Here is a 57,671-nt window from a genome sequence, read left to right as displayed (position 1 = left end):
AGCGAGACGTACGTACTCCCCCGGAGCGCGATGTAATAGGCCCTGCCGGGGGCGAGCTGCACGGCACGGTCGTAATCCTGCAGGGCCTTCTCGTTCTCGCCGTGGCAGAGGAAGAAGTAGCCCCGGCCGGCGTAGGCGTAAGCGCGGTCGGGGGCGAGCTCCACCGCCCGCTCGAAATCCTCCCGTGCCTTATCGTCTTCGCCCAGCGATATGTACAAATAGCCCCGGTTGACGTGGTAAAGGGCGTTATCCGGTTCGATCTCCAGGGCTTTGTCGTGATCATCCAGGGACTTTTCGTACTCATTCAAATGATAATAGGTCACACCCCTGCCGTTGTAGGCTTTGGCGTTGCGTGGATCGAGCTCCAGGGCCCGGCCGTAATCCTGCAACGCCGGCTCGTAATCCCCCATGCTGTCGTGTATGTTCGCCCGGTTGCGGAAGCCCTCGGAAAAACGGGGATCCAGCTCGAGGGCGCGTTCGCAGTCCGCGAGGGCGGGCTCGAAGTCCTCCAGGCAGCAACGGGCCTCCGCGCGGACGGCGTAGGCCGGCGGGTACGCGGGGTCCGCCTGCACGGCTAGCTCGGCTTTCTCCAGGGCTTCCTCGTACTTCTCCGCGTCCAGCAGGGCCATCGCTTCCCTGACGTAGGGCTCCGCCTTGGATACCCCCATGCCGGTGAAGACGGTGAAGACGAGCACCAGGACGATCGCCACCGCCGCCGCCGCTACGCCGCCCAGGAGGAAGGGGTTTTTCCATAGCGGCCTGGTGGTTGAGAAAGTGGGGGAAGGAGCCGATGGCATATATGACGTTTCGGGCTGCGGGGACGTTGCCTGGTTTTGCGGAAATACCGCCCCGGTTTGCGTGGAAGTCGCGTCGCCTTGCGGGGGTCCCGTTCCGGCTCGCGCTTCCCTGCGGGCGGCATCCGCTTCCTTGTGCGCGGACGGCCCCTGCTCACCGCCGCAGTACTTGCAGTAGCGGGTACCCTCCGAGAGCTCCCTACCGCACTTGGTGCAGAACATACCCCTTCCCCCTCTCCCTCGCTGCAAGGTTGCCACAAGAGCTCCCTTATTTATACTAACTAATTATTCGGCCACCGGGAATATTTTCTGGAGAATTCCGCTCAATGGCGGGAGCGATGGTAGACATTTCCAGCGTACGCGATGGCCGTCGCGGCCGCGATGTTCTGCGGCGCCGTGGTACGTAGCGCCCGGGAAGCCGTTGGCGGGAAGGATGGCCGCCGTGAACCCGCGGATGGTTTGCCGCCCCTCCCCGCTCCCTGCTAAAATCAGCTATGGAGATAGTGATCCTTCTTTTGGAAAACACCGCAAAAGGCCAAGGGCGGTTTCTCATCAGGGGGATTCCACGTTCACCGGCTCCTGCGGCCGTCGCCGCATGAGATCACGCGTTGGATAGGCGGATTTTTTCGGGAGAGGAGGAACGGCGATGGCACGCGTAAGACCCGCGGCGGTACTTTCACTGGGCCTCTTGCTGGCGGCGCTCCTGCTGCTGCCGGCTTCCCTCGGGGCGTCCTCCGAGCCCTGGCGGGCGGCGGGGTTCGCCTACGGCCCGGCCCAGGCCTGGGGAGCAAACGACTCCGGCCAGCTGGGAAACGGGAACAACACGGACAGCAACGTCCCCGTTTCCGTCTCCGGACTTTCGGGAGCGGTGGCGGTGGCGGGAGGCTGGACCCACAGCCTGGCGCTCATGGGGGACGGCACCGTCCGGGCCTGGGGAGCAAACGACTCCGGCCAGCTGGGAGACGGGACCAACACCACGAGCAACCTCCCCGTTTCCGTCTCCGGGCTCACGGGAGCGGTGGCGGTGGCGGCAGGCGAACGCCACAGCCTGGCGCTCATGGGGGACGGCACCGTCCGGGCCTGGGGATGGAACGGCGACGGCGAGCTGGGAAACGGGAACTACATCTCGAGCAACGTCCCCGTGCAGGTATCAGGCCTTACGGGGGCGGTGGCGGTGGCGGCAGGCGAACGCCACAGCCTGGCGCTCATGGGGGACGGCACCGTGCGGGCCTGGGGAGCAAACACCCAAGGCCAGCTGGGGAACGGGACCAACACCACGATCAACGTCCCCGTTTCCGTCTCCGGCCTCTCGGGAGCGGTGGCGGTGGCGGCAGGCGGCTACCACAGCCTGGCGCTCATGGGGGACGGCACCGTCCGGGCCTGGGGAGCAAACTTCAACGGCGAGTTGGGGAACGGGACCACGGGCGGATTGAGCAACGTCCCCGTTTCCGTCTCCGGCCTCTCGGGAGCGGTGGCGGTGGAGGCAGGCATGAACCACAGCCTAGCGCTCATGGGGGACGGCACCGTCCGGGCCTGGGGAGCAAACTTCAACGGCCAGCTGGGGAACGGGAACAACACCTCGAGCAACGTCCCCGTGCAGGTCGCCGGCCTCTCGGGCGCGGTGGCGGTGGCGGCAGGCGGCTACCACAGCCTAGCGCTCATGGGGGACGGCACCGTCCGGGCCTGGGGAGCAAACTCCAACGGCCAACTGGGGAATGGGAACAACACGGACAGCAACGTCCCCGTGCAGGTATCAGGCCTCTCGGGAGCGGTGGCGCTGGCGGGAGGCTACTTCCACAGCCTGGCCGCCCCCTCCTGTTCCTGGTACCTGGCGGAGGGCTCCACCTACGGGGGCATGGAGAGCTGGGTCTGCGTGCAGAACCCCAACGGCTTCCCGGTGACCGTGGACCTCTCCTTCATGACCGAGACGGGACCGGTCCCCGGCCCCCAGGACTTCACCATCGACGGGAATTCCCGCTACTCCTTCCTCCTGAACTCCCTGGTCCCGGGAAAGAAGGACGTCTCCACCAAGGTGGTCTCCTCGGGGGGAGGGGTGGTCTGCGAGAGATCCGTCTACGGACCCGGGAAGGCCTGGGCCCACGACTCCGTCGGGGCGACCTCCCCCGCCCCCGGCTGGTACCTGGCGGAGGGCTCCACCTACGGGGGCATGGAGAGCTGGGTCTGCGTGCAGAACCCCAATCAGGGGGCCGTGACCGTGGACCTCTCCTTCATGACCGAGACGGGACCGGTCCCCGGCCCCCAGGACTTCACCATCGCCGGGAATTCCCGCTACTCCTTCTTCCTGAACTCCCTGGTCCCGGGAAAGAAGGACGTCTCCACCAAGGTGGTCTCCTCGGGGGGAGGGGTGGTCTGCGAGCGCCCCGTCTACGGAGCGGGCAAGGTCTGGGCCCACGACTCCGTCGGGGCGACCTCCCCCGCCCCCGACTGGTACCTGGCGGAGGGCTCCACCTACGGGGGGATGGAGAGCTGGGTCTGCGTGCAGAACCCCAATTCCTCGTCCGTCTACGTGAACCTCTCCTTCATGACCGAGACGGGACCGGTGCCGGGACCACAGAACTTCACCATCGCCGGGAATTCCCGCGCCTCCTTCTTCCTGAACTCGTTGGTCCCGGGAAAGAAGGACGTCTCCACCCGGGTTACGGGCATCTGCGCCGTGGTGGTCTGCGAGAGATCCGTCTACGGACCCGGAAAGGCCTGGGCCCACGACTCCGTGGGGGCGACCTCCCCGAGCGACACCTGGTACCTGGCGGAGGGCTCCACCTACGGGGGCATGGAGAGCTGGGTCTGCGTGCAGAACCCCAATCCGGGAGCCGTGACCGTGAGCCTCTCCTTCATGACCGAGACGGGACCGGTGCCCGGCCCCCAGGACTTCACCATCGCCGGGAATTCCCGCGCCTCCTTCTTCCTCAACTCGTTGGTGCCGGGAAAGAAGGACGTCTCCACCAAGGTGGTCTCCTCGGGGGGAGGGGTGGTCTGCGAGCGCCCCGTCTACGGACCCGGCAAGGCCTGGGCCCACGACTCCATAGGCTTCCCCGAATAGCGGCCGGACATCATCGGGGTCAGGCCCCGCCCGTGTCCGGGGGCGAGGGGGGCCGGCCGGCGCTGCGGCCACGGCGTGGGCCCGGAGGCGCAATGGATGGCGTCACGGTTCAAGGGCGCAAGGCACGGAGGAGGCGGGTCCTTCCGGGAAGCGGGAGAGGCAGGCACCGGGCGAATCCCGGAGACGGGCAGCGATCACGCACGACCCCTCTGCCGCCGCCACTTACCCACTGCATTCTTTTGCCTTGCAGTTCCACCACCCAACCCGATGGTAGACCTCCCCGCCTCGCTTGTCTTATGTAAACTTACAGGTTTATAATTTAGTTCCAATGCAAATCATGGGGGACGAAGACAAAGGGGGATTGATGAGATCGCGCCGCGGGCGGACGAGGCGCGCACCGATGGGCATATCGGGTGCGGTCTTCCTGCTCTTGCTCTCCGTAATCGCTCTCCTGGCGGTCAGCCCCGTTACGGCCGACACGCCCTGGCCCCGTTGTCCCGAGGGCCAGGACCCCGGCCGGTACGAGAGCTACTGCCGCTTCGAGAGCGCCCCGAACGACCTTCTTCCAACGGACCCCGCGTACTGGAAGTACTCCGGCGCGAGCAGCGGTTCCGCCTACCACGCCTCCCTGGAAGCGGCGGACCCGGAGCTTTTCCGCCGTGAACTCGCCGGGGTGACGGGGGATGCGGTAGAGGAAGCGTGGGGGATCACCACCGGCAGACCCGACGCGGTCATCGCCGTGCTCGACGCGGGCATCAGGTGGCATGACGCCGGGATTATGCGGGACCTGGTCCGCAAGATATATCTCAATACCGGTGAGATCCCCCCGCCTCCGGGGGCGGACGGCTGGGACCGTAACGGGGACGGCATCTTCAACGTGGACGACTTCGCCGGGGACGCCCGGGTGTCCGACCGCAACGGCAACGGCGTGCTGGACCCCCAGGACCTCATAAGGGTCTTCTCCGACGGGGAGGACGACGACGCGAACGGCTACGTGGACGACATCGCCGGATGGGATTTCCTGGAAGATGACAACGACCCCTGGGACGAGAGCGACGTGGGCTCGGGAGACCGCGCCTGCGCGTGGTCGGGGGCGGAGGCCAACAACGGGTCCGGCGTGCCCGGCACCTGCCCCAACGCCATGCTCCTGGTGGTGCGCGTGGGTTACGCGTCCCCGGTGGACGCCGGCCGCTTCGCCCAAGGGGTGATCTTCGCCGTGGACTCCGGGGCCTGGGTCATACAGTCGGGCATGGAGAGCGCGGGCGCCGCCTCCTTCGCGCAGGCGGCCGTGGATTACGCCTGCGCACGAGGCGTGCCGGTGATCCTGCCGGCCGACGGCGCCCCGTTGGCAGGGGATGAGGGCCCCGTGGCCTGCGAGCGCACCGTGCAGGCGAACGCGGTTACCCGCTACCTGGTGAGCGGGAACGGCCTCCTCGTGCAGTACCCGCCATCATACCTGTATCTCCAGGACGTGGAGGAAGGGGGAGCGCAGACCGCGGTCGCGGTACCGGCGGACACGGATTCCGCGGAGGCGGCAGCCAGGCTGGCGGGGATCGCCGCCCTGGTCATCTCCGCGGCTAAGGACCGGGTGAGGTGCGGGCTGATGTGGGACTACCCCGGGCTGGAGCGCCCCCTCTCCTCCAACGAGGTGAGGCAGATCCTGGCCATGACCGCCGACGACATCGATTTCTCCGGGGTTTCCCGGGAAGTGAACTTGGGCGCCCTCGACGTCATCGCCGGACCCTCGCAGCGCTTTCCCACCACCCCGGGATGGGATCCCTGTTCCGGGTACGGGAGGGTCAACGCCCTGCGCGCGGTGCAGGCGGTGGTCGCGGGGATGATCCCCCCCGAGGCGGAGATCACCTCGCCGCGCTGGTGCGAGCTGCGCAGTCCCGGGGAAGTATCCTTGGAGGTCAGCGGAAGGGTAGCCGCGGTGCGCGCCGACAGTTACCAGTTCACCGTGGAGTGGGGACCGGGATGGACCCCTTCCTGCGAAGAGTGGGTGTCGGTGGCCACGGTGGGCCCGTGCAGCGAACCCACGCAGGGCGTCCTGGCCACACTTGACCTGGGCGATGTCTACAGGGCCGTGGAGGAGAAGGCGGCGCGGGAAGAGGACCGCAAGGGCCGTGACCGCCGCGCCTTCACGGTGAGGGTGAGAGTGCGGGATAACCTCGGCAACTGGGGCGAGGACCGCAAGACACTATATATCTTCCACGACGAGGATTCCCTGGCCGGGACGCCGCTCATGATGGCGGGAGGCGTCACCGCCGCGCCGCGCCTGGCGGACCTGGACGGGGACGGCGCCGACGAGATCGTCGTGGCCACGGGGGACGGCGCGGTGCATGCCCTGCGGCGGGATCTTTCGGAGCTCGCGGGGTGGCCGGTGCGCACCACCCCCCTGCCGCTGCACCTCGCATCCGCAGCCTTCTCTTCCGGCTCGCTCCCCGGAGAGGCCTTCGCGGCGGTATCCGGAGCGCCCGCCGTGGGCGATCTGGACCACGATGGAAAACTGGAGGTGGTGGCCGGGGACGCTTCGGGCAGGGTTTACGCATGGGACAACGAGGGGAACCTCCTGCCGGGCTTCCCGGTACGCTCCAACCCGCTTTACTCCATCCCCGAGCGGGCGGACTGGGAGACGGAGGGAGCGCTTCCTCCCGAGTGGCGGGCCTCCCGGCTGGTTCCCGACGCCGTGCACCGCCTGGACCGCCGTAACCGCCTGGACAGGGGCTTCGCGGGAGGCCCGGCGCTGGCCAACCTGGACGCTTCGGGGGACGGTTTTCTGGAAATTATTGCCACCTGCCGAGACGGGCATGTCTATGCCTGGCGCGTGGACGGCACGCCCCTGCGGGGATGGCCGGTGAAGCTGGCGGATCCCGGGGAGACGGCGGGCCTCGATCCCCTCACCCACAACGTGCGCCTGCGTGATCAGGAAATTTATTCCAGGGAGGACGGGACGGGCATCCTCACCGCGCCGGCGGTCGCTGACCTGGACGGCGACGGGGACCTCGAGGTGATCTGCGGGTCGGGAGAGTTCTACGCCGGGGGGAACGGTGCCGGCGCCGCCGTGTCGCCGCAAACCTTCGCCATATTCTCACAGCTGCCCCTCATCGCGCCCCTGCTGCAGGGCAAGGCGGGGGACCTCTTCCGCCCCGGCACGGGAAGGGTTTACGCCCTGCATGGCGAAGGAACCGCGCACGGGCTGGAGCCGGGCGCCCAGGCGGCGGCGGGGGAGGTTCCCGGCAACGCGTATGTCGCGGGATGGCCCTCGCGACCGGCCATGACGATGCCCGCGGCGGCTGGAGGGGCTGCGGGGGAAACGGGATCGCTGGCCATCGCCGACGTGGACGGCGACGGCAGGATGGAGATAGGCGTCTCCGCGACGGCGGGTCCCGCGGTCCTCCTCTCCCGGGATGGAACGTCCTTCCATGGAAATGATGCGCAGGGGCTTCCCTTGAGCCTGCATTGCGACTCTGCAGGCGCGGCGGCGCAGTCGCGGGACCTCCCGGCCATGGGCGCGACCGGTGGAGGTTGCTTCGCCCGGCTGGACGGGGACAAGGTGTGTTACGTCTCGCCCACCAGGGGGCTGCGGGAGTGCCTCGACTCACTCCTCCCCGCCGACCAGGCGGAGCCCGGCGGACAGCTCACCGCCTGGAGGGCTGTGGACGGCGAGATGCTCCCCTCCTCTCCCCTGCGGGTGCCGGGCGGGCTGTGCGGCATCTCTCCAGCCGTCGCCGACATCGACGGGGACGGCGCGCAGGAGATACTGGCCGGCGGGCAATTCCTTTGCCTGCATGCCCTGGAGGTGGCGGGGGGCGAGGCGTCCGGGTGGCCGAAGTTCACGGGTGGCCACGTCGTCTCCTCGCCTGCGGTGGGAGACCTGGACGGCGACGGGAAGCGCGAGGTGGTCGCGGGTACCCGAGAGGGATGGCTGCTCGCCTGGAGAACGCCGGCGGAGGCAGGCGCTCCCGCGGATTGGCCGGCATGCGGGCACGATGCCTGGAACACGGGTTGCCTGGAGACGGACGCCCGGGGACCCGCCGGGGTGGCGGACCTGGCGGCGGTGCCGGTGCCCGGGGTCGCGGGAGGCATAGGGGTGAGGCTTACCTGGACGGCGGCTGGGGATGACGGTTATACGGGGACGGCCATGTGCTACGAGATACGTTACCTGGACCGCCCCCTCGATGGGAATAACTGGAACGAAGGCATCCCGCTCCTCGTGGGAAAGCCCATGCCCGCGCAGGCGGGTACCCGCGAGGAGATGGTGGTCGAGGGGCCGCTCTTTTCGTTCGGAGACGGGGAAAGGACCTATTATTTCACCCTGCAGGCGCGTGACGAGGCCGGGAACCTCTCCCCCCTCTCCAACCTGGCGTCCCTTCGCGTCATCCCCCGGCGGTCCCGCCCCTCCGGGGCGGAAGCGACTGTCCCTTAGCCCTTCCCGCGGGCGCCCCGAGCTCAAGGGCTGCACGCGAGGCGCACAAGCGGGGCCCGCACTTGAGGCCCGCAGCGGTTCGGTGGCGAACCTCCTGTGGATCTCCTCCGTTTCTCCCCCTGGTCTTCCATGTCCCCCCGGTCTTGATAAAAGCCCGACCGGGGAGGGAGGATATCCTGTGGCAAGGAAGGGTGAAAACCGGGAACATCCCGATGTCGGGTTTCCAGGCTCACATTGCCGTGTTCAAATCCGGCTCTTCTTCGCAAGGTGCTGGCGACCCGTTGGGGGTTTGATGTCCGAGTATACTGCACCCCGACTAATAGGTCTTTTCCTGGTCAGAGACGAACAAACCATGCATCTTCAGCCGAGTCTCCGGGAGTAGATCCTTAAATCCTTGCCGCAGGGGGCACGTGGGGCTTGACTGCGGCGTGATAACCATTTAGTATAACATGTATAACATTACGATATTTAAAGGAGGAGGTATGGCGGTCAAGATAATCAGCACCACGGAATTGAGGTCCAAGGCCGCGGACATGGTCATCGGGTTGCGGAGGGGAGACCGCTTCCTCATCCAGCACTACAACGATATCGTCGGCTACATAACCCCGGAGATCCCGCCCGAGATCCTGAAGAAGCTGGGCATCAAGGGGGAGAAGCGGGAGGAGAGTTTCAAGACGGTCGACTGACCCGTCTGCTGTCCGCGCGCCCACGTGGGTCCCGCCTTCCCTTCATGCAACGGCAGAGCATGGCATCCAGGGACGCCCCTTTGACCGCGCGCGGGGAAACCGGGAAATGAAGGCGGAAGAAGCGAAAAAAGTCAGCTCATCGCCGTTCCCGGGTCACGGGGCGCGGCTCTCCATGGCGCAGGTCTCCAGCGCAGGGCGGGTCTGCGCGCACGTACGGTCGTGTCGGCGGGAAGATCGATGGAAGGCGGCGGGAGATGCCGAAGGAAGGCGGATCTTCTTCATCCATTGCGTGGAGGCGCGGGAGCAAGGCCCGGGGCGCTACAGGGTCGATCCCCGTGGTGGAGTGCCTGGGCGCCGGCCCCTGCCCCCTGGGAGTGGTAGGGGAGGAGAGGGCTCAGGCCACGGCGGAGTTCGCCATGGTCCTCCCCTTCCTGCTGCTCATATTCCTCTTGCTGGCGCAGGCGGTCATGGTCATGCGCGCGCAGATCGCGGTTACCGCGGCCGCGCGGGAAGGCGCCCGCAAGGGGGTGGAGACCGCGAATGTCGCGTTGATAGAAGGCGCCGCGGCGAGGGCCGCCGCGGGCATGGACCAGGACAGGCTGCGGGTGGCGGTGGAGAGCGGTCCGCGACGCCGGGGCGAGTGGATAAGGGTGGAGGTGGAGTACGACGTGCCCCTGGCCATCCCCGCCCTCGCCAGGTTCTTCCCCGAGGTTACCGTGCGGGGCAGGGCGGAGATGCGCATCGAGAACGACCGCGAGGGCAACTGAGGAAAAGGGGGGTCCTCGTCACGGCACCGGGCGGGTGACGGATACGACAATGCCCCGGGGGCATGCCCCTGGGACCCCATGGCGGCGAACGATCTAGGGCTGACCGGGCCATCCTGTTCATGAGGCACCGTGCCGAGGACTGGCCAGTGAGCGACGCGTACGTGGAGCCACATCCGCAACGGTCTGGGAGCGGAAGGAAGGACGCCGGCAGGGCTAACTCCTCCGTCAAGACCATTATCCTGAAGGCATGATTTTCCCTGAAGACATGACATGTGTGTTCGCAGAGGGAGGTGCGGGCAGGACGTTGAAACCGGGCGGCACGCGGCTCACACGCCCGCTAAGGCCGTTGCGGGCCGGCTTTCTCGGGGATGAGAGGGCGGCTTCCACCCTGGTGGCCGCGGCGCTCATCCCGGTGATGCTCTTCTTCGGGGTGGTGCTGCACGACGCCACCGTGCTCTACGCCGCGCGCTCGCAGGCCCAGACGGCAGCCGACGCCGCCGCCAAGGCCGCGGGACTCGAGCTCACGCCGCTCTTCGGGGTGGGCACGGACCCGCGGCGCGCGGCGCAGGATTACGCCTCACGCAACGGCTGCCGCGTGGCGGCATGCGACTTCGGCGGCGATGGCAGGTACCTCTGGGTGACCGTGCGGGCCGTCCGCAGGGTCGACCACCTCATCCTGAAGCCGGGCGGATGCGAGGTCACCGCCACCGCCCGCTGCTACCTGGACCCGGATCCCCCCTGAAACACGCGCCGCCTCTTCGAGAAGTAGCGCCCGCTTTTCTCGCAGCGGCGCGCGGAACGGCCCTTCGCGTCCTGGGCAGGTCGCGTTGCCGCCTTTCCGCGAGGATTCTTGGGTATGCGGTCCCGCACGGGCGCTTCCCGGGCAAGGGGGTGCAAGGTTGCCGGATAGACCGGCGATATGCGTCGGGGCGTGCATGGTAGAGGTCGAAGGGTCAGGAATGTCCTCTCGGCAAGTGCCTTCGGCCGGTGCGAGGCAGGATGGGTGTTCAAGCCCGCAAGGCCCTGTCCCGATGATGAAAGGGAAGTACTCGTAGGGGGCGCACATGCGCCGCCCGCATGGGCGCACGTGGGAAGGAGATGGCATCGGACGGGAGGTGTGCGGGGTGAAAAGGACAAGGGGGTTCTTTTTTGTCGTCGCGTTGGTGCTTTCCCTGGCGCTCGCGCTTGCGGGATGCGGGTTGAGCGGCGAGGACAGGGCCCTCCAGTATATCAACAGGGGAGACAGCTATGCCTACAGGATGTCGGCCGAGGCGGATGATCTGAGCAAGGCGCTGCAGGACTTCTTCGCCATCCTGCAGGGACCCAGCCCCGAGGCGGTGGCCAGCCCCGGGGGACCCATAGAGCGGTATAACACCGCGCTGCAGAACGTGCGGTCGCTGGCCTACGACATGGAGCTCGCGTACCGGGAAGTGAACTCGCTGGGCGGCGTCGAGGAAGAGAAGGAATACGCGGCGATGATGATCGACGTCGCTCGCAAGACGGACGAGCTGATGGATTTCATCGAGGGGTGGTTCGGCAAGGTCCTCGACGTGCTCTCCACCCTGGACGAGAAGAAGATACGGTCGTACTTGACGGGGGATGAGTTCGAGGAGGGACGTGCGCGCATAGAGGCCCTGAAGGCGGAGATAGGCGAGGTAACGGGAAAGGCGAAAGAATACAGGATGGAAAGGGATTTTTAGCCTCCCGCTCAAAGGGCGAACTTGCGCGCCGGGACGGCGGGAAGGGTCCTTTGCAGTAAGCGACGCGGCAGCGACATTCTTTGGCCATCGCATAACTCGAGGAAAGGGAAAGTCGTAATGGAAAAATATGACAAACTTCACCAGATCGGCGGATGGGCGATGTTGCCCGCGCTCCTGGCGCTGTTGCTCATCTCCCCCGTGGTTCTCGTCTCCTGTGGGGGCGGCGGCGTGGATGCCCGGGAGGAAAAGGAGGAAGGCGTGATACTGCCCCCGGGGATGACGGAGGAGGACCTGAGGGGATTGAACCTGGGCGACCTGGGTTCCGGCCAAGGCGAAACCGCCGCGGGCGAAGGGGAGGACGTGAGCGGGGGATCCGCAAAACCGGATACCTCCCGGCCCGGTCCCTCGGAGGTCCTCGCGGGCGCGCGCATCACGGTGGTGGACGTCACCAGGAACGACTCCAACAGGAAGGTCATCGCCTCCAACCAGCGGGAGGTGGCGGGGGACTACCTCGAGGTGGAGCTGGCCCTGGAGAACGTCGGCGACGGGCTGGTCGACCTCTCCCAGTACTCCTTCCGCCTGGAGAGCCCCGCCATAGACGCGGAGGACTACCGCTCCTACTACGGCGACACGGGTGCTTTCGGCAGGTACGTGGACGACCATGTCATCTCCGCCGCCCTCCTCGACTACGCGGACCTGAGCCCGGTGCTCTACAAGCTGAAGGTGGGGGAAAAGCTGGAGGGCGTCTTTCTCTTCTTCGACCTCAACCCGCTGAGCACGGCGAAGAACGAGGGCTTCAACCCGGGCGGGGACGACACCCGCCTCGTCATCCATAAGACGAGGGGAAGCGACAGCGGCGAAGAGGTGAAGATAAGCCTGGCCGGCTTCAAGGCCTGATCCGCGGGAAAGGGAACAACGTCCATGCGCGCGATAAAGAGGGGCTTCAAGAGTTTCCGGCGCCACCCCCTGGGCAACCTCATCGTGGTCCTGCTGCTCTTCGTCTGCCTGACGTTTTCCCTTTCCATGCTGGTGGTGAAGCTGGCGGCGGACGACCAGGTCGCGAGCATCAAGAGGAGCGTCGGCAACTACGGCGAACTGCGGGTCGGTTCGGACTACATACTCGAGGTCTTCGAGAAGGAGCTGAACAAGGGGGAGGCGCAGAGGAACCGCGAGGCGCGCAGCAGGGACGAGCAGGAGGAGATAGAGTACAGGGCCAGGTTTCACCTGCCCGAGGAGCTGGCGGACTCCTTTGCCCGGCAGGAACACATACTCACCTACGACAAGATCATCAACGCCGGCATCATCATCCGGGGCGTGGTGAACTCGGAGCTGGCCCCGCTGGCGAAATACGCGACGGACCAGGAGCTGGCGAGGCGGGGGATAGAGGGACTGAACAGGCAGACCCTGGGCAACCTCTTCGTGTTCGAGGGAAACACCAACGGCGCCTCCGCCTCCGATTTCCTCAACGGGAACAAGGAGCTGATCGAGGGCTCCTTCTATACCTACCGGGATTACCTGCAGAAGAACCCCGTGGTGCTGGTGGAGAAGAACATGGCCGAGGAAAACGGGCTCTCCGTGGGCGACAGGATAGAGGCCGTGGTCGTCGGCGGCGGCAGGGGCGAGAACACCATGGAGCTCGAGATCATCGGCATATACGAGACGCAGCAAGCGGAGCGCCGCAGGGAGAGCATCCTGGACTACAACCCCGCCGGCAACAAGCTCTTCGCCCCCCTCCCCATCGTGCAGGAGCTGAGCGGCATGCCGGGCTACGTTGAGCTGGGTTCCTATTACTTCGACAGCGTGGAGAGCACCGCCGCCCTGCAGGAGGCCTTCGCGCGGGAGATCGCGCAGGGGAACAGGTACGAGTTCGTGACGGACGACGCGGATTACCGCAAGATATCCGAGCCCCTGCAGAAGGTGGGGAATACCTCGACCATAGGCCTGGCGGGCGCCCTGGGGGCCTGCGCCCTCATCATCCTTCTGGCCATGGCCATCATCATCGGGGGCAGGACCAGGGAGCTGGGGGTGCTCAAGGCCATAGGGGCCACGGACCTCCAGGTGGTGGGCCAGTACGCGGTGGAGGTCATCTGCATCTGCCTGGTGTCGGTCATCCTCGCCACCGGCGCCGCCATCCTCATAAGCGAGGGCCTCGGGAACTGGCTGCTCTCCGAAAGCACGGAGAAGAGCGTCGAGGTGGTGGAGAAAAAGGCGTACACCGGCGATTACCTCTCGGACCGCAAGCTGTACAAGGAAGGCGGCCTCTACACGCCCGTCACGAAGAAGGAGGAGACCGTCGACCTGAACGTGATATACCAGGCGGATTTGCTCGTCTACGGCATCCTCATCCTGACCGGCATCAGCCTGCTGGGGATGGCGGTGCCGGTGATATGGATAACGAGGCTGAGACCGGCGCGGGTCCTCAGCATGGAATAGGAAAGAAGCGGGAGGTGACCTGCCCGTGCAGGACACGCTGCGGGTTAAGGAGTTGAGCAAGACCTTCCGGGCCAAGGCGGGGGATGTCGTCGCCGTGGACGGCGTGAGCTTCGAGGCGCGGAAGGGCGAGGTGACGGTGATCGTGGGGCCCTCCGGGTCCGGCAAGACCACCCTGCTCTACCTCGTCGGTTCCCTGGAGAGCCCCGACGGGGGCGAGATATGGGCCTTCGGCGAGGATATCGCCTCCCCGACGGCGGACCTCATCCGTTATCGCCGGGAAAGGGTGGGTTTCGTCTTCCAGTTCTTCAACCTCATCTCGGCCCTGACGGCGCTGGAGAACGTCATGCTGCCCATGGACCTGCTGGCGGTACCCGCGTCGCGGCAGCGCGGCAGGGCGGAGGAGCTGCTCTCCCGCATGGGCATAGACGGGAGGCTGCAGCGGGCCAATGCCAACCGGATGAGCGGGGGAGAGAAGCAGCGGGTGGCCATCGCCCGGGCCATGGCCAACGACCCCGACATCATCCTGGCCGACGAGCCCACGGGCAACCTGGACAGCGCCACGGGTCGCGTGGTGGTGGACATCCTGGTCAAGCTGGCGCGGGAGGACGGCAAGTGCGTCATCATCGTCACCCACGACGAGGACATCGTGAAGGTCGCCGACCGCGCCTTCGGGATGGCGGACGGCAGGCTCACCCCTCACGAAAGATGACGTGCGTCCGGAGGGAACGGGCTCCGGCGGCGCCTCGCATGCGTGTTCCCTCCCGGTCGCCTGCCCCTGGAGGAAGGCTACATGGCCGCTCTGGTTGTAGTCCGGAAAAATCCCGCCCGGTGAGCATAGCCCCTTTTCTTGATCGATAAATGGTAGATAATACCAAGAACATGCGCCTGCATGGCGTTGTGTTTCATGCGGCGCATCTTGGAGTGAATATTCTCCGTTCCCTCATCGTTTGCGGGGAGGGGGGACGTAGACCTGCCGCATGCCGGTGCGTTCCAGCGTGGCGGCTTCGCTCGCGCAGTGGTAGGCGCACACGCCGCACCCGATGCACTTCTTCTCGTCCACGACGGCCGCGCCGTCGGCGAGCGACACCGCCTCCATGGGGCACATCTCCACGCACACCCCGCAGGCGTTGCACAGCTCGGCGTCTATGACCGCCCGGTGCGAAGCGTAGGTATGCATGGGGGCGGCCCCGCGGTAATGGAGCTCGAAGGTGCCGCAACAGCACTTGCAGCAGTTGCAGAGGGCGAACTCGTCCCTCTCCGGGTCGTTCTTCTCGTGGAAGAACTTGTGGACCAGGCCCGCTTCCTCGCATTCCCTGAGTATCCTCTTGGTCTCCTCGCGGGAGATCTCTTTCCCGAAACCGTAGTCGATCATGAACCTGGCCGACCTTCCGAAGGTGAGGCAGTTCAGCTTCTCGTCCGTCACCCCGCACGGTTTGCCGAGGAGGTCCTTGTGATGCCGGCAGTAGCAGTGGCTGACGGCGAAGGTGTCGAACTTGTCCACGATCTCCATGGCGTCCTCCAGGGGCATGACGCCCTCCCCCCCGAAGTCCACCTCGCATTCCACCGGCACCACCCTGGTTAGGGGCGGTATGACCTTCAGGGCCTCGACCACGTTCTCGTAGTTGGCCTGCACCAGCCGGGAGAGCTCCTCGAAGAGCCTCTCGAAGAGGACCGCGAGCCGCCGCTCCTTCTCCCCCTTCTCCCCGCGCACCAGGGTCAGCTCGAAGAGGCCCGGGAAGGGGGGCATGAGGGTATAGACCTCAACCCCCGTGCTCCTGCTGGTGGTGACCATGAGCACCCCCTTGTGCAGGAGCCGGTCCAGCATGGACCCGATGGCGGCATCGTCCATCGCGCAGCGCTCCCTTATCTCCTCCATGTTCAGCGAGGGCTTGGTGAAGATGGGGATGAACGCCGCCTCCTCCTCGTCCATGATGGTTCGCAGCAGTTCGAGCACGGTGTCGCTCACGGGCAACGGGATGGCTCCCGCCGCGATCATGGCCGTCGCCGCCTTCGCCCAGACTTCCTCGCCCATGTGTTCCTCCCTCCTTGCTTCGCGTGACGGGTCTTTCATCCGGCTCATTCACCCGGCTTACCGGCCGTGCGGCAGGAGGATCACCTTTATCGACTCCGACGCCTCAGCGACCAGCCTGAACCCCTCGGCGGCCTCTTCCAGGGGGAGGCGGTGGGTGATCATCTCCTCCACCGGTACCCGCCCTGCCCTGATGAGGTCCATGGCCGTCATGATGTCCCTGGGGCTCCCCCCGTAGGACGGCAGTATGGCGATCCCGTTCCGCCAGAAGTCGTTTATCGGCACCGGCAGGGCGACGCCCGGCCTGGTCGGTGCAAAGCAGAGCAGCCTGCCGCCCCGGTCAAGGGACGCGAGGGCCTGCTCGTAGGCGGAGAGCTCCCCGGCGCAGACGATGGCCAGGTCGGCCGGCCTCCCGTCGTTCAGCTCTTTGACGCGCGCCGGCACGTCGTCATGCGCCGCTATGACCCCGTCCGCCCCGAAGCGCCGCGCCGCGTCCATGCGGTAGCGGCTTATGTCGGTCGCGATTATCCTCCCTGCCCCGAGGGCCTTTGCGAGGGCCACGTGCAGAAGCCCCGATATGCCGCTTCCCAGGACGAGCACGCTCTGGCCCGCCTCGAGTTGCGCGAGCCTCTGGCCGCGCACGACGCAGGCGAGCGGCTCGATGAAGGTGGCCTGGTCGTAGGTCATGTCATCGGGGAGGGGGAAGACGCCGCGGTCCACGTTCAGCTCCGGCACGCGCAGGTACTCGGCGAACCCGCCGGGGAAGAAATTGGTGGTGTGCAGCGTCTCGCACGCCGTGTGGTTGCCGCTGAGGCAGTACCGGCACGTGTTGCACGGTATGTGGTGCGAGACGAAGACCCGCTGGCCCGGGTGGTAGCGGCCGACCTCGTCTCCCGTCTTCACGATCTCGCCGGCGATCTCGTGTCCCAGCACCAGGGGGGCCTTTTTAATGCGATACCATTCCATGACGTCGCTGCCGCAGATGCCGCTCGCCATGACCTTGACCAGCATCTCCCGCGGCCCGATGTCGGGGACCGGCATCTCCTCGATCCTGATATCGCTGTTGCTGTAGTATTTCGCTACGCGCAAGGTCCGACCACCCCGTTCCGGCGCTCCCCTACACGTTATCCGGCCGCGCCCCCGGCCTCGTTATGCGTTCTCCTTGTAGATCTCCACCGCTTCCCGCGGCGTCGCGTCGCTGTGGATGATGGCGCGCAGGGCCTTCGCCATGGCGACGGGCGCCGGGTTCTGCCACACGTTTCTCCCCAGGTTCACGCCGATGGCGCCCTTCCGCATGCCGTCGTAGACGAAATCGAAGACCTCGAGCTCGCTCTCGCATTTCGGCCCGCCCGCCATCACCACCGGGACGGGGCAGCCGTTGGTGACCTTCTCGAAATCCTCGCACCAGTAGGTCTTGACAACCTTCGCGCCGAGCTCGGCCACGATGCGGCAGCAGAGGCTCAGGTAGCGGGCGTCACGCTTTTCGAGCTCCTTGCCCACCGCGGTCACCGCCATCACCGGTATGCCGTACTTCTCGCACTCGTTCACCATGGCGCTGAGGTTGCCGAGGGTCTGCTTTTCGTATTCGGTGCCGATGAACACTGAAACTCCTACCGCGCACACGTTCAGTCTCACGATGTCGTCGATGGAAGTGGTCACGATCTCGTCCGCGAGGTCCTTGCCCACCACGCTGGTCCCCCCCGACACGCGGAGGATGATGGGGATGTCGCTGTCCGGGTCTATGCAGCTTCGCAGGACCCCGCGGGTCACGAAGAGGGCGTCGCAGTAGGGAATAAGGTCGCGGACGGTTTCTCCCGGCCTTTCCAGGCAGCGCGTCGGCCCCTGGAAATAGCCGTGGTCGATGGGCATGAAAAAGCAGCGGCCGTCCTCCCGGATCAGCCGCGCAAGGCGGTTCCTCATCCCCCAGTCCACGTGCTCGCATCCCTTGATGTGCCTGCCCCTTCCGCTCGCGGGCCGTTCCGCTTCCATTTCGGATACGTCCCGCGCCTCAAGAATTCCTCCCGCATCCGGCATCTCAGGACCTCCTCGTCGTGAACGGCTTACCTCATGGACGTTCATGGACGCCGCCTGGCGCACGCCGCCTGCCGCACGCAGCCCGGCGCATCCATCCCGCCGCATCCGTCCCGCCGCGCGCGGAGGGCCACTACTCGGGACGGATTATGATATACCCCTTGTCGATGAGCCAGTGATGGAACTGGTGGGCCGTGAACCTGCAGTGCTCCCTGCACACGAGTCTCTTCTCCTCGTAGCTTGCCGACCCCTCCTCGAGCGCATCCAGCTCCGCCTGCACCGGGCATTTCACGTCCTTGCAGAACTCCCTCCGCTTGTACTCGACGTATCCCTCGACGGGCGCCATCGTTCCTCCAAGGATATTCGCCGCGAAGCGTGTTCGTACCGTGTCCCCGCGTTCTGCCCCTCCCGGCCATCCGCGACTTCGGAGAGGATCGCGTATTAGATTATATCCCACCCCCCGCAGAAGGTTCATCAATCCGCACGTTGCATGAGCTCCGGTCGGGTCATGGTTTTCGCCGGGCTTTCGCCGGCAAGCATCCGTTCGGCATGGCGTGATATGGCAGAATATGCCAAGCGAATCCGTCCTGAAAGGCGCCGTGCTCTTGCGTGGCGCGAAGGATCCTTGCTGGGCACGTGCCCATACGCGTAACCGTGCTGTCCTCCGGGTAGCGAGGGCACGAAGGGGCATCGGCAGGATCAGTAGATGAAGAAGGGGAACGCGTCGACGAACCACTCTTCCCCTTCTCTTACCAGGCGCACGCGGGAGGTCTCCGATTCCAGGTTGCCGCGGGTGCCGAACTCGATGGTCACGTCCACCGCGGCGGCCTTGTCCTCCATCATGATGGCGTCGGGCTTGAAGTCGTAGGAGCGGGCGGTGCCGAAGATGCCCGAGAACTCAGCCGCCGTCCAGGGTTTCTCCAGGCGGTGCTTCTCCCTGTAAGCCTTGCTGAGGTGCTTGAAGATGTAGGAGGTGTCGCCGTCCACGCAGGCGACGAGGAAATCGCGCAGGGCCACCTCCACCTGGGCGCGCCTGCCCTCCTCCGCCGGCGGCTGCGACGACCAGTCCAGGGCGGTGAAGCCGTCCACCTTCCAGGCGCCCTCTTCCAGCACCATGGCCAGGGTCTCCTCCCTCTCGCCGCTCCCCTGGATGCTGAGGACCACGTTGATCACCGCGCGGTCCCCCTCGACCACCACGTCCTGGTCGGGGAGGAAGCGGTAGGAGTTGAGGTAGCCCATGGAGGCGAGGATCTGCGCCGGGGTCAGAGGATCCGGCACCCGGTTGTCCTCGAGATACTGCCTGCTGAACATCTCGCGCAGCCCCTCCACCCGCAGGCCGCCCAGGGCGTCGAGGAAAGCCGTGGCCGCCTCGGTGACCTGCGCCAGCCTCTCCCCCCGGTCGCCGTCGTTTCCGCATCCGGCGGAAAGGAGCGCCGCGAGCAGGGCGAGAACGGCCATCGCCGCGCACAGGCCACCGAGACCTCTCCCACGCACCCTTCGCGCACCTCCTCTTCCGGTCGTACCGGCATCGCCGTACCCATGCATGCGACGTGCCATGCCGGCCCGGGGGACGGGCGGGCCTGCGCGAGACGGCCGCCCTACCCGTCCGGTTATGTCCAGGAAGTCATATCCAGCAAATATGATACACCACCCCGGGAACGTGTAGGCGCCGCGCCGCAGGCGGCGTCCCGAGGTTCGAGAGGGCGTGGGCCCGCGGATCCATGTGCGGTAGGAGGGAAGCGCTAATCGACGGAAGCGAGATACGGAAGAAAGGATGCGAGATACGGTGGAGATATGGGAGGAACCCAGGGAAACGGGTAATGCTCCGGCGTGCGGGAAAGGAGGAGGCGGCCGAAGGCCTCGCCGCCCCCGCCTTCACGCGTGTCCGAGGAGATGGGGTGCGCCGTGGCGTCACCGCCCGTCCCTTGCGCCCGATGCTGTATCGTTTCGATAGGCGCTTTCCGGGTTGAAAAAGGTTGGGAGACCACCTCATCATCCGTTGCTGTAACGTTTCGGTAGGCGCTTTCCGGGTTGAAAAAGGTTGAGAGACCACCCTATCATCCTGACAAAACAGCAAAACAAGGAAGAAAGGGGTGATCTCTCAAATGTTCGACATGTCCTCTCTGATGCTTAGGTTAGTCGAGGAGGCGAAAGACTTCAACGAGATCGAGGAAAAAATAGTGAAGCTGGCATTCGAGCTGGGGAGATGGATGCTCCGATGCGTTTGACTACCCGCAGGGGTAGGTCTAATATATTATGAATGCCCTTTGGGGTTTATTTTTTCGGCCCGGTGAGGCCGCCGGAACGGTTTGCCGGCGGCCGCGGCGGGCGGAAACAGGTTCCGCGGGACGATGCCCTCGGCGCTCAACGGCCGCCATTGCATAATGGCCGCCATTGCATAATGATAAGTATGAGCGTGAAGAATGAGTGCAAACAGGCGTGACGGTTGAGCGTGGCCGATGCGAAAAGGCTTAACGGGCGTCCGGTGGGAAACGCCCGACGGGAAGAGTTTACAAGCGATGTGAAGGAGGGAAGGACATAATGCTGGCACTTTTCCAGAGCTTCGGTCTCCCCGAGCTGGGCGTGATTCTCCTCATCGCCCTGATCATCTTCGGGCCGGCGCAGCTCCCCAAGATAGGTCGCTCGGTGGGCAAGGCCATCCGCGAGTTCCGGGCCTCCAGCCAGGAGGTCTCCAAGGCCATACAGGAGGGCATAGAGGGCTCGGACGAGGATGAGGAAGCTCCCAAGAAGAAAAAGAAGGCCGCGGAGGAAGAGGACTGAACCGCCCGGGTTCCCGACGCGGAGACCGCCGGACATCCCCCTTGAGCGAAGCGAGCTGACCTGCGGAGGCTTTATTTGGCCGACCAGAAGATGACCTTTATCGAGCACCTCGAGGAGCTCAGGCGGCGCATAATCGTCATGTTCCTCGCCCTGCTGGTGGCCGTATGCGTGGGTTATGTCTTCTCCTGGGAGATCCTCGACTTCCTCAAGGAGCCGGCCAGCAAGGCCGACATCCCCCTCAATCTCTACTACCAGACGGTGCTCGAGCCCTTCATGGTACGCTTCAAGATCGCCATGTACGCGGCCCTGGTCATCGCCCTCCCGGTCATCTTGTACGAGATACTGGCCTACATAGCACCCGCGCTGCGCAAGCGGGAGAAGCGCTTCATGTACAGCGCGCTCTTCTTCATCATAATATTCTTCCTGGCCGGCGCGGCCTTCTGCTATTTCTACATCCTCCCCGTGGGCCTCAACTGGCTGGTGGGGCAGGCGGCGGGAAGGATAAGCCCCGTGCTCATGGCCGGGGATTACGTGGGGCTGGTGGCCCTGCTCATGGCGGCGCTGGGGCTCACCTTCGAGACCCCCCTGGTGGTATGGCTGGTGGTGCGTCTGGGCATCGTGACTCCCCAGAGGCTGCACCGTAACTGGCGCTACGCGGTGATCTTCATCCTCGTCTTCGCTGCCCTCATCACGCCGGACTGGAACCCCATCACCATGGTGCTGGTGGCCGCCCCCATGTTCCTTCTCTACGAGGGGAGCATCCTCTTCGCCATGCTGGGGAGGAGGGGCGCGCAGCGCAGGAGGGAGGCCTTGGAGGCGGAGTTGGGCGATTGAAAGAGGTTGTGGCAAGGTCAAATAGCATGGTACCCAGGTTCATAAACATGGTGCCCAGGTTCAGAAACATGGTGGCGGCACATATCCCCCTGTGGTATGGTTTGAGAACGCCGGCGCGCGCGGATATGGCGTTTGCCTGGAGGCGGTATGACGGCCGGCGCGCAGGTGTGATGCCGCTCCGGGGAGATTTGCGTTGCGGACGCGGAAAGAGAGGTGGGTTGCCATAGGCGATTTCGGACTGAAGCAGCGCAGGATAAGCAAGAGCCTGGTGAACCGTAGGGCGCGGGAGTATGTGGAAAATAATACCAGGTTGAAGGGCGTCACCGCCCTCTACAGGGGGATATTTTCCGTGCAGAGAAAGCTCTCCCAGCGCATACCGGACCGCCTTCCGCATATCGAGGGAGCGCAGATCTCCTACCGCCTGCAGGAGGGGCGCCTTCTTCTCGAGGCGGAGGAGATGGAGATCGACCTCGCTCTCCTGAAGGAGATGATTACGGAGATCATCGAGGTGCTGCGCAGGAAGAGCAAGAAGGGCGTGGAAGGCCTGGAGGATTTCCTCCGGGGTGAGAAGGTGGACGAGGTCCTGCGCGACATGGTGGACGCCTTCCTGGAACGCGACGAGGAACGGCTTGCCGGGCTCATGGAGGATGAGGCGGCGGAGCCGGCGCTCCTCTATCTCCTGCTCCACGTCTCGCTCGCTCCCTTCTACTGGAAGGCGGCGGGGTCGCTGGCGCGCCGTGCGGACCTGGACCAGGTGGCCCGTGGTACATGCCCGGTATGCGGCGACCTCCCCATCATGGGCTACCTGCGTCCCGAGGACGGGCTGCGGGTGCTGGAATGCTCCCGCTGCGGCACGCGCTGGGGCTTCCCCCGCATGATGTGCCCGTTCTGCATGAGCACCGACCAGGCGAAGTTGCGCTACATCTACGTGGAGGAAGACCCCGCCCATCGCGTATACCTGTGCGACGGCTGCGGGAAGTACCTCAAGGTAACCGCCTCCTTCACCGGTAAGGAGGAGGAGCTGGTCATCCCCCTCGAGGACCTGGCTACCGCCCACCTGGACCTTGCGGCGGAGGAGAAGGGCTACCGCAGGGGTTGCCGCACCATATTTGCCTGATTGCGGGAGCGCGCAAGGGATTGCATGAGGGAGTGCCTCCTTGCACGGGTGAACGATGCGGCGGCGGGTGTGAGAACGGGTCGCGGGGAGATAGATGTGGAAAAAGGAGGGTTTGTGGCGCGTTGCGGTCAGCTGTCGCGATATTGCACTGAAATAGAAAACGATAGTATAATTGCGCCGATTTGAGCATGCGGAATGCTAGCCGCGACCCTGGACCTTGAAATAAGAAGCGAGGGGAAAACCCTTCCCGCAAGGGATTATCCATATTATATGCCACGTAAGAGATATGCTCTGGTAACTGTAGGAGTCGACCTAGGAAAGTGGGGGGAGAGTATGGAACTTTCGCGAAGAAGTTTCCTCAAGCTGTCGGGCGCCGGCATAGGCGTCGCGGCCCTCTCGCAACTCGGGTTCTCCACACCCGCCTTCGCCGCGGGCGAGGAATTGCGCATCCGCGAGGCAAAGGAGACCACCACCGTGTGTCCCTACTGCTCCGTGGGATGCTCGGCCATCGTCAGCGTGCAGGACGGCAAGGTGGTGAACATAGAGGGTCTCCCCGACAGCCCCATCAACCGGGCCAGCCTCTGCTCCAAGGGCCAGTCGATCGGCCAGATCTCCGGCAACAAGAGGCGGCTCACGAAAGTGCTCTACCGCGCCCCGGGCGGCACGGACTGGGAGGAGAAGACCTGGGAGGAGGCCATCCCCAGGATCGCCCGCCTCATCAAGGACACCCGCGACGCCACCTTCGTGGAGACGGAGGAGATCGACGGAACCAGGGTTACGGTCAACCGTTGCGAGGGCATCGCCCAGCTTGGGGGCGCTGCTCTTGACAACGAGGAGTGCTACCTGGCCTCCAAGTTCGCCCGCGGCCTCGGCCTGGTGTACATAGAGCACCAGGCCCGCATATGACACTCGGCCACAGTCGCCGGTCTCGGCGGCACGTACGGCCGGGGGGCCATGACCAACCACTACGTGGACCTCAGGAACGCCGACGTCTTCATGATCTGCGGCGCCAACCCCAGCGAGAACCATCCCGTCAGCTGGAAGTGGCTGGAGAAGGCCCGGGAGGATCACGGCGCCAAGATCATCGTGGTGGACCCGCGTTTCACCCGCTCCGCCGCCCGCGCCGACCTCTTCTCCTTCATCCGGCCGGGGACGGACATCGCCTTCTTCAACGCCCTCATCAAGTACGCCATCGACAAGAACTACATCAACTGGGAGTACGTCCAGAACTACACCAACGCCCCCATCCTGGTGAACCCGGATTACAAGGGCCCGGCGGAGCTGGACGGTTACTTCAGCGGCTACGACAAGGAGAAGAGGAAGTACGACACCAAGACCTGGACCTACCAGACCGATCCCGCGACGGGGGAGCCCATACGCGTGCAGCTCATCCCCATCGCCGAGGACCCGACCTTCAAGGGGCGGGGAGTTCCCGTGGGGCCGGTGGACGCCAACGGTAATTTCATACCCAACCCCGACGAGGCCATCGCGGGCACGGTCTTCGCCAAGCTCAAGGAGCACGTAGCCCGTTATACCTATGAGGGCGAGAACAGCGTGGTGGCCAAGGTCTGCGGCATGGACCCCGCCAAGTTCAAGGAGATAGCCGAGTGCTACGTGGGCATCACCCACAAGCGCGAAAAGACGGGTAACCTCATGTACGCCATGGGCCTCACCCAGTTCACCTTCGGGACGGAAAAGATACGCGCCTTCGCCATCCTGCAGGCTCTGCTGGGCAACACCGGCCTACCGGGAGGGGGCATCAACGCCCTGCGCGGCGAGTCCAACGTGCAGGGGTCCACGGACTTCGGGCTCCTCTCGCATATCCTCACCGGGTACATGACAGTGCCCAACTCCACCGACCACCCGGATCACGCCAAGTACCTGGAGAAGACCACCCCCAAGGTGGGCATATGGTCCTGGCAACCCCGCTTCTTCAACAGCTACCTCATGGCCTACTACGGCCCATACGCCAAGGCAAACGGGCTGGACAAGGCCTACGACCTGCACCCCAAGGTGAAGAAGGGCAAGAACTACACCCACATCGGCCTCTTCGAGGACATGTACGCGGGCATCATCAAGGGGTTCATCGCCTGGGGCCAGAACCCGGTGGTGGGCGGGGCCTGCTCCAACCTGGAGGCTGAGGCCATGGACAAGCTGGAGTGGTTCGTGGCCGCCGACCTCTGGGAGACGGAATCCATGAACTTCTGGCGCCGCCCCGGCGTGGAGCCCAAGGACATCCGGACCGAGGTGTGGGTGCTTCCCGCCGCCTCCTCGGTAGAGAAGCCCGGCTCGGTGTCCAACTCAGGAAGGCTCGCCCAGTACCGCTGGAAGGCGGTGGAGCCGCCCGGCGACGCCGAGCCCGACGGCTGGATGATGCACCAGATCATGAAGGCGGTGAAGGAGCTCTACAAGGCCGAGGGGGGCAAGGGCAAGGAATGCGTGACCGAGCTCTTCTGGGCCTACGACGAGGACGAGCACGGCGAGCCCGACCTGGACCAGGTGCAGATGGAGATCAGCGGCTTCACCTGGCCGGAGGGCGAGTTCTCCTGGGAGGCGGCTTTCAAGAAGCCCGTCACCAGCTTCGCCAATCTCAAGGACGACGGCTCCACGGTGAGCGGTACCTGGATCTACTGCGGCCAGTGGGCCAGCGACGCCGACGTGGAGACCGCGGCCAAGATCCTTGGCATCGAGGGCCAGCTCCCCAAGGGGGAGGACGGCAAGACCAAGATCCCCCGGGACAAGCAGGCCAAGGAATGGAACGGCATCCCCTTCAACAAGGCGCAGTGGCACTTCCAGAAGACCCCGGTCTACTGGCTGGGCAAGGACGGGGTGACCATCTACACCGAGAACCCGCCGTCCGACGCCAGGATGATCGACCTGGGGACCGCACCCAACTGGGCCTGGGCATGGCCGCTGAACCGCAGGATCATCTACAACCGCTGCGCCTGTGATTGGTCGGGTAAGCCCTTCGCGCCGGACAAGGCCCTCTTCACCTTCAAGGACGACGACACCCTGGGGATGAAGAACGACGTGCCCGACTTCTACGCCCAGGCCAGCACGGACGCGGCCTTCCCCGCGGACCTCAAGGGCAAGGCCACCATGCGCACTCGTTCGGGTGCCAATCCTTACTTCCTGAACCGGGAGCCGGGCGCCCTGGTGGCGCGCCTCTTCTCCAACTCCCTGGTGGAGGGCCCCTTCCCCGAGCACTACGAGCCGCGGGAAAGCCCGGTGAAGAACATGCTCTCCTCGGTGCAGAACAACCCGGCGGCGGTGCTCGAGTGGCCCTCTGCCAAGAACGAGCCCGAGAGATGGGGCTTCGCCGAGGTGGGGGACGAGCGGTTCCCCTACGTGGGCACCACCTACCGGGTGACCGAGCACTGGCAGGCGGGACAGATGACCCGCAACAACTCCTGGCTGGTCGAGGCCATGCCTGAGCACTTCGTCGAGATCTCCAAGGAACTCGCCGACGAGCTGGGCATCAAGAGCGGCGACCTGGTGGAGGTGGAGAGCAAGCGCGGCAAGGTGCAGGGCGTGGCCGTGGTCACCGTGCGCCTGAAGCCCCTGGAGATCGGGGACAACGGCAGCACCAGGAAGGTCCACATAGTGGGGATGACCTGGCATTACGGGTTCATCGGCCTTGCCACCGGCGGGCCGGAGCGGGACGGCATGTCCAAGAAGAACTACGCCGCCAACCAGCTCACGCCGCACGTGGGAGACGCCAACACCACCATACCCGAATCCAAGGCATTCCTGGTGAACCTAAGGAAGGTGAAGTAAAATGGCTAACCCGACCGACATGGCCATCCTCTTCGACGCCAGCATATGCACGGGATGCCGGGCCTGCCAGGTAGCCTGCAAGAACTGGAACCAGCGAGGATACACGGAGACCCACTGCGACGGCACCTACGAGAACCCCCTGCAGCTCACCGCGCAGTGCTGGATGCGCATCCTGTTCAACGAGCCCGAGGAGCGTCCGAAGAGCGACGACGAGCTCTACTGGTACTTCACCAAGTACCAGTGCATGCACTGCACCGATGCCACCTGCGTCAAGGTGTGCCCCAGCGGCGCCACCAAGAAGCACAAGGTGAAGGAGGGGGACGAGGAAGCCTACGTGGTGAAGACGGACCCCAAGCAGTGCATCGGCTGCAACTACTGCGTGGCCACCTGCCCCTTCCAGGCCTGCCGCTACGACGAGAAGGAGAAGGGCATCTTCCGCTGCGTCATGTGCCTGGACCGCATCAGCCAGGAGCCGGGCGCCTTCCCCACCCCGGAGCAGGCCTCGCCGGACCTGGCCAAGAACGCCAAGGACCCCTATCCCACCCGCAACCGCCCGGCCTGCGTGCAGACCTGCACCACAGGGGCGCTGGATTTCGGAACCCGCGAAGAGATGCTGGCCAAGGCCAAGGAGCGGGTGGAGTTCCTCAAGAGCGAAAGGGGCAAGGAGAAGGCCCAGGTATACGGCGAGAGCGAGCTGGGCGGCCTGCACTATATCTACGTGCTGGAGGACGCTCCGGAGAAGTACGGCCTGCCGGAGAAGCCGACGGTGCCCGCCGGCGTGACCATCTGGGAGGCCCTCGTCAAGCCCGGTGCTCCCTGGGGCGGCCTGGCCCTGGTGGGCCTGGTGGCGGCCGCGGGCGTCGGATACGTGATCAACAAGCGCAACGAGGGGTTGGAGCGCCAGGCGGCGGGAGGGGGTGAGTGACATGGCGGAGCTCAAGACCTTCAAGGGAGGCATCCATCCCCCCTACAACAAGGAACTGGCCTCGGGCAAGGCCATCAAGGAGGCCCCCATCCCTCAAGAGGTGGTCATCCCCCTGCAGCAGCACATCGGGGCCCCCTGCGAGCCCCTGGTGAAGGAGGGCGACCGCGTGGAGGTGGGCCAGAAGATAGGCGAGGCCCAGGCCTTCGTCTCGGCGCCGGTGCACGCCTCCGTATCGGGCACGGTGAAGGCCATCGCCGAGGTCCCCAACTTCACCGGGGCCAAGGTGAAAAGCGTGGTCATCACCCCCGACGCCACCCAGCCGGAGTTCTCCAAGAAGCCGGGAAAGGACCTGGATACCCTGACCTCCGAGGAGATCCGGGAGATCGCCAAGGAGGCGGGGCTCGTGGGCATGGGAGGGGCGGCATTTCCCACCCACGTCAAGCTCTCCCCGCCCGCCGACAAGCCGGTGGACACGGTGATCATAAACGCCTGCGAGTGTGAGCCCTTCCTCACCTGTGACCACCGCCTCATGCTGGAGCGCACCGACGACCTGGTGGCCGGCGCCCGCCTGCTCAAGACGGCGGTGGGAGCCTCCAAGGTCATCTTCGGGGTGGAGGCCAACAAGATGGATGCGGCGGACGCCCTGCGCTCCCGCGCCTCCTCCTACCCCGACGTGGAGGTGGAGATTCTCGAGGTCAAGTACCCGGAAGGGGCGGAGAAGATGCTCATCTTCGCCTTGACGGGAAGGAAGGTCCCCCCGGGCAAGCTCCCCTCCGAGGTGGGCTGCCTGGTGCAGAACGTGGGCACCGCCGTGGCCCTCTTCGAGGCGGCCGCCTGGGGCAAGCCCCTCTACGAGCGGGTGCTCACCGTGACCGGACCCGGAGTGCGGGAGCCCGCAAACCTCCTGGCCCGCATCGGGACCCCCATATCCACCCTCATCGAGGCCTGCGGGGGCTTCGTGGGCAACCCCGTGAAGCTCGTCATGGGCGGCCCCATGACCGGCTGGGCGCAGCCGGACACCTCCGCCGCCGTGGTCAAGGGCACCTCGGGGGTGGTGGTCCTCACCTCCGACGTGGTGGACCTGGGAGAGGAGTCGGAGTGCGTGCGCTGCGGAAAGTGCGTGGAGGTCTGCCCCATGTTCCTCTCCCCCAACTTCATCGTGCAGTCGGTGAAGAGGGGGCAGTGGGACAAGGCGGAGATGTGGGGGGCTCTGGACTGCTTCGAGTGCGGTTGCTGCTCCTTCGAGTGCCCGGCATACATCCCCCACGTGGACTACGTGCGCAAGGCCAAGGCCGAGATAGCGGCCCTGAAGAAGAAGTAGAGGAGGCGATGGCATATGGCAATGGATAACCTGGTAGTCACACCGCCGCCGCACCTCAAGAGCAAGGAGCAGACCGCCATCGCCATGCGGGACGTGCTCATAGCGCTGGCCCCGATCTCCATCGCGGCGCTGGTGGCTTTCACCTACAACGCACTCTTCAACATGGCCGTATGCGTGGGATCGGCGATGTTCTTCGAGTGGGCGGTGCGCAAGGCGCGGAAGAAGAAGGTGACCCTTTCCGACGGGTCGGCCGCGGTGACCGGGTTGCTGCTGGCGCTCCTGCTGCCGGCCAAGATACACTGGCTGAACATGATCATCGCCTCCTTCGTGGCCGTGGTCATAGCCAAGGAGCTCCTGGGAGGCCTGGGGCGCAACATCTTCAACCCGGCCCTCTTCGGGTTCGTGTTCATCCTCATCGGCTCGGGATTCCTGGCCAGCTGGACGGGGCACCTGGGCTTCCTCCCCGGAGGCTTCGACGGCGTGCAGGCGGCCACCCCCCTTGCCTACATCAAGCATGGCTTGGAGGGACCCGTTCCCTCATACGCCGCCCTGCTCTTCGCGAACTACGGCGGGGCCATCTCCGAGGTGGGCTGCTTCTGGATCCTTCTGGGAGGCGCCTATCTCCTCTACCGCAAGGTCATCAACTGGGTCATACCGGCGACCATACTGGCGACGGTGTTCATCCTGGCCTACATCCTTGGCTCCGACGGACTCTACCACATCCTCGCCGGCGGCGTTATGCTGGGAGCCTTCTTCATGGCAACCGACTGGGTGACCAGCCCCATCAACCGCTGGGGGCAGGTGGTGTTCGGGCTCATCATCGGGATACCCATCGTGCTCATCCGCATTTACGGCGCGCCGTCGGGAGCGGTGGCCTACTCCATCCTCATCGGCAACGCCTTCGTGCCCCTGCTGGACCGGGTGTTCAAGCCCAAGAGGTTCGGCGAGGTGGTCGCCGCCTGAGGCGTAGCCACGCGAAAACGACTGGCGGGGGCCGGGTTCCGCCCGGCCCCCTTTGCTTGGCTGGGAGTGGGGAGGCGTCCCGGTCAGGAGGTCCTGCGGATGCCCTCTTTCCTGCGATTTCTGCGGCGTCCCGGATCTCCATGGGCGGCTTTGCCGGCCGCTAAGTTAGAATATGGTCGATAGCCGTTGCCTTCCACGCAGAATGCGATGGCATCGTTCGGATTCGACGGTGACGGCGAAAACGGATGCCTGCGCGTGCGGTGGCGGGGAACGACACGGAAAAGGGGCAGCGTGAGGCAGGAGCGATGGGAGTCGGTTTGACGGGCCCGGGCCCGGAGGGTTGCCGGGGCGCGGGAGGCGAGCGCATGAAGCAGGAGCGATGGGAGTCGGTTTGACGGGGCGGGTGACGCGGTGAAGGGAGGGGGATTGCGGCAGCCGGCGGACTCCGGCGGGGAAGCCCACTCGTTACGCGGCCTTAACCCGCGCTATGCGTCGCGAGGACTCACTGCGGACGAGGTGAGGGACCGGGTCGAGAAGGGCCTCACCAACGACTTCCGCTTGAAGACCAGCCGTTCCCTGGCCCATATCGTCAGGGCCAACGTCTTCAACCGCTTCAACGCCGTCCTGGGCGCCCTGGCCGTCATCGTCCTGGTCCTGGACTCCCCACGCGACGCCCTCTTCGGGATGGTGCTCATCTTCAACACGCTCATCGGCATCGTGCAGGAATGGCGCGCCAAGAGGACCCTGGACCGTCTCTCGCTTCTCAGCGCCCCCCGCGCCAGGGTGGTGAGGGACGGCGAGAGGAGGGAGATACCGCGGGAGGAGATAGTCCGGGACGACCTGGTCGAGCTGCGCCCGGGGGACCAGGTCCTGGTGGATGGCGAGGTGCTGGCGAGCGACGGCCTGGAGGTGGACGAATCCCTGCTCACCGGCGAATCCGTTCCCGCTCTGAAGGCCCCCGGGGACGCGTTGCTCTCGGGCAGTTTCGTGGTCAGCGGCACGGGTAGGTTCCGGGCGACGGCGGTGGGCGAGGAGGCCTACGCGCAGAGGATCGCGGCCCAGGCGCGCCGCTACACGGTGGTCTCCTCCGACCTCAGGCAGGCCATCAACACCGTGCTGCGCTATATCACGTGGATCATGGTGCCCGTCGCGCTGGCCTTCGTCGCCAGCCAGTTGTTGACCCACGGGACGTTCCGCGAGGCGGCCATCTCCACCGTGGCGGGGCTGGTGGGCATGGTCCCGGAGGGACTGGTGCTCCTCACCAGCATCGTCTTCGCGGTGAGCGCCGTGACCCTCGCGCGGCGCAACGTGCTGGTGCAGGAGCTTCCCGCCGTGGAGGGCCTGGCCAGGGTGGACGTCGTCTGCCTGGACAAGACGGGGACGCTGACCGAGGGAAGCCTGGAAGTGCAGGAGCTGCACTGCGTGGATGCAGCGGAGAGGGAGGTGCGCGAGGCCCTGGGAGCCTTCGCTGCCGCCTTCCCGGCGGGAAACGCCACCATCGCCGCCCTGCGGGAGGCCTTCCCCCCTCCGGAAGGCTGGGAGGTTTCGGGACTGGTGCATTTCTCCTCCGCGCGCAAGTGGAGCGCGGCCTCCTTCCGGGGCCGGGGAGGCCTGGTGCTGGGAGCGCCGGAGCTTTTGCTGGAGGGTGAAGAGGGAGTGGCAGCGGGATTGCGCGGCCGGGCCGAGGAGCTGGCGCAGGAGGGCTTGCGGGTCCTTCTCTTCGCCCGCGCGGGAGAGGACTTCGCGCGGGCCGGTGAGGGGAAGGGGGACCCCGCGCTGCCCCCCATCAAGCCCCTGGCCCTGGTCGTTCTCATGGAGAAGATACGGCCCGACGCCGCCGACACCCTCGCTTACTTCCGCGAGCAGGGGGTGAGCATCAGGGTCATCTCCGGCGACAACCCGAGGACCGTGGGGGCGGTGGCCATGCGCGTGGGGGTGGAGGGTGCCGAAAAACCCTGGGACGCCCGCAACCTGCCCGGCGACACCGAGGAGCTAGCGGGAATAATGGAGGAAATCACCGTTTACGGGAGGGTGGTCCCGGAGCAGAAAAGGGACATGGTGCACGCCCTCCAGTCGCGCGGGCACGTGGTGGCCATGACCGGGGACGGCGTCAACGACACCCTGGCCCTCAAGGACGCGGACATGGGTATCGCCATGGGTTCCGGATCGCCGGCCACCAAGTCGGTGGCCCAGCTCGTCCTCCTGGACGGGAGGTTCTCCACCCTCCCCGGGGTGGTGGCCGAGGGCAGGCGGGTGATGGCCAACATGGAGAGGGTGGCCAACCTCTTCCTCACCAAGACGGTGTACGTGGCCCTGCTGGCCCTGGGGATCGCCCTCGTCGCCTGGCCATTCCCCTTCCTCCCCCGCCACATTACCCTGGTGGGCTCGCTCACCATCGGCATACCGGCCTTCATCCTCTCCTTCACCCCGAGCAAGCGGCGCTACCGTCCCGGCCTGCTGCGGCGCGTCCTCTATTTCTCTCTTCCGGCGGGCCTCATCGCCGCCGCGGCCACCTTCATGGCCAACGCCATGGCGCGCTCCAGCGGGGTGCGCCTCGAGGAAGCGCGCACGGTGGCGGTCATCGTCCTCACCATCGTGGGGCTGGCGGTGCTCGCACACCTCTCGCGGCCCCTCTTCACCTGGAAGGGGGGGCTGACGGGGGTGATGGGAGGGGCCTTCGCGGGAGTGTTGCTCATCCCCTGGTTCCGGGATTTCTTCCAGCTCTACCTCCCGCCGCTCATAGTCCTCGTGCAGGCGCTGGGCATCGCCGCCGTCTTCGTGCTCCTGCTGGAGCTGGCCGTGCGTTACGTGGAGAGGCGGCTCTGCTATACTACCTCCCATGGACGAAAAAGACCTGGCGGATGACATCGCCGCAGCGGAGCGCATCGGCCGCCGCAACCGGCGGGACACGCTGATCGTGACCGCCGTGTTCTTGGTCCTGGTGGGTTTGGCCTTCCTGGGGGTGAAGCTCCTCAACCCCGGCTATTCCAGGGAGCCCTACCGGCGGGTGGAATTCGTGCTCGACGACTACGTGACCGTGACCGCTTACGGGAAGGACCAGTCCCGGGTGGAGGAGGCGGTGGACGCCGCCTTCCGCGAGCTCTTCCGCGTGCAGGAGGTCGCCGACCGCTACCGACCGGAGAGCGAGCTGGCCGCGGTCAACCGTGAGGCGGCCGGCGGCCCGGTAAAGGTGTCCGACGATCTATGGAATATACTGGAAACCGGCATGGAGCTCTACCGCGTCAGCGGCGGCGCCTTCGACATCACCGTGGGCCCCCTCGTGGACCTCTGGGACGTGGTGGGCAGGGGGGAGAGGGGGGATCCTCCCCCGGGCGAGGAGGAGATAGCGAGGGCGCGGGAGGCGGTGGGCGCGGATAAGCTGGAGCTCGATGCGGCGGCGCGCACGGTCCGTTTCGCGCGCCCGGGGATGGTCATCGACGTGGGGGGCCTGGCCAAGGGGTACGCCCTGGACCGGGCGGCGCAGGCGCTGCGCTCGCGCGGCATCACGTCGGGGTACATCAGCATGATCAGCACCGACCTCACGTTGGGGGATAAGCCCTCCGCGGCGGGTGGACCGTCGTGGAGGATCGCCGTGCTCGACCCGCGCGGGGAGGGCTACCTGGCCACCCTGCTGCTCCCCGGGGAGAGCTACGTCAGCACTTCCGGCGATTACCAGCGCTACTTCGAGTACCAGGGAGTTCGCTACCACCACATCCTGGACCCCCGCACCGGCCGCCCGGCGGGGGGCGCGGTCTCGGTGACGGTCGTGGGGGGACGCGACGGGGCGTGGTCCGACGGCCTCTCCACCGCTGCGTTCGTCAAGGGTTACCCGGAGGGGCTGGACTGGCTGGAGGCCATGGAGGGTGTGGAATGCCTGATGGTGGACGCCTCAGGCGGAACGCACGCCACGCGGGGAATGGATTCCATGCTGGAAGAAATGAAAGAAAGCGCGGGCTCCTGATCCCCCGGGAGCCTTACCTCCCACGGAGCTTGAAGGCGGCCAGGCGGGCCCCTGCGAACGGTGCAAGCAGGCTCGGCTCCCCAGGCTTCCGGGAGGAGGCATTACATTCCATAATATGGTAATCTTGCCGCGGCGGGCAGGGCGGTTTTCCGGGGAGCCGTTTCCGGGACCCAAACCTTATCGGCCGGCGATCTCCCGGTAGGAAGCCAGGGTCTCCTCCAGCGCAGGCCTCATCTCCTCGATGAGGTGGACGAGGGCCGTGGCCGCCAGGCCGGCGGGTCGCCGGCGGAGCATTACGTAATGAAAGTCCCTTCTCAGCTCGCGGCCCCTGACCTTGAGGGCTCGCACTCTCCCCAGCCGGAGGTAAGGCTCCACCGCCCAGAGCGAGGAAAGGGAGATCCCCGCCCCGGCGGCGACGGCCTGGATCACCGCCATGGTGCTCCCCAGCACCATGCAGTCCATGCCCGCCGCGTCCAGGCCCAGGTCGGACAGTATGCGCAGCATGTGGGAGCGGGTGCCGGATCCCTCCTCCCTCAGGACGAGGGTCTGTCCGGCGAGGTCCCCCGCTTCCACGCGTTTCTTCTCCGCCAGGGGGTGGTGGTCGGAGGCGATGAAGACCAGCCGGTCTTCGCAGAGATCCCCGTAGACGAGCCGCTCGTCCTCCTCGCGGAAGCCCACGCAACCCAGGTCGGCTTCCCCTGCGCGCACGCTCTCCAGCACCATTTCCGAGTCGGCGACGGAGAGGCGGGGTTCGACCAGGGGGTGGCGCTGCCGGTAAAGGGAGAGGACACGGGGCATGATGTATTCGCCGGGTATGTTGCTGGCGGCGACGAGGAGAGGCCCGCAGGCTTCGCTGCGCCTACCCTCCATCTCGCGCACCAGCTCTTCCTCCGCTTTCAATATGCGGTGCGCGTACTTGCTCAGGGAACGGCCAGCATCCGTCAGGCGGCAGCGTCCGGTGGAACGGTCCACCAGCCTGCTCCCGTACTCCTTTTCCAGGGACTGGATATGGAAGCTGATCGCGGGTTGCGTGAGGCCCAGGTTGCGGGCAGCGGTGGAGAAGCTCCCGGTGCGTGCCACCTCCAGGAAAACCCTCAGGCTCTTGGTGTTCATGGGTACCCCCGGTGATCGGAGCCCGGGGCATGCCGGGCAGAGGGGTCAGGGCTCAAGGGGTGCCGGAGACGCGCGGGGGCGAGAGGGCCAGGGATTATGTACCGCTGCGTAATGGACGCGGCGGTCGTCATGGAGATGCCACGGCTCAACGGGGTAGGTTCGTTAAGGTTACGTCGCATCATTATTGCAGCCATCGATAAAAATTGGCGGAGATGCGTAAGAATCGAACTTACCCGGCGCCCGTTACGACGCCGCACCGGTTTTGAAGACCGGGCCGCCCACCAGGACGGATGCATCTCCACTCCCATATTATATCCCCTTTCGCGCGCATCTCCCGCCCGGCTCGCGACATTCACGCGAGCCCGCGCTCTCGGCCCCGGCGGCGACCCGTCTCACCTCGCGCATCGCGGAGCACCGCCTTTCATGGTAAATTATACCATGAAGGAAACGCCCGTAAGGCATGCTCCACCATGCTTCCCCTCACGCACCTGCCCTGAAGGGGACCCGGTAATCCCCCTCGCGGCGCGTGACCTTCCTGCGGTCGAAGTACTCCAGGAGGGGGATGGCATACTTGCGGCTGGCGCCCAGCATCTCCCGCACGTCGGCCACTCCCAGCCGCCCCTTTTCGGAGAGAAAGGAGAGGATGCGCCCCTCCGCCTCGGCGAGCCTTCCCGCGGCCAGGAAGAACTCCGGGTTGACCTGCTCGATCTCGCCCTCCTCGAGGAGGATGGAGATGAGGTCGCGCAGCTTGTTCCTCTCCAGGCCCATCTTTTCCTGGAGTTCCTTGAAAAGGGGAGGTGAAAAACCCCCCTCCCTTATCTCCCGCCGCAGCCTGTCCATCAGGGCCGCTTCCTCCGCGGAGAGCATCCTTCCCCCGCCCTTGACCCGCACCTTCCCCGCCTCCACCTCCAACCCTCCCGCGCCCACCGCGTCCCTCAACAGCGCCTCGAATACATCCGCTTCCATGTCCCCCCCCAGCCTCTGCCGCAAGACCTCCTTTTCCACCCCGGCCTTCAGGGGGTTGGCGGCATGGAGTTCGCTCGTGAGGCGCGCCATGCGCTCCCGGAGCCCCTTTAGCAGTGCGGGGGTGACGTACAGGGGGCCGCTGTCGCCTGGGATCTCCACGAGCCCGTTCTCAGCCAGAAGGCTTGCGAGTGCCTCACGCAGCGCGCTCTCCTTGATCTCCGTGCGGCGCACGAGCTCCTGGAAGGACACGGGAAGCCCCCTTTCCTCCACCGCCAGCAGCGCCAGGTCGCCGGCCCGACCCCGCTCCCTCGCCTGCAGGGCGTCGAGGATGTCGCGGCTGTGCTGGCGGTGCTTGCGCGGGTGGGCGTCGAGGATGCGTCCCCCCCCGATGGTGGTCACGGGGGAATAGCTGCGCAGTATGAAGCGGTCCCCGTAGCGCACCAGCCCCGGCCTTTCCAGGCGCAGCTGGACGTAGCAGCTCTCCCCCGGCCGCAGCTCTTCCCTGCCGCCCAGGAGCACCACCCGTGCCATGACCTCTCGGGTCCCGTGGTGGAAACGGACCCGCGCGCGGTTCTTCAGGGTCCAGGGGGCGTTGTCCAGGAGGTGGAGGAGGGCGTCCGCCATGAGGGTGGGCTGCAGGAAACCGGGAGAAGCGACGACGTCCCCGCGCGCTATCTCCTCCTTGGACATTCCCGGGAGGTTCATGGCCACCCTCTGGCCGGCGAGGGCCCTGTCCACGTCCTTTCCGTGAACCTGCACGTTGCGCACCCGCACTTTCCTGCCCTGGGGCTGTATGACGGCCTCTTCGCCGTCGGCCACGCTTCCCTCCCAGAGGGTGCCGGTCACCACCGTGCCTATCCCCCTGAGGGTGAATACGCGGTCCACGGGCAGGCGGAAGGGGCCCTCGCCGTCCCTCGCCCTCAGCTTCTGCGAGGCTGCGAGCAGGGCCCGGCGCAGCTCGTCCAGCCCCTGCCCGGTGCGGCTGGAGGTGACCACCACCTCAGCGCCTTCCAGAGCCGTGCCCGCAAGGGTGGCGGCGATGTCCTCCTTGACCAGGGCGAGCATGTCCTCGTCCACCAGGTCCGCCTTGGTGATGGCCACCACCCCGTCGCTGACGCCCAGGAGGTCCACGATGGCCAGGTGCTCCACCGTCTGGGGCATCACGCCGTCGTCGGCGGCGACCACCAGCAGCACCAGGTCGAAGCCGGTGGCCCCCGCCAGCATGTTCTTCACGAAATGCTCGTGGCCGGGGACGTCCACCACCCCCGCGGTGACGCCCCCGGCCAGCTCCAGCTCTGCGAAGCCCAGCTCGATGGATATGCCCCGCTCCTTTTCCTCCTTGAGGCGGTCGGTGTCGACGCCCGTGAGCGCCTTGACGAGCTCGGTCTTCCCGTGGTCGATGTGGCCGGCGGTCCCGATGATGAAATTCTTCATTCCCCTTATTCCGTTTTCGTTTCTCCCCCGGCGGCGCGGAAGGCCTCCACGACGAGGGGGATCTCCTCGTCGCTAACCGTGCGCACGTCCAGGATGAGGCGGTTTTCCCTGATGCGCGCGATGACGGGAGGGTCGCTCCGGCGCAGGCTCTCCTCCAAGGCCGGGATCTTGTGGTCCTGCGAGCTCACCGCCACCACCCATGTGGGAATATCTTCCAGGGGAAGCGCGCCCCCGCCGGCGCGCGATACGTCTTCCTCCACCTCCACCGCCAGGAAGGGGCAGGCGGAGGCCAGTTTTCCGGCCAGCCTGCGGGCCCGCTTGCGGAGGGTCTCCCCGTCGGCGGTGAGCATGGCCAGGGTGGGGATCTCCGACAGGGCGCGCTCCGGGTCCAGGTACTGCAGCAGGGTGGCTTCCAAGGCGGCGATGGTGAGCTTGTCCACGCGCAGGGCCCGGGCCAGGGGGTGGCGGGCCATGGCTTCCACCAGCTCCTCCCTCCCCAGCACGATGCCGGCCTGTGGGCCCCCCAGGAGCTTGTCCCCGCTGAAGCAGACCAGGTCCGCCCCCTCCTCCAGGGAGCGCCTTACGGTGGGCTCGTAAGAAAGGCCGTGGCGGGAGAGGTCCAAGTAGACCCCGCTTCCCAGGTCATCCAGGAGGACCAGGCCGTGCTCGTGGGCGAGGCCGGCCAGCTCTCCGATACCCACCTCCGCCGTGAAGCCCATGATGCGGTAATTGCTGGGATGGGCGCGCAGTATCATGGCCGTGTCCTCGTTTATGGCCCGGCGGTAGTCATCCAGGTAGGTCTTGTTGGTGGTGCCCACCTCCACCAGGCGGGCGCCGCTCTGGGCCATGACGTCGGGGAGGCGGAAGGAGCCCCCGATCTCGATGAGCTGTCCCCGGCTGACGATGACCTCGCGACCCTTGGCGTGAACGGTGAGGGCAAGGAGCACGGCGGCGGCGTTGTTGTTGACCACCAGGGCGGATTCCGCGCCCGTCAGCTCGCGCAGTATCCTGCGCAGGTGGAACTGGCGCGACCCCCGCGCGCCGTCCTCGAGGCGGAACTCGAGGTTGGTGTAGTGGGCTCCCGCCGTCTGCAGGGCCTGCAGGGCCGCCCCGGAGAGGGGGGACCTTCCCAGGTTGGTGTGTATGACCACCCCCGTGGCGTTGATCACCCGCCGCAGGCTGGGCCTGATCCTCTCCTCCACCTCCCTTTCCACCAGCGAGACGAGCTCCTCGGTGTCTATGGTAATATTTTCCAGGGCCATCTCGTCCTTGGCGGCCAGGATGGCCTCCCGCACACCCTCGAGAACGGCGCGCGAGGCCTCCGTGACCAGCTCCCTCGGGACCGCCCTGTTGCCCATGAGGCGGCTGCGGTAGACGGCCTGGATGAGGTCGTTCACCGAGGAAAGCCGCCGCAGGTATTCCTTCTTGTCCATGACCTTACACTCGTTTCTTCCTCTCTCGCGGGTGGCAACCCCGCCACGCCTTCGTGCCCGAACCTCGCGTTGCCGGGCGCTCATGCCCGACCCGGCCCCATCACTGGTCCTAATACATCATAAACACTGGAGCGCGCTTGAACAAAGGGGCTTCCCCTGGATCGAACCCCGGCTTCACAGTTATTACATCGACATCGTCGCTGCCTTTCGCTACCTTGACTCACCTAAGCACCAGGGAGGATGGGTTGAACGTTTGAGGGATCACCTTTCTTCCTTGCCTGGCCGTTATTATCAGGATGGGAGGATGGTATCTCGACCCTTGTCAATCTTAAAGCGCCCACCAAGACGTCACGGCATCTCTTTTCGGCCCCGGCCATGGATCGCCCGCCGTCCCCGCCCGTATTTCCCGGCGATGAACCGACGGGCGCGGACGCCGGAAGCAGGAGAAGGACCGACGCCGCTTTACCGGTGCTCGGCGCCCGCGCCCTGGCACGTTTCACGGGAATGGCCGTGCAGGGCAGGACCGTCAGTTACAGCAACCCAGGGAGTCATGAGCCCAGGCCTTCCCGGGGCCGTAGACGGACCTCTCGCAGACCACCGCCCCGAAGTGGGAGACCACCCTGGTGGAGACGCTCTTCTTGTTGGGAACCAGGGAGTTGAGGAAGAAGGAGTAGCGGGTATAGGGTGCGATGGCGAAGTTATATGGTCCGGGCACCGGACCCGTCTCGGTCATGAAGGTGAGGTCCACGGTGACCGGGATGGGGTAGGGGTTCTGCACGCACACCCAGCTCTCCATCCCCCCGTAGGTGGAGCCCTCCGCCAGGTACCAGACCGAGGAGGCAAAGATCGCCCCCACCGAGTCGTGAGCCCAGGCCTTCCCGGGGCCGTAGACGGGCCTCTCGCAGACCACTTCCCCTCCCGTGGAGATCACTTTCGTGGAGACGTCCTTCTTTCCCGGGACCAGGGAGTTCAGGAAGAAGGAGTAGCGGGAGTTTCCGGGGATGGGGAAGTTCTGGGGGCCGGTGACCGCATCCGTCTCGGTCGTGAAGAACAGGTTGACCCTCACCTCGACCCCGTTGGGGTTCTGCACGCACACCCAGCTCTCCATCCCCCCGTAGGTGGAGCCCTCCGCCAGGTACCAGTTGGAGGAGGGGAAGATCGCCCCCACCGAGTCATGAGCCCAGGCCTTCCCGGGGCCGTAGACGGACCTCTCGCAGACCACCCCTCCCCCCGTGGAGATCACCTGCGTGGAGACGTCCTTCTTTCCGGGGACCAGGGAGTTTAAAAGGAAGGAGTAGCGGGAGTTTCCGGGGATGGGGAAGTTCTGGGGACCCAATACCGGCCCCGTCTCGGTCATGAATATCAGGTCCACGGCAACCTGGTTGGGATTGGGGTTCTGCACGCACACCCAGCTCTCCATGGACCCGTAGGTGGAGCCCTCCGCCAGGTACCAGGTATGGGCGGGAGAGGTCACCCCCACCGAGTCGTGGGCCCAGGCCTTCCCGGGGCCGTAGACGGGCCGCTCGCAGACCACCCCTCCCCCCGAGGAGATCACTTTCGTGGAGACGTCCTTCTTTCCCGGGACCAGCGAGTTCAAAAGGAAGGAGTAGCGGGAGTTGCCGGGGATGGGGAAGTCCTGGGGCCCGGTGACCGGGCCCGTCTCGGTCATGAAGGATAGGTCCACGGTGACCGGGAAAGCGTTGGGGTTCTGCACGCACACCCAGCTCTCCATCCCCCCGTAGGTGGAGCCCTCCGCCAGGTACCAGGTGTGGGCGGGGATGGCCAGGCTGTGGTAGCTGCCTCCCGCCGCCGCCACCGCGCCCGTGAGGCCGGAAACCGAAACGGGCACGTTGCTCGATGTATTGTTCCCGTTCCCCAGCTGGCCCTCTCCGTTACGTCCCCAGGCCCTCGCCGTCCCGTCAGCCATGAGCGCCAGGCTGTGTTGTCCGCCTCCCGCCACCGCCTTCGCTCTCGTGATACCCGAGACGTAGGTTATCATGTTGCTGGAACCGCCCGTGCTGCCGTTTCCCAATTGCCCAAAATCATTCAATCCCCAGGCCCTGACCGTCCCGTCCAGCATGAGCGCCAGGCTGTGGTAGCTGCCTCCCGCCACCGCCACCGCGCCCATGAGGCCCCAGACCTGCACCGGTTTGTTGCTCGGGGTATTATTGCCGTTCCCCAGTTCCCCGTAACCGTTGTATCCCCAGGCCCTGACCGTCCCGTCCGCCATGAGCGCCAGGCTGTGGTAGCCGCCTCCCGCCACCGCCACCGCGCCCGAGAGTCCGGAGACATGCACGGGCACGTTGCTCGAGGTATTGTTCCCGTTCCCCAGCTGCCCGTAGTAGTTGTATCCCCAGGCCCTGACCGTCCCGTCCGCCATGAGCGCCAGGCTGTGGTAGCCGCCTCCCGCCACCGCCACCGCGCCCGTGAGGCCGTAGACCTGCACCGGCGTAGTGCTGGAACCGCCCGTGCTCCCGATCCCCAGCTGTCCGTAACTGTTGTCTCCCCAGGCCGTCACCGTCCCGTCCGCCATGAGCGCCAGGCTGTGGTTGTAGCCCGCGGCCACCGCCACCGCGCCCGTGAGTCCCCAGACCTGCACGGGCACGTTGCTCGAGATGTTGTTACCGTTCCCCAGCTGCCCGTAGTAGTTGCACCCCCAGGCCTTCACCGTGCCGTCCGCCATGAGGGCCAGGCTGTGGCCGTCGCCCGCGGCCACCGCCACCGCGCCCGAGAGTCCGGAGACCTGCACGGGCACGTTGCTCGAGGTATCGTTCCCGTTCCCCAGCTGCCCGTGGTAGTTGTATCCCCAGGCCCTGGCGGGGCCGTAGCCCAGACCCGCCGCCTGGAACGGATCCACGGAAGCTGCGGGGGCCACCGGCGGGAGAAAAAGCGCCGGGAGCAGGAGAAGGACGGTTGCCGTGGCCGCGAGCATCTTCCCCTTCATGTTGCCATCTCCTTTCGTTCGAGGGCGAAACAGGCCCTTTCTCTGCGTCACGGGCAGGCCCGCAACCCATGGAGCGTAATGGTAATCTTAGGGAGCCCCCCAGGGAAAGAATACTCGCTGTTCACACGGCAAGTAAGTTTTCCGGAGAAGGTTCACTAAATCGCCATCAACCCTATTATAGGAATGGCATGGTGGCGCGGCAATCACGCCGGCGCCGGATCAACCACGCATCCACGGCTGCACTTACCATGGAAGGACCCTGTCTAAATGGTCACGGAGCTGGAGGCCGCGAGCATGGAGCCCAGGATGTCGTACATGTTGCTCACCGTGCCCAAGGCCACCTTTTCCTTGAGGCCGAAGAAGTCGAGGCAGGTGCCGCAGACCAGTATCTCCACACCCAGGGAAGAAAGATTTGCCAAAGCCTGCACGGTCTCCGCTCCCTCCACCGCCAGCAGCACGCCGCGGTTGAAGAGTACCACCCTCCAGGGAAGGACGTCGCTCTCCGCCAGGGTGTTCAGGAAGGCCTTGATGAGCACGCGGCCCAGCTCCTCGTCGCCACGACCCATGATGTCCGAGGAGAGGACGACCACCTTCCTCTCGCCGCTTGGACCGCATGCGGCCGCCGACCCGGTAACTTCTTGCGCGGGTGCCCTCGCGCGGGAGATGACGACGCGGAAGCAGTCCCCCTCCTCCGCCACCTCCACGGCGCAGCCCTGGGAGGCGGCGAAGCGGGACACGTTGTCGCGGGCGGTGGCGTTGTCCACCAGCACCTCGATGCGCTCCGCACCGCCCCGCAGGGCCTCCCGCGTCCTCATAACCGGGGCGGGGCAGGCGAGTCCCCTTGCGTCCACCGTTTCCGCCATGGCGCCTCCTTTCTCGGTCACGATTATGGCAGCGTTTACCATACGGTGCGTTTCCGCGCCTCGGCCCGCGGGCGGACCTATTTCCCATATTATGCCAAAGGCGTTTCAGGGAGACACCCTCACCGGGCAGGCACCGCCGGACACGAATTCCCCCACGCGTCTCCAGGAACCCTCCTCTCCCATGCGCGCGGCGAACTCGGGCAGGTTCTCCGGCGGAAGGGCGATGAGCATCCCCCCGGAGGTCTGGGGGTCGCAGAGGATGTCCCGGTCCACGACGTCTACGCCGGCGGCGAATTCCACCTTTCCCTGCAGGAAATCGCGGTTGCGGTGGCTTCCGGCGGGGACCATCCCCATATCCGCCATCTCGCGCACACGGGCGTAAACGGGGAGGGAGGAAACGGACACCTCGCAGGACAGCCCCTCCTCCGGCAGCATGTTCAGCAGGTGCCCCAGCAGGCCGAAGCCGGTGACGTCCGTGCAGGCCCGGGCACCCGCGGCCAGCGCCGCAGCCGAGGCGCGCGCGTTGAGCTCCGCCATCCCCCGCAGGGCGTCCTCCATGTCCTCCTCGCACAGGAAATCCCCCTTCAGGGCGGTGGCCAGGATACCCGTCCCCAGGGGCTTGGTGAGGACGAGGACATCGCCCGGAGCCGCTCCCCGGCTGGTGAGTATGCGCCTGGGGTGTACCTTGCCGGTGACCGCCAGCCCGTACTTGGGCTCCTCGTCCTCCACGGTGTGCCCTCCCACGAGGGCGGCACCCGCCTCGCGCACCTTGTCCAGACCGCCGCGAAGGACGGCGGCCAGGACATCCATGCCCAGGGAGCAGGGGAAGCACACGATGTTCATGGCCGAGAGGGGCACGCCGCCCATGGCGTAGATGTCGCTCAGGGCGTTGGCGGCCGCTATCTGCCCGAAGAGGTAGGGATCGTCCACGATGGGGGTGAAGAAATCCACCGTGTGCACCAGGGCCGTCTCCCCGTCCAGCAGGAAGACGGCGGCGTCGTCCGGGGTGTCCAGGCCCACCAGGATCTCCTCCCGCACCTCCCCGGGCGGGAGCAGGCGCAGCACCTTCTCCAGGTCCTCCGGACCCACCTTGGCCGCTCACCCGGACTTGCTGGAGAGCAGCGTCAGCCTTATGCGCTCGCCCAAACGTCACCTCCCGGCCTGCGTGCCTCGCGCTTCCCCGGGCGGAACCGGGAAGGCGGCAAAGGCATATGAATATTAGAAAATATTATATCTTTTAAAATATAATTTGATAAATCCCCTGGGTGGGCTTCGGGGGCCCCGCATCCCTTCCTGTCCGAGGGGTTCCTGTCCGAGGGGTTCCTTTTCCTATCTGAGGGGTTCGCCGAGGCTGCGGCTTATCTCCGCCACCAGGTGCTCGCCGGCGGCGTAGGCGTCGCGCAGCGCGGTGGGGTGCTTCTTCACCGCGCCCTTCTCCTCCATGCGGAAGAAGAGAAGGCGCTCGTAGTACTTGATGTCCAGGACGTCGAAGAAGATGTCCACTACCCTTAGGGCCCCGTCGAAAGCGCGGGGGTCGTCCGCGCCGGCCACGGAGAGGAAAAGCCCCCTCCTGGCATGGCGGGTTGAAGGGTCGGTGACTTCCTCGCCCAGGATGCTCTTCCTCGCCCAGATGCACTGGTGGCGGTCGATGAGGGCCTTGACCTGGGCGTTCAGCGAATTGAAGTAGATGGGGGCGGCGAGGATGATGCCGTGGCTGGAGAGGGTGAGGCTGTAGATCTTCTCCATGGCATCGTCCAGCAGGCATATCCCGTCGCGGCGGCAGTCGCCGCAGCCCTGGCAGGGGTATATGTCCCTGTTGCAGACGATGATCTTGTTGATGGTGGCGCCCGCGTCGCGGGCTCCCCGCAATGCCTCGTCGAGCAGGAGAGAGGTGTTACCGTTCTGGCGCGGGCTTCCCGCGATCCCGAGAATTCTTACCATCGGCAATTCCCTCGCAAGCAGGCCTTACACGGCAGGTCGGAGCAAATTGTATCCGATAAGCCACGGTTCTGCAAACTCCGGGAGGCGTCCGGGAGGCGTTTCCGGAAAACCGCCGTGGAAGTGGGCCTTTGCGGGAAAACCCGCCGCCCCCTAGTCCTGCGACGGCGGCCCTCAGGCCACGGCGCCCTCTTCCCGCATCTTCGCGATCTCTTCCGGGGCGAAGCCCGCTTCCCGGAGAAGGGCTTCCGTGTGCTCTCCCAGGGCGGGAGGCGGCGACTCCAGCCGGGGAGGGGTGAGGGAGAGCTTGTACGGGCTCCCTATGACCCGCAGGCGGCTTTCTCCCTCCCCGACCTCCGCCACCATTCCGCGGTGTCTTACCTGGGGGTCGTCGAGGGCCTCCGCTATCCCCGGCAGGGGGCACCAGGGGGTGTCCTTGTCCCGCATGATCTCCGTCCATTCGGCGATGGTGCGGGAACGGATGATCTCCTGCATGCGGGAGACGAGCTTCTCCTTCTCCATGATCCTTTGCGCCAGGTTCAATCCCCTGGCATCCTCCATGCCCAGGGCGTCGCAGAGATTGTTCCAGAACGGGTCCTCGTGGGCTATGCCTATGACCAGGTATTCTCCGTCGGAGGTCTCGAAGACGCCGTAGTGGGGCGTGGCATGAAGGGGGTTCATGGTGGGGACCTCCCCGGTCTCCAGGTAGGGGCCCACGCTGTTGTGCATGAGAGCGACCACGCAGTCGAGCATGGAGATGTCCACCAACTGGCCCTCACCGGTCCGTTCCCTGGCCAGGAGGGCGGCCTGGATGCCGATGACCGCGTTGAGGGCCGAGGTGATGTCCGCCACCTCGAACCCAAGGACCACCGGCTTTCCCTCGCCGTCCCTGGTAAGGCCCAGCACGCCCCCCATAGCCATGTAGTTGATGTCGTGGCCGGGGCGGTCGCGGTAGGGCCCGTCCTGGCCGAAACCGCTTATCGAACAGTAGATGATGCGCGGGTTCATGGCCTTGAGGGTTTCGTAATCCACGTTGAGGCGAGCGGCTGTGCCGGGGCGGAAGCCCTCCACCACCACGTCGGCGGTGCTTGCCAGGCGGTGGAAGGCCTCCTGCGCGCGGGGATGTTTCAGGTTAAGGGCCAGGCTTTTCTTGTTTCGATTGATCTGGTTGAAGAGGAACCTGAACAGGCGGGCGTTGTCGCCGATGCCCACGGGCTCCACCTTGATGACCTCCGCTCCGAAGTCCGCCAGGATCATGGTGCAGAGGGGGCCCGGATAGAGCTGTGAGAGGTCCAGGACGCGAACGCCTTCCAGTGCCTTAGCCATTTCTACCTCCTCCTTCATCCCTAACCGTCTCGTTCCGGATCGTGTAGGAAAAACCCGTGGTGAATGTCTTTCAGGTCTTTCATGGCTCTTTCATGGCCGATCGGCTTACCGTGCACCGATATATTAACATAAAGTAAACCTCGTTTCCTTTGCCAGGGCCTCGTGCTGCGCGGAAGACGCTCTCGCGGGCGGATCTCACACCATTCCTCACACCTTCCCTCGTACATCCCCTGCCGCAGTGATGAGCGGGGCAGAGCATCAAGGGAACGAGACGCCCGCGCCCCCCATCACGCGTTGCATCGATATCGCAGGCGAACGTTTCGCGGCTCGCCCCCCTCCAAGGGGAGACGCGGCACCTTCGTGCTCCGCGGAAAATCTCGTGGGCGCATAAAATGGTCGGGGTGAGAGGATTTGAACCTCCGACCTCGGCGTCCCGAACGCCGCGCGCTGACCAAACTGCGCCACACCCCGACAACAACCTATTATAGCGCAAACACATCGGGGGTCGGGCCCCGTTCGTGTTCCGCGGACATGTTCTGCGGACATGTTCTGCGGAAAGCATCCCGCGACCGGAGTCGGGCCCCGTTCATGCCCGGCGGGTGCCTGCCCGGGGGCAAGCGCTTTTCTGCAAACGTGGACGGATCACGATCCCAGGACAGGGTGGCTTTTCGGGGATGAAACGCCCGCATCCTCGCGCGGCATGGGGGCGCGGCATGGGCGCCGAAGCCGTGTTGCCACCTCGAGGTGCAGGGTTAATAATGGGAGAAGCCGGAAAGGCGGGGAGACAAGGGAAGAGGCAAGAGAGCGACATGGGATATCCCAAAGCGGTAGTAAAGGGGTTCATCTCCCTGTGGCCCCTGACGCGCCTGGCGAAAAAGCTGAGTGCCCATCCTCCGTTCAGGCAACTGTCCAGGCTGCTGACGGACGAGAGGATCATGCAGGTGACCTTCGTCCCCGTGGCGGAGGACATCCCGGGTCCCGAGAGCATGGCGCTTCCGCGGCAGGCGATAGCGGCGCTGATCGAGGCATCCTCGCATCGCTTCATACACGACGGTTGCATATGCCGTAACCACGAGGGTTGCACGCGATACCCGCGCGAGTTGGGATGCATCTTCCTGGGGAAGGCGGCCGCGCGCCTGCATCCCTCCATAGGGCACCGCGCCTCGGTGGAGGAGTGCCTGGAGCACCTGGAAAAGGCCTCACGGGCGGGTCTCACGGGGATGGTGGGACGCATATGGTTCGACGCCACCAGCCTGGGCGTGCTGCGCCATTTCCGCGACTTCGTGGTGGTGTGCTTCTGCTGCGATTGCTGCTGCCTGGTGCGCACGGACATGCGGGAGGCCGGGCCGAGCGTCAAGGGCACCATACGGAAACTATCATCCGTGCGGGTGCGGGTCGGCGACGCCTGCAGGGGTTGCGGTACCTGTGAGAGTATCTGCTTCGTGGGGGCGGTTTCCCTGCACGACGGGAGGGCGCGCATAGATGAAGAGCAGTGCAAGGGATGCGGCAGGTGCGCTCAGGAATGCCCCAACCAGGCCATACTGGTGGATTTCGACCGCGATGACAGCATGTTCCGGGAGCTGCTGCAAAGGGCGGGCGCGATATCAGGAGAGGAGGTCGCGGGGAAGGATTGAGGCCTTCCCGGAGGGGGCCGCATAGAGACGGGTAAGGGAAATGTGGGAGGGGGAGAGGGAAGGGAAGCGAAGGGAAGGGAGAGGAAGCGCAAGCGAAGGCATGAGGGAAAGGGAACGGGAAAGGGAAAGAAAAGCGGGTCCTAAAGGACAGCATGTAGGAAGGGCAAAAGGGAGAACGTATTTTAGGGACACGGGCTTGCGGGACAGGAGAGGGACGGATGGCGACGGAGTACGTCGGGACGGTCGAAGAAGCGGTCATGGTCCGCTGTGGCGGATGCGGCCGGGAGATGGACTGCCGGGAACTGCTGGACGGAGAGAAGTACCTCTGCCGGCGCTGCCATCACCTGCAGGTATCGCGGCGGCGGAACGGGAGCGGCATGGGCTACCGGGCTTTCCTCGCGCTGGCGTGCGCCTGCCTCGCGGCCGTGGCGCTGGCCGGGTTTTCCCTCTGCTTCCTCTACCTCTCGGGCACGGGGCGGGTCACCTGGTTCCTGCCGCTTTGCGCGTCCATGATGCTGGTGGTCGGCGTGCCGTCTTTTATCCTGACGCGCAGGCGTAACCTCGCCCTGCTCGCCGCCTCCCTCTACCTCCCCCTGTCCATGTGGTCCCTTCTCTGGTCGCTGGCTCCCGGCGTGGACTGGGAATACGAGGGTTCCATGGGGTGGAGCGCGCTTTTCTTCCTCGCCCTCGCCTGCCTGGGCTTCTATGTATACGGCAGGGACCTGCGCACCCTTGCGAGATGTTGAGGTGATCTGGGGTGATGAGGCGTGATACGGCCGGAGCGGAGAACAGGTGGCGGGAGGGGGACGGCCGGCGCGCGCCATGCCGCCGCCCCGGGCACATGGGATAATATGGGAGCGAGTGCGTGAACCCCTGGGACCGCTGCCTCTGGGAATTGGGTTTCGCGGTATGCCACCAGCGCCCGGAACGGCTTCTCCGCTTCGGGGACAAAGCCCTTTTCGTCTGTTCCCGCGATACCGGCATCTACGTTTCCTTCTTCACCACCCTCCTCCTGCTCTCGCTGCTGCACGGCAGGGAGAGGGCGGGCATGCCGCCCGTGCCGCTTCTTCTTCTGGGCGCGGCGGGCGTCCTTTTCCTCTGCTGGGACGGGGTGACCAGTTACCTGGGGTGGAGGGAGAGCAGTAACCTGCTGCGTTTCCTGAGCGGCTACGCGGCGGGGGCGGGGCTGGCGTTGCCCGCCGCGGCCCTGGTCAACCGCGAGGTCTTTCACGGAGACAGGGAGCGCAGGGTGGGAGCGGGCCCGCGCGAGCTCCTCCCCGCGGTTTCGGCCGCCCTGCTGACCCTGCTTGTTTACACGTGGCGTCCCGGGGCGCTGTTCAGGGTGGGGCAATGCTGGCTCCTGGTATGCATGCTGGGTACCCTGTGGTCCCTGAACCTCCTGCTGGCCTGCCTCTTCAAGCCCGTGGCCGCTGACGGCCGCCTGGGGACACGCATGGCGGTGGCGGCCTTGCTCGTCCTGGTCGAGCTGGCGGGCTCTTATGGCCTGCACAGGGCCTTGCAGGGCGGTGGCCCGCAGTTGCCGGCGCTGGCGCGGGGCACGTGCCGGTGGTCCTGATCCTCGTGAACGCGCAAAGGCGCCGGGATGGGGCCGCTCGTTGGCGGAAAGAACAAGTAGCCTCAAAGGGCGAACTAAAAGGGTGGCATCCAAGGGCGGCCTCAAAGGGATATCCACGTGAAGGATGGAACGGGCCGGTCGGCCCAGGCGCCGCTTTTTATGGTATAGTGATTGAAATCCTTGAGGCTGGGAAGGCAGGGATGGCCCGCGCGGAACCCTCGGATACGGGAGGTCGACCATGCACGCGAACAAGGAAAAGCTCAGGGTGGAGATCCATACCGCCTCGCATCGCATCATAGGAGATCTTCACATCTTCGCCGGCGCGCGGCTGACGGATATCATGCAATCCAGGGAGACCCAGACCTTTTTCGCCTTGACCGACGTGGAAGCCTATAACCTCAACACCGGGGAGCTGCTCTTCCGCTCCCAGTTCATCGACGTCAACCGCAGCCACATCGTCTTCATCAGGCCATTCGAGCAGTCCGCCGCGCGCGGCGAGGAGAGACGCCCCGCCTTCTGAGGCTCGCGGCTTGAACTGGGACCCTGGGGTTCATGCCGCAAGGCGCCAGTGGCCGCACCCCTTTGCGTAACGGCTTTTTCCGAAGCTGGCGTGCCCTATCGAGGCGACCCGGTGCGTGCCGCAAGGCACCCTGGCCGCATCCTGTCGGCATGGCTCGGTACCGGTGTGGCGGACGGAAAAAACAACGAGAGGAAAGCGAGAGAAGGCGGTCAAGGAGGACGGCCCGGGTTTCGCAACGCGTCACTTATCGGAAGAGGTCGCATTCCCCCACCGCGTGGGCTTCCGTGAGCGGCGCGAGGTAGCCCACGTGTTCGAAGAGAAAGGTGTTCACGATCCTGCGTACGGGTACGGATATCTTTTGCGGCCTGCCCGTTTCGTCGTAGATGAGGCTGATGTTGCCGTCCAGGCGCGCGTTCCTCTCATCGAGCAGCTTGGTCACTTCCTCGGTCACCTTTTCCATGTCCTTGCGGGTGTTGTAGGTGTGCGCGGCGAGGTCCGCCGCGTCGCTCGCCGTTCCCCTGGTGGAGATGTGGTTGGCTATTATGGGTCCGCACTGGGAGATGATCAGGCCGATGACCAGGGCCACCAGGAATATCTTCAGGATATAGGTCCAGACCTGGCCGTCCTCGCTGCGGCACCTTTTGCCCATTTCCGCAAGGGATTCGCGCTTCATCTCGTATAATTCCTTCGACCCCTACGGCTGGGTTCCTTTAGGACCGTCTCGCGATATCACCATCATCCCCTAAGCCGGTCACCTGGAACCGACCCCTACCGGCGGGGTTCCCTCAAAACCGCAACCGGGTACCGGCGCCTCGCGGTGCGTCCGCCCCTTCTTCGTCGGCCGCCGCCCGCAGATCACCGCGCTGAGCCGTCTTTCCCCGCGGGCCTTCCCAGGAAGCGGGAGAGGCTACCGATGTAGCGGGAGGAGAGATTCTTCAGGGCGGCGAGCTCCTCCATGCGCAGCAGGTGGGCGAGGAAGAAGAAGGCCACCGCCCCCTCCGCCAGGGGCAGGGCGGCGAGCAGGAGGTCGTTCCACAGTCCGGCGGCAGGGTGAAGCCTGCTTACCAGGTAATGGGAGGCGTAGATGATGGCCGCCATGCCCGCCGCCGCCGTGCCCGCCTTCGCCGCCGTGAGCGCGGCTTTCCTGCCCCCCAGCCTGCCGAGGCGCCGGCGCAGGACCGCGCCGTCCAGGAGCATGGAAAAGAGGTAAGCGGTGGAGAAGCCCAGGGCGAGTCCCTTCACCCCGAGCCAGCGGAAGAAGATTAGGTTGCACGCGATGTTCACCGCCACCACGAAACAGTTGACGATCATCGGCGTGCGCGTGTCCTGCATGGAGTAGAAGGTCTTGGTGAGGAGCATGTCCACGGAATAAGGGATCAGCCCCAGGGCGAAGAAGAAGAGAACCCCCGAGAGGAGTTCCGTGTCTCCCGCCTTGAAGAAGCCGTGCTGGAGGAGCAGGCGGATGATGGCCCGGTTGAGCGTGAGGTAGACGACGGCGCAGGGGAGGATGACCAGCAGGGTGGACCTTATGCCCGCGTTGAGGGTTTCCCTGAAGCGGGACATGCGCTTGAGGGCGGCATGCTCGCTCATGGCGGGGAAGATGGCGGTGATTATGGAGACGGCGAATATCCCGTAGGGGAGCTGGAAGAAGAGCTGCGCGTACTGGTACGAAGGCACGCCCCCGTCCTGCCTGATGGCGAGGGCGAACACGAACCACGTGTTCACCTGCCAGAGGAGGATGTAGCCGAGGAGGGGGATCGCCAGGCGGCCTATCTTGCGCACGGCGGGATGACGCAGGTCGAAGGTGAGGGTATAACGCACCCCCATGCGCATCAGCGTGGGCAACTGCACCAGTGCCTGCGCTACCACTCCCAGCGTGGTGCCGATCCCCAGCACTACGAGGTGGAGCTGGTTGTCGCGTGGTCCGGGCAGGAAGTTGAACACCACCACCGTTCCTATGACCACCAGGTTGTTGGCGATGGGGGCGAAGGCGGGGGCCGTGAAGTGGCGGTGGGCGTTGAGGAGACCGCCGAAGATGGCGCTGAGGCCGTAGAAGATGATCTGGGGCATGAAGAAGCGCAGGAAGAAGGATGCCTGATCACGCACCACCTGGGTGGTGACGTCTCCAGACGAGTAAGACCCGAAGGCGGTCATGAGGCGGATGATGAGTGGGCTGGCCATGATCCCGGCCACGGTGACCACCGCCAGGATGGCCAGGGCGATGTTGGTAACCGCGCTGGCCACGTACCAGGCCTCCTCCCGGGAACGGGTGCTCAGGTATTCCACGAAGACCGGTATGAAGAGGGAGGCTATTATCCCGCCCATGACCAGGTCGAAGACCATGTTGGGCATGGAGTTGGCGAGGTTGTAGGTGCTGGGCAGGTTTGTGCGCCCGTATCTCAGGGTCAGTCCGAGCACGTAGGCGAGGGCGGCGTAGCGCAGGAAGCCGGTTATCCTGCTGATGGCGGTCCCCACGGCCATGATCGCGGCGTCCCTGGTGAAGGCCTCCGGCTCATCGCGTCGGGGTACGGGGGCCGTTTCGGTCACCTGGCGTTCCTCCCTCTCGCGTGTTTACCCCCCCTGATGCTGCGGGAAATCCGGCGCACGAGAAGGGAGAGGGCGACCAGCGCGGTCAGGCAGATCAGGAGGATGATGGCGAGGGTATTGATGATGGAGGTGTTTACGGCGGTGGTGGTCTCGTCGATGACCAGCCCGTCGATCTCAAGCGCGATCTTCACCAGGAAAGAGCCTTTGCGGGGGGTGCTTACGGAGGTGACGAAGCGGTTTTCCCGCGGCTCGATCTGTACCTCCATCCTGGCGCCCTCCGGGAAGGTGAGGCTGGCGTTTTCCAGCCTGAGGGTAGCGCGGACGGGAAAGTCCAGGTTGCTGGTGACGTCCACGCTGAGCTTGCCCTCCGTGCTGGAAAGGGTGACGGAGCGCTTGCGCCCGATGGAGATCTTGGAGAGCTCGCCCCGCATGAGGTCGCCCAAGCTGGCGAGGAAGCTGGTGGCCGCGTTCACGTCGCCGCCGTCGCTGAAGCGGTGATGCATGCCCAGGAGCACCAGGCGGGCGAGCTCGCGGGACAGGGGGTGATCTTCCGGCACGATGGCCCGTGACAGCGCGGCCGCCTGGTCGCGGATGGCGGCCAGGCGCAGCGCGTACTCGGAGCCGTCAGCGGTGTACTCCGGCGGTTGCACCACCACCCCCTCGACGGGGAACTGGTCGTGGCTCAATTCCTCGAGGCGGCGGGTCTGCAGCCAGGGGCACCCGTCCAGCGCCCCGTAGAACCCTTCCAGGAATTCCCGGTCGGGAAGGAATGAGGGGGGGAAGGCGAGGACGCAGGAGCGGATGGCGTAGGGCTTCTCCCTTTGCAACACCGCCAGCTCGGCCACTATGGTCTGTATGACGTGGCGGGAATCGCCCGGCGGATTCGTCCGGAGATATTCGTAGAGGGCAGTGTCGCGGACGAAACCCGTGATCTGCTGCCCGTTGGAGGCCGCGAAACGCACCGGTTGAGAGATGGAGGTCCCCTCCAGGAGCTGTCGTCCCGCGGAGCTGGCCTGCAGTGCCCCCTCCGTGGCCACAGTGAAAGCCACCCCTTTTCCCGCCATCAGCTGAAGGAGGGGATCCGTGAGCCGAAAATCGGGGGATACGAAACCCGCGGGCTGTATGCCGCTTTCCGTCATGTCCGCCATGCCCCGTGCCATCTGTTCCTCCACCTCGCCCGCCCAGCCCAGCGAGTTGAACAGGTCCAGGTCGCAGAAGGAGTAGGTGGTGCCCACCACGTCCACCTGCTCGCTTTCCAGCAGGCGCCGCAAGGAAGCGAGTATCGACTCCGCGCCCCTCCCCGCCTCCCCCTTTTCCGCGTCGGGTTTCCCGGCCATGGTTTCCATCTGCTGGTAGATGAAGGGCGGGATGACGAAGCTGCTGCGCAGCGCGGGCCTGTCTGCGAGGGTCTTCACGAGCGAGAAGAGGAACCCCGGCGCCTGCTGCGACGGGGAACAGGCGGCGGCCAGCCCCCCGTCAAGGGTGTTGCCCAGGGCGTCCTGGGGTGGGAGGAAGTCCAGTGTCCAGAGGAGGGAGAGGTTGAGGGGATAGCCGGCGTCGCGGCTCATGATCACGAGGAAATTAAGGTCGGAAGCGATGGTTTCCCCCTTCCTTCTCAGCCTCACCTCGTAAGGGTAGACGCCGGCCTTCAGCCCCCACGAGGAGGGCTCTATCTCGTATGACCCGTGCCCCAGCTCGTTCTCGGGCTTGATGGTGGCGAGCCTGCGCGTGAACAGGGGATAGCGGCGGGTTTCCTCGCGGAAGGAGGCGAGGTAGGAGCGGGTGATGGCGGTGGAGTAGACGAGCAGCTCCACCACCAGGTCCTCGTCACGGAGCTCCAGCGGGACGCTCATGTCAACTTCCAGGTTGACCTTCTCCCCCGCCGCGTAGGCGTACGACGTCGTGTACGCCGAGACCGCCGCAGTCGCCTCCTGTGCCACGGCGCCGCGGGAAGGAAAGAGGGATGGAAAAAGGGAAAACGCGAGGAAAACGGCTGTGAGCAGGAGGGATGGCAAGGAGGACAGGCGACGCCTCATGTCGCGCTCCTCGGGCCGCCCCGGCGGTCGCGGCACATGATATACCTGCGATCCCCCGTTTCCTTGAATCCCAGTTTATGGTAGAGGGACAAGGCGCGTTGGTTGTCCTCCTGCGTGTTGACGGAAACCAGGGCGGCACCCAGGGCCCGGAAGGCGCACAGCATGCCGGAGGAGAGCATCTCGCCCACCCCCTTCCCCTGCTCGGAAGGGTGCACGCCAAGCCTTTGCAGGTAAGCGAGGCGCCCGTTGACGCCTCCCACGGCGTACCCCAACGTCTCGTCACCCTTCGCGGCGACGAGGAACACGTTGCTGTGGCAGGACTCGGCCACGTTGCGCAGCGTGCGTCGGTCAAGGCTCCAGAATTCGTCAAAGGCTTCGGCGTCGACCTGCAGTACCCGCGAGAGGTCCCCGGGCCGGAAACGCCGCAGGCGCACCCCCCGCAACCAGGTGGGCGGTTCCGGCCTGCCGCACAGCTCCTTTTCGAGGACGACCACGCGCGCGAGGGTACGGAACCCCCACGAGGAGAACTCCTCCGCCTCCTCCTCGCACAGGGGCCTGGTGATAAAACTCTCCGCGCCCTCCTCCAGGCACGCCTCGCATGCATGCAGCACCAGCCGCCTCCTCTCCTCCCCCCACGCCCTCGTGTACCAAAGGGCTGAGATGTCGCACCGGCAGCGCCAGTTCCCGGTAAGGACGAAAGGCGAGGCGGGGTGGCCGTGCAGGGAGAGGAGGAATATCCTACCGTTGTGGCTGCCCATGAAGGCGAGGAAGTCGCGGCGGTTGCGGAAAAGATGGCTGTCCCTCAACAGCGGCCAGAAGGCCCTGAAGGAGGCGGGAGAAGCCGGGACGACATCCCCCCCGGTATCCCTGCGCTCGAGGTTTCGCATCAAGACGACTTCCTTTACTCACTGCGGCGTCTTTCATGCCAGTCCGCTTACTTCCTTCAACAAGAATATTATACCGACGGCGGCCAGGAAGACGGCGAAGAGGGCGAGGACGCGGCGGTCGCGCGCGCGCAGGGTGAAGAAGGAACCCACGTAGGAGCCCGGCATGACGCCCAGCGCCATGGCCAGCGCTATGGTCCAGTCCACGTGCCCCAAGAAGGAGTGGATGATGCTGCCGGGGACGGCCAGGATGGCTATGACGGCAAGGGAGTTGCCCAGGCACTCCTTGACCTCGAGGCGGAGGAGGAAGAAGAAGGCAGGGACGAGTATGATGCCGCCCCCCAGCCCCAGGAAGCCGGAGAAGAAGCCGGCGCAGAAGCCGATGAGGCTCAGCATCCAGGCGGGGCGGTGACAACGTTCCCCGCGCCGGTCTCCGCCCGCGTAGGGGTCCCTGCCCAGGGCGGATGCGAAGGTGCGTTCGGCCAGGTAGAGGATGAGCAGCGAGGTTATGATCATGATGTAGCGGGTGTCGAAAAGGGAGGTGAGAAGGGAGCCCAGCGCCGTACCAAGAAGGCCGAACACGGCGCAATAGCCCACCACGCGCGGGATGATCTTGCCCGCCCGCCAGTAGTTGAAGCCTCCCACCACGGCGGAGGGGATGACCACGGGCAGGGGCGTACCGAGCGCGATATCGGATGATTGCATGAGGAGGAGTCTTATGGCGGGGGTGGATATGGCGCCGCCGCCGATCCCGAAGGCGCCGGAGGCGAAGCCCGAGGCAAAACCGAGGAGCACCGTGAAGAGGGATTCCGCGATGGCCAAGTGGTTTCCTCCGGTGTCAGCGGACGACGTCCACGACGTCGGCGTCCGCGGCCCGGACAAGGTCGTAGGACCTTATTTTCAGGACCATCTCCGGCTCGCCGCCGCCCGTGTAGACCACGTCTTCGCGCAGGGCATGGATATCGATATACCTCGGCATCTCCGTCTTGAGGGCCACCGGTGGCGTGCAGCCGATGAGGTAACCGGTGAGCGTGCGCACCTCGTCGGCGTTGAGGAGGCGCAGGCGCGAGACCTTGAGCTCCGCCTTGAGCTTCGCGTAGTCCACCATGCGGTCGCCTGGGATCATCACCATGACCGGGTTGCCGTCGGCGAAAAAAAGCACCGACTTCACGATCTGGTGGGGCTCGAGCCCCAGTACCGCCGCCGCCCGGCTCGCGGTGCGCGCCGGCTCCGGCATCCTGCACAATTCGTGGGGTATGTTCGCCATCTGGAGGTGGTTATGAACGTCCACGCTGCTCAGCAAGTCGACCTCCTTTTCCGGGCGGGACCCTTGCGGTTGGCGGCCGGTTGTCGTGAAGGGCGTTACGGTCGTTTTTCGCAACCCATTATAGCATAGTAAGCAAATTGCCTGCTTTGAAGGACTCCTGCTGGGAAAACGAAACGGCGACGACTTTGACCTGGAGCGGGCGGCCTTCCCGCACCTTTCGCTTCTCCCCGCGGCACCACCGCCGCGCGCCGTGACCGGATGCCGCGTTCATCGTCCTGCGGGCTGCATGGGCGGGAATGGCGTGGAGGTGCGGCGCCGACCTTATTTCAGCCCGCCCTTGCGGCCGATTTCCTGGTAGAATTTGGTACCGTATCTTTGCTTGGTCGTCTGCCCTCCCTTGCGCCCGCCTTTCTGGCCGATCTTCTGGTAGAATTCCGTCCCGTACTTCTTGAGGGTGGACTTTCCCCCCTTGCGCCCCGCCTCGCTCCTGGTCATCTTCCGGTTAGCCATGGACGATCCCTCCTTCGCAAGAAAAGGTTTTCATTACCCGTTCAGCGACGCAAGCTCCCTCATATAATTATTACCCCGAGGGGAGGTATCTATAAACCCTCCGGTGCCGCGGGTGTGGGGCGGCCGCCTTTTGCCGGGGTTGTCACGCCGGGCGCAAACCCGTACGTCAGGGTGTTTCCCCCTCCACGGGATCCGGCCTTTCCTCGCCTCCCTCCTCGCGGCGCGAGGCCCACCAGAAGGCGAGAAGCAGCAGCAGCATGGCCGCCGCGGAGACCATGGTCACCCACAAGGGCACGGTGGAGACGAAATAGACCACCAGCGTGACCACGGTGGCGGCGATGAGCACGCCCAGGAAGATGGCCGGGAGGGCATGGCTGAAGGGGACATCGAAGACGAAGGCGGCCAGCGCGCCCGTCCAGGCTCCGGTTCCCGGCAGGGGGATGGCGACGAAGAGGCAGAGCGCGGCATCCCGCCACCTTGCGAAGGATCTGCCGTGCTTCCTCCTGGTGCGGGCGAAGAGCCAGGAGAAGAAGCGGTCCATGACGGGGGAGCGGCGGCGCAGCCAGTCGGATATCGGCCCCAGGAGAAGCAGGATGAAGGGGATGGGGAGCATGTTCCCGAGAAGCGACCAGAGAAACGTGGTGCCCAGGCCGGCGCCCCAGTACTTCGCGGCGGGGATGGCGCCCCTCAGCTCGATGACCGGGATCATGGATATGATCACCGTGCGCAGCCAGACGGGTATGCCTCCCAGCCAGTGGAGATACCAGGACTCGGAGAAGAGAAGCCCGGTCCTCGACCCCGCGACGGCGGCGAACAACCTTTCCTTCATGGCATGCGTCGCTCCCTTTCGAGCATGTTCCGTTCACTGGCCCGGTCGCGCTACATCTTAACACTTTTCGCGATGGCCGGTAAGCCGGTGTGCTGGTTCACTACATGGTGAACACATCATCCCTATCCTTGCTCTCCTCCATCCACGCCTTCAGGAACTCCATGGGGGTGAGATAACCCAGGCTCTGGTGTGGTCTCACGTAATTGTACACGTAATTCCATCTGCAAAGGATCTCGTTGAGC

45 protein-coding genes, 2 tRNA genes and 1 pseudogene (1 of these 48 running past the window's edge) are annotated in these 57,671 nt (G+C 65.5%); 23 read left to right on the top strand and 25 right to left on the bottom strand.

What is annotated here, in order from left to right; translation table 11 throughout:
* On the bottom strand, positions 1-797 hold the 5' portion of the coding sequence (locus tag H5T73_05145) for a tetratricopeptide repeat protein (GenBank protein ID MBC7247149.1). It extends 619 nt beyond the left edge of the window; 797 of the gene's 1,416 nt are visible here — the first part of the coding sequence; its start codon is at positions 795-797; its stop codon lies off the left edge, out of view.
* 643 nt (positions 798-1,440) lie between these two features.
* Here H5T73_05145 and H5T73_05140 point away from each other — a divergent pair.
* The 9 genes from H5T73_05140 (at position 1,441) to H5T73_05100 (ending at position 14,579) form a co-directional block, all read left to right on the top strand.
* The gene (locus H5T73_05140) at positions 1,441-3,855 is read left to right on the top strand and encodes a hypothetical protein (protein MBC7247148.1); all 2,415 of its coding nucleotides are present in this window, start codon (positions 1,441-1,443) and stop codon (positions 3,853-3,855) included.
* Positions 3,856-4,255: 400 nt separating this feature from the next.
* A complete protein-coding gene (locus H5T73_05135; GenBank protein MBC7247147.1) occupies positions 4,256-8,284 on the top strand; it encodes a VCBS repeat-containing protein in 4,029 nt (1,342 codons plus the stop codon).
* Positions 8,285-8,766: 482 nt separating this feature from the next.
* A complete protein-coding gene (locus H5T73_05130) occupies positions 8,767-8,970 on the top strand; it encodes a hypothetical protein (protein MBC7247146.1) in 204 nt (67 codons plus the stop codon).
* A gap of 335 nt (positions 8,971-9,305) precedes the next feature.
* The gene (locus tag H5T73_05125) at positions 9,306-9,737 is read left to right on the top strand and encodes a pilus assembly protein (protein MBC7247145.1); all 432 of its coding nucleotides are present in this window, start codon (positions 9,306-9,308) and stop codon (positions 9,735-9,737) included.
* Between the two features lie 304 nt (positions 9,738-10,041).
* Positions 10,042-10,479, top strand: coding sequence for a hypothetical protein (locus tag H5T73_05120; GenBank protein MBC7247144.1), 438 nt, complete (start codon positions 10,042-10,044; stop codon positions 10,477-10,479).
* 382 nt (positions 10,480-10,861) lie between these two features.
* Positions 10,862-11,437, top strand: coding sequence for a hypothetical protein (locus H5T73_05115; protein ID MBC7247143.1), 576 nt, complete (start codon positions 10,862-10,864; stop codon positions 11,435-11,437).
* A 117-nt stretch (positions 11,438-11,554) separates the two neighbouring features.
* Complete coding sequence (locus H5T73_05110) at positions 11,555-12,334, top strand: hypothetical protein (protein MBC7247142.1); 780 nt, start codon at positions 11,555-11,557, stop codon at positions 12,332-12,334.
* A 24-nt stretch (positions 12,335-12,358) separates the two neighbouring features.
* Positions 12,359-13,870, top strand: a complete 1,512-nt coding sequence (locus H5T73_05105; GenBank protein MBC7247141.1) for an ABC transporter permease — start codon at positions 12,359-12,361, stop codon at positions 13,868-13,870.
* 37 nt (positions 13,871-13,907) lie between these two features.
* Positions 13,908-14,579 carry an ABC transporter ATP-binding protein gene (locus H5T73_05100; GenBank protein MBC7247140.1) on the top strand — a complete coding sequence of 224 codons (672 nt, stop codon included), beginning with the start codon at positions 13,908-13,910 and terminating at the stop codon, positions 14,577-14,579.
* 231 nt (positions 14,580-14,810) lie between these two features.
* Here the strand turns inward: H5T73_05100 and H5T73_05095 are convergent, their stop codons facing one another.
* The 5 genes from H5T73_05095 to H5T73_05075 all read right to left on the bottom strand — a co-directional run bounded on the left by H5T73_05095 (position 14,811) and on the right by H5T73_05075 (position 19,424).
* Positions 14,811-15,902: a 4Fe-4S binding protein gene (locus tag H5T73_05095; GenBank protein ID MBC7247139.1), complete on the bottom strand. Its 1,092-nt coding sequence runs from the start codon at positions 15,900-15,902 to the stop codon at positions 14,811-14,813.
* Positions 15,903-15,959: 57 nt separating this feature from the next.
* Complete coding sequence (locus tag H5T73_05090; protein MBC7247138.1) at positions 15,960-16,940, bottom strand: alcohol dehydrogenase catalytic domain-containing protein; 981 nt, start codon at positions 16,938-16,940, stop codon at positions 15,960-15,962.
* Between the two features lie 108 nt (positions 16,941-17,048).
* The gene (gene lsrF, locus H5T73_05085) at positions 17,049-17,933 is read right to left on the bottom strand and encodes a 3-hydroxy-5-phosphonooxypentane-2,4-dione thiolase (protein MBC7247137.1); all 885 of its coding nucleotides are present in this window, start codon (positions 17,931-17,933) and stop codon (positions 17,049-17,051) included.
* A gap of 130 nt (positions 17,934-18,063) precedes the next feature.
* Positions 18,064-18,276: a hypothetical protein gene (locus tag H5T73_05080; GenBank protein ID MBC7247136.1), complete on the bottom strand. Its 213-nt coding sequence runs from the start codon at positions 18,274-18,276 to the stop codon at positions 18,064-18,066.
* Positions 18,277-18,629: 353 nt separating this feature from the next.
* Positions 18,630-19,424, bottom strand: coding sequence for a hypothetical protein (locus H5T73_05075; protein MBC7247135.1), 795 nt, complete (start codon positions 19,422-19,424; stop codon positions 18,630-18,632).
* Between the two features lie 1,047 nt (positions 19,425-20,471).
* Here H5T73_05075 and H5T73_05070 point away from each other — a divergent pair.
* The 10 genes and pseudogenes from H5T73_05070 (at position 20,472) to H5T73_05025 (ending at position 33,609) form a co-directional block, all read left to right on the top strand.
* Positions 20,472-20,711: a twin-arginine translocase TatA/TatE family subunit gene (locus tag H5T73_05070; GenBank protein ID MBC7247134.1), complete on the top strand. Its 240-nt coding sequence runs from the start codon at positions 20,472-20,474 to the stop codon at positions 20,709-20,711.
* 75 nt (positions 20,712-20,786) lie between these two features.
* On the top strand, positions 20,787-21,545 hold the full coding sequence (tatC, locus tag H5T73_05065) for a twin-arginine translocase subunit TatC (GenBank protein ID MBC7247133.1): 759 nt from the start codon (positions 20,787-20,789) through the stop codon (positions 21,543-21,545).
* A 193-nt stretch (positions 21,546-21,738) separates the two neighbouring features.
* A complete protein-coding gene (locus H5T73_05060; protein MBC7247132.1) occupies positions 21,739-22,662 on the top strand; it encodes a formate dehydrogenase accessory protein FdhE in 924 nt (307 codons plus the stop codon).
* Between the two features lie 333 nt (positions 22,663-22,995).
* Positions 22,996-23,568: a twin-arginine translocation signal domain-containing protein gene (locus tag H5T73_05055; protein MBC7247131.1), complete on the top strand. Its 573-nt coding sequence runs from the start codon at positions 22,996-22,998 to the stop codon at positions 23,566-23,568.
* Positions 23,569-23,616: 48 nt separating this feature from the next.
* Complete coding sequence (locus tag H5T73_05050; protein ID MBC7247130.1) at positions 23,617-26,439, top strand: molybdopterin-dependent oxidoreductase; 2,823 nt, start codon at positions 23,617-23,619, stop codon at positions 26,437-26,439.
* 1 nt (position 26,440) lies between these two features.
* On the top strand, positions 26,441-27,364 hold the full coding sequence (locus tag H5T73_05045) for a 4Fe-4S dicluster domain-containing protein (GenBank protein MBC7247129.1): 924 nt from the start codon (positions 26,441-26,443) through the stop codon (positions 27,362-27,364).
* A gap of 1 nt (position 27,365) precedes the next feature.
* A complete protein-coding gene (gene rsxC / locus H5T73_05040) occupies positions 27,366-28,685 on the top strand; it encodes an electron transport complex subunit RsxC (protein ID MBC7247128.1) in 1,320 nt (439 codons plus the stop codon).
* A 15-nt stretch (positions 28,686-28,700) separates the two neighbouring features.
* Positions 28,701-29,648, top strand: coding sequence for an RnfABCDGE type electron transport complex subunit D (locus H5T73_05035; GenBank protein ID MBC7247127.1), 948 nt, complete (start codon positions 28,701-28,703; stop codon positions 29,646-29,648).
* A 340-nt stretch (positions 29,649-29,988) separates the two neighbouring features.
* Positions 29,989-32,513 (top strand): annotated as a pseudogene (locus tag H5T73_05030) (HAD-IC family P-type ATPase).
* Entirely contained in the window at positions 32,488-33,609 is a 1,122-nt protein-coding gene (locus H5T73_05025; protein ID MBC7247126.1) for an FAD:protein FMN transferase, read from the top strand. The pseudogene H5T73_05030 and the gene H5T73_05025 overlap by 26 nt, the downstream one beginning before the upstream one ends.
* 177 nt (positions 33,610-33,786) lie before the next feature.
* Here H5T73_05025 and H5T73_05020 read toward each other — a convergent pair whose 3' ends face one another.
* The 10 genes from H5T73_05020 to H5T73_04975 form a co-directional block, all read right to left on the bottom strand.
* On the bottom strand, positions 33,787-34,722 hold the full coding sequence (locus tag H5T73_05020) for a LysR family transcriptional regulator (protein ID MBC7247125.1): 936 nt from the start codon (positions 34,720-34,722) through the stop codon (positions 33,787-33,789).
* 204 nt (positions 34,723-34,926) lie between these two features.
* Positions 34,927-35,022: transfer RNA gene (locus H5T73_05015), tRNA-Sec, on the bottom strand.
* 180 nt (positions 35,023-35,202) lie between these two features.
* Positions 35,203-37,122, bottom strand: coding sequence for a selenocysteine-specific translation elongation factor (gene selB, locus H5T73_05010; protein ID MBC7247124.1), 1,920 nt, complete (start codon positions 37,120-37,122; stop codon positions 35,203-35,205).
* A 5-nt stretch (positions 37,123-37,127) separates the two neighbouring features.
* Positions 37,128-38,555, bottom strand: a complete 1,428-nt coding sequence (locus H5T73_05005; GenBank protein MBC7247123.1) for an L-seryl-tRNA(Sec) selenium transferase — start codon at positions 38,553-38,555, stop codon at positions 37,128-37,130.
* Between the two features lie 526 nt (positions 38,556-39,081).
* Positions 39,082-41,499, bottom strand: a complete 2,418-nt coding sequence (locus H5T73_05000; protein ID MBC7247122.1) for a hypothetical protein — start codon at positions 41,497-41,499, stop codon at positions 39,082-39,084.
* Between the two features lie 263 nt (positions 41,500-41,762).
* On the bottom strand, positions 41,763-42,383 hold the full coding sequence (yedF, locus tag H5T73_04995) for a sulfurtransferase-like selenium metabolism protein YedF (protein ID MBC7247121.1): 621 nt from the start codon (positions 42,381-42,383) through the stop codon (positions 41,763-41,765).
* Between the two features lie 84 nt (positions 42,384-42,467).
* Positions 42,468-43,451, bottom strand: coding sequence for a selenide, water dikinase SelD (gene selD / locus H5T73_04990; protein ID MBC7247120.1), 984 nt, complete (start codon positions 43,449-43,451; stop codon positions 42,468-42,470).
* A gap of 240 nt (positions 43,452-43,691) precedes the next feature.
* Positions 43,692-44,303 (bottom strand): flavodoxin family protein, encoded by a 612-nt coding sequence (locus H5T73_04985; GenBank protein MBC7247119.1) that lies wholly within the window; start codon positions 44,301-44,303, stop codon positions 43,692-43,694.
* A 171-nt stretch (positions 44,304-44,474) separates the two neighbouring features.
* Positions 44,475-45,626 carry a CoA transferase gene (locus H5T73_04980; protein MBC7247118.1) on the bottom strand — a complete coding sequence of 384 codons (1,152 nt, stop codon included), beginning with the start codon at positions 45,624-45,626 and terminating at the stop codon, positions 44,475-44,477.
* A gap of 393 nt (positions 45,627-46,019) precedes the next feature.
* Positions 46,020-46,097, bottom strand: a tRNA-Pro gene (locus tag H5T73_04975).
* Between the two features lie 338 nt (positions 46,098-46,435).
* Between H5T73_04975 and H5T73_04970 the strand changes: the two genes are divergently transcribed.
* The 4 genes from H5T73_04970 to H5T73_04955 all read left to right on the top strand — a co-directional run bounded on the left by H5T73_04970 (position 46,436) and on the right by H5T73_04955 (position 49,356).
* Positions 46,436-47,260 (top strand): 4Fe-4S binding protein, encoded by an 825-nt coding sequence (locus tag H5T73_04970; GenBank protein ID MBC7247117.1) that lies wholly within the window; start codon positions 46,436-46,438, stop codon positions 47,258-47,260.
* A gap of 218 nt (positions 47,261-47,478) precedes the next feature.
* Complete coding sequence (locus H5T73_04965; GenBank protein MBC7247116.1) at positions 47,479-48,006, top strand: hypothetical protein; 528 nt, start codon at positions 47,479-47,481, stop codon at positions 48,004-48,006.
* 119 nt (positions 48,007-48,125) lie between these two features.
* The gene (locus H5T73_04960; GenBank protein MBC7247115.1) at positions 48,126-48,836 is read left to right on the top strand and encodes a DUF2085 domain-containing protein; all 711 of its coding nucleotides are present in this window, start codon (positions 48,126-48,128) and stop codon (positions 48,834-48,836) included.
* A 238-nt stretch (positions 48,837-49,074) separates the two neighbouring features.
* A complete protein-coding gene (locus tag H5T73_04955; protein ID MBC7247114.1) occupies positions 49,075-49,356 on the top strand; it encodes a hypothetical protein in 282 nt (93 codons plus the stop codon).
* Positions 49,357-49,600: 244 nt separating this feature from the next.
* On the opposite strand, the gene H5T73_04950 is transcribed toward H5T73_04955, so the two are convergent.
* From H5T73_04950 to H5T73_04910, 9 genes are all read right to left on the bottom strand, one after another.
* Positions 49,601-50,029 (bottom strand): hypothetical protein, encoded by a 429-nt coding sequence (locus H5T73_04950; protein ID MBC7247113.1) that lies wholly within the window; start codon positions 50,027-50,029, stop codon positions 49,601-49,603.
* Positions 50,030-50,211: 182 nt separating this feature from the next.
* Positions 50,212-51,903, bottom strand: coding sequence for a murein biosynthesis integral membrane protein MurJ (gene murJ, locus H5T73_04945; protein ID MBC7247112.1), 1,692 nt, complete (start codon positions 51,901-51,903; stop codon positions 50,212-50,214).
* Entirely contained in the window at positions 51,900-53,939 is a 2,040-nt protein-coding gene (locus H5T73_04940; GenBank protein MBC7247111.1) for a hypothetical protein, read from the bottom strand. Before H5T73_04940 ends, murJ begins: the two co-directional genes overlap by 4 nt.
* On the bottom strand, positions 53,936-54,829 hold the full coding sequence (locus H5T73_04935) for a GNAT family N-acetyltransferase (protein MBC7247110.1): 894 nt from the start codon (positions 54,827-54,829) through the stop codon (positions 53,936-53,938). Before H5T73_04935 ends, H5T73_04940 begins: the two co-directional genes overlap by 4 nt.
* A gap of 30 nt (positions 54,830-54,859) precedes the next feature.
* Positions 54,860-55,645 carry a sulfite exporter TauE/SafE family protein gene (locus tag H5T73_04930; protein ID MBC7247109.1) on the bottom strand — a complete coding sequence of 262 codons (786 nt, stop codon included), beginning with the start codon at positions 55,643-55,645 and terminating at the stop codon, positions 54,860-54,862.
* 16 nt (positions 55,646-55,661) lie between these two features.
* Positions 55,662-56,114, bottom strand: a complete 453-nt coding sequence (locus H5T73_04925) for a YbaK/EbsC family protein (GenBank protein MBC7247108.1) — start codon at positions 56,112-56,114, stop codon at positions 55,662-55,664.
* Positions 56,115-56,411: 297 nt separating this feature from the next.
* The gene (locus H5T73_04920; GenBank protein ID MBC7247107.1) at positions 56,412-56,600 is read right to left on the bottom strand and encodes a hypothetical protein; all 189 of its coding nucleotides are present in this window, start codon (positions 56,598-56,600) and stop codon (positions 56,412-56,414) included.
* A gap of 166 nt (positions 56,601-56,766) precedes the next feature.
* Positions 56,767-57,429: a small multi-drug export protein gene (locus tag H5T73_04915; GenBank protein MBC7247106.1), complete on the bottom strand. Its 663-nt coding sequence runs from the start codon at positions 57,427-57,429 to the stop codon at positions 56,767-56,769.
* Positions 57,430-57,529: 100 nt separating this feature from the next.
* On the bottom strand, positions 57,530-57,671 hold a 142-nt coding region (locus H5T73_04910; protein ID MBC7247105.1), incomplete at its 5' end, for a transposase.

It is taken from the genome of Actinomycetota bacterium (genome assembly GCA_014360655.1).
Taxonomy (GTDB): domain Bacteria; phylum Actinomycetota; class Geothermincolia; order Geothermincolales; family RBG-13-55-18; genus JACIXC01.
The sequence above is the reverse complement of the archived record's forward strand: the minus strand, read 5'-3'. Positions and strand labels throughout refer to the sequence as shown.

Excerpts from the sequence above, each read along its gene's own strand:
- H5T73_05140 (MBC7247148.1), top strand. The coding sequence starts at position 1,441 with ATGGCACGCGTAAGACCCGCGGCGGTACTTTCACTGGGCCTCTTGCTG.
- H5T73_05135 (MBC7247147.1), top strand. The coding sequence starts at position 4,256 with ATGGGCATATCGGGTGCGGTCTTCCTGCTCTTGCTCTCCGTAATCGCT.
- H5T73_05130 (MBC7247146.1), top strand. The coding sequence starts at position 8,767 with ATGGCGGTCAAGATAATCAGCACCACGGAATTGAGGTCCAAGGCCGCG.
- H5T73_05110 (MBC7247142.1), top strand. The coding sequence starts at position 11,555 with ATGGAAAAATATGACAAACTTCACCAGATCGGCGGATGGGCGATGTTG.
- H5T73_05105 (MBC7247141.1), top strand. The coding sequence starts at position 12,359 with ATGCGCGCGATAAAGAGGGGCTTCAAGAGTTTCCGGCGCCACCCCCTG.
- H5T73_05095 (MBC7247139.1), bottom strand. The coding sequence starts at position 15,902 with ATGGGCGAGGAAGTCTGGGCGAAGGCGGCGACGGCCATGATCGCGGCG.
- H5T73_05090 (MBC7247138.1), bottom strand. The coding sequence starts at position 16,940 with ATGCCGGTCCCCGACATCGGGCCGCGGGAGATGCTGGTCAAGGTCATG.
- lsrF (MBC7247137.1), bottom strand. The coding sequence starts at position 17,933 with ATGCCGGATGCGGGAGGAATTCTTGAGGCGCGGGACGTATCCGAAATG.
- H5T73_05080 (MBC7247136.1), bottom strand. The coding sequence starts at position 18,276 with ATGGCGCCCGTCGAGGGATACGTCGAGTACAAGCGGAGGGAGTTCTGC.
- H5T73_05070 (MBC7247134.1), top strand. The coding sequence starts at position 20,472 with ATGCTGGCACTTTTCCAGAGCTTCGGTCTCCCCGAGCTGGGCGTGATT.
- H5T73_05055 (MBC7247131.1), top strand. The coding sequence starts at position 22,996 with ATGGAACTTTCGCGAAGAAGTTTCCTCAAGCTGTCGGGCGCCGGCATA.
- H5T73_05050 (MBC7247130.1), top strand. The coding sequence starts at position 23,617 with ATGACCAACCACTACGTGGACCTCAGGAACGCCGACGTCTTCATGATC.
- H5T73_05045 (MBC7247129.1), top strand. The coding sequence starts at position 26,441 with ATGGCTAACCCGACCGACATGGCCATCCTCTTCGACGCCAGCATATGC.
- rsxC (MBC7247128.1), top strand. The coding sequence starts at position 27,366 with ATGGCGGAGCTCAAGACCTTCAAGGGAGGCATCCATCCCCCCTACAAC.
- H5T73_05035 (MBC7247127.1), top strand. The coding sequence starts at position 28,701 with ATGGCAATGGATAACCTGGTAGTCACACCGCCGCCGCACCTCAAGAGC.
- H5T73_05025 (MBC7247126.1), top strand. The coding sequence starts at position 32,488 with ATGGACGAAAAAGACCTGGCGGATGACATCGCCGCAGCGGAGCGCATC.
- H5T73_05020 (MBC7247125.1), bottom strand. The coding sequence starts at position 34,722 with ATGAACACCAAGAGCCTGAGGGTTTTCCTGGAGGTGGCACGCACCGGG.
- selB (MBC7247124.1), bottom strand. The coding sequence starts at position 37,122 with ATGAAGAATTTCATCATCGGGACCGCCGGCCACATCGACCACGGGAAG.
- H5T73_05005 (MBC7247123.1), bottom strand. The coding sequence starts at position 38,555 with ATGGACAAGAAGGAATACCTGCGGCGGCTTTCCTCGGTGAACGACCTC.
- H5T73_05000 (MBC7247122.1), bottom strand. The coding sequence starts at position 41,499 with ATGAAGGGGAAGATGCTCGCGGCCACGGCAACCGTCCTTCTCCTGCTC.
- H5T73_04985 (MBC7247119.1), bottom strand. The coding sequence starts at position 44,303 with ATGGTAAGAATTCTCGGGATCGCGGGAAGCCCGCGCCAGAACGGTAAC.
- H5T73_04980 (MBC7247118.1), bottom strand. The coding sequence starts at position 45,626 with ATGGCTAAGGCACTGGAAGGCGTTCGCGTCCTGGACCTCTCACAGCTC.
- H5T73_04970 (MBC7247117.1), top strand. The coding sequence starts at position 46,436 with ATGGGATATCCCAAAGCGGTAGTAAAGGGGTTCATCTCCCTGTGGCCC.
- H5T73_04965 (MBC7247116.1), top strand. The coding sequence starts at position 47,479 with ATGGCGACGGAGTACGTCGGGACGGTCGAAGAAGCGGTCATGGTCCGC.
- H5T73_04955 (MBC7247114.1), top strand. The coding sequence starts at position 49,075 with ATGCACGCGAACAAGGAAAAGCTCAGGGTGGAGATCCATACCGCCTCG.
- H5T73_04950 (MBC7247113.1), bottom strand. The coding sequence starts at position 50,029 with ATGAAGCGCGAATCCCTTGCGGAAATGGGCAAAAGGTGCCGCAGCGAG.
- H5T73_04940 (MBC7247111.1), bottom strand. The coding sequence starts at position 53,939 with ATGAGGCGTCGCCTGTCCTCCTTGCCATCCCTCCTGCTCACAGCCGTT.
- H5T73_04920 (MBC7247107.1), bottom strand. The coding sequence starts at position 56,600 with ATGGCTAACCGGAAGATGACCAGGAGCGAGGCGGGGCGCAAGGGGGGA.
- H5T73_04915 (MBC7247106.1), bottom strand. The coding sequence starts at position 57,429 with ATGAAGGAAAGGTTGTTCGCCGCCGTCGCGGGGTCGAGGACCGGGCTT.